Origin of the sequence: Pseudoflavonifractor sp. An184, assembly GCF_002160305.1 — a bacterium.
Taxonomy (GTDB): domain Bacteria; phylum Bacillota; class Clostridia; order Oscillospirales; family Oscillospiraceae; genus Lawsonibacter; species Lawsonibacter pullicola.
Genome location: NZ_NFKI01000004.1, coordinates 1 through 57,671 on the forward strand (window position 1 = coordinate 1; position 57,671 = coordinate 57,671).

The 57,671-nt window shown below is 56.5% G+C and carries 45 protein-coding genes, 1 tRNA gene and 1 pseudogene (1 of these 47 running past the window's edge); 22 read left to right on the top strand and 25 right to left on the bottom strand.

All coding sequences use genetic code 11. The features are described 5' to 3' along the window. Both B5F19_RS17855 and B5F19_RS02585 read left to right on the top strand, forming a co-directional pair. Positions 1-206, top strand: a pseudogene (locus B5F19_RS17855) (hypothetical protein); the annotation flags it as partial. Between the two features lie 333 nt (positions 207-539). Beyond that, on the top strand, positions 540-1,286 hold the full coding sequence (locus B5F19_RS02585; protein WP_087287600.1) for a DUF4097 family beta strand repeat-containing protein: 747 nt from the start codon (positions 540-542) through the stop codon (positions 1,284-1,286). A 514-nt stretch (positions 1,287-1,800) separates the two neighbouring features. Here the strand turns inward: B5F19_RS02585 and B5F19_RS02590 are convergent. The 3 genes from B5F19_RS02590 to B5F19_RS02600 all read right to left on the bottom strand — a co-directional run bounded on the left by B5F19_RS02590 (position 1,801) and on the right by B5F19_RS02600 (position 6,174). Then, positions 1,801-2,064, bottom strand: a complete 264-nt coding sequence (locus B5F19_RS02590) for a metal-sensing transcriptional repressor (protein WP_087287604.1) — start codon at positions 2,062-2,064, stop codon at positions 1,801-1,803. Beyond that, positions 2,061-4,700 carry a heavy metal translocating P-type ATPase gene (locus tag B5F19_RS02595; protein WP_087287607.1) on the bottom strand — a complete coding sequence of 880 codons (2,640 nt, stop codon included), beginning with the start codon at positions 4,698-4,700 and terminating at the stop codon, positions 2,061-2,063. The genes B5F19_RS02590 and B5F19_RS02595 overlap by 4 nt, the downstream gene beginning before the upstream one ends. Before the next feature lie 1,000 nt (positions 4,701-5,700). Further along, complete coding sequence (locus tag B5F19_RS02600) at positions 5,701-6,174, bottom strand: hypothetical protein (protein WP_087287610.1); 474 nt, start codon at positions 6,172-6,174, stop codon at positions 5,701-5,703. 153 nt (positions 6,175-6,327) lie between these two features. Here B5F19_RS02600 and B5F19_RS02605 point away from each other — a divergent pair, with 153 nt between their 5' ends. The 5 genes from B5F19_RS02605 to B5F19_RS02625 all read left to right on the top strand — a co-directional run bounded on the left by B5F19_RS02605 (position 6,328) and on the right by B5F19_RS02625 (position 13,905). After that, a complete protein-coding gene (locus tag B5F19_RS02605) occupies positions 6,328-8,313 on the top strand; it encodes a toprim domain-containing protein (RefSeq protein ID WP_087287614.1) in 1,986 nt (661 codons plus the stop codon). Positions 8,314-8,340: 27 nt separating this feature from the next. Then, on the top strand, positions 8,341-8,814 hold the full coding sequence (locus tag B5F19_RS02610) for a GNAT family N-acetyltransferase (RefSeq protein WP_087287618.1): 474 nt from the start codon (positions 8,341-8,343) through the stop codon (positions 8,812-8,814). A 719-nt stretch (positions 8,815-9,533) separates the two neighbouring features. Next, positions 9,534-11,783 carry a DNA topoisomerase (ATP-hydrolyzing) subunit A gene (locus tag B5F19_RS02615; protein ID WP_087287622.1) on the top strand — a complete coding sequence of 750 codons (2,250 nt, stop codon included), beginning with the start codon at positions 9,534-9,536 and terminating at the stop codon, positions 11,781-11,783. An 85-nt stretch (positions 11,784-11,868) separates the two neighbouring features. Continuing rightward, positions 11,869-12,750 carry a YitT family protein gene (locus B5F19_RS02620; protein ID WP_087287625.1) on the top strand — a complete coding sequence of 294 codons (882 nt, stop codon included), beginning with the start codon at positions 11,869-11,871 and terminating at the stop codon, positions 12,748-12,750. A gap of 57 nt (positions 12,751-12,807) precedes the next feature. After that, on the top strand, positions 12,808-13,905 hold the full coding sequence (locus B5F19_RS02625; protein WP_087287628.1) for a hypothetical protein: 1,098 nt from the start codon (positions 12,808-12,810) through the stop codon (positions 13,903-13,905). A 60-nt stretch (positions 13,906-13,965) separates the two neighbouring features. On the opposite strand, the gene B5F19_RS02630 is transcribed toward B5F19_RS02625, so the two are convergent. After that, complete coding sequence (locus B5F19_RS02630) at positions 13,966-15,045, bottom strand: ATP-dependent 6-phosphofructokinase (RefSeq protein WP_087287630.1); 1,080 nt, start codon at positions 15,043-15,045, stop codon at positions 13,966-13,968. A gap of 163 nt (positions 15,046-15,208) precedes the next feature. On the opposite strand from B5F19_RS02630, the gene B5F19_RS02635 reads away from it, so the two are divergent. The 5 genes from B5F19_RS02635 (at position 15,209) to B5F19_RS02655 (ending at position 18,944) form a co-directional block, all read left to right on the top strand. Then, positions 15,209-15,787: a hypothetical protein gene (locus B5F19_RS02635; RefSeq protein WP_087287633.1), complete on the top strand. Its 579-nt coding sequence runs from the start codon at positions 15,209-15,211 to the stop codon at positions 15,785-15,787. Positions 15,788-15,821: 34 nt separating this feature from the next. After that, positions 15,822-16,007 (top strand): hypothetical protein, encoded by a 186-nt coding sequence (locus tag B5F19_RS02640; protein WP_087287636.1) that lies wholly within the window; start codon positions 15,822-15,824, stop codon positions 16,005-16,007. 13 nt (positions 16,008-16,020) lie between these two features. Continuing rightward, the gene (locus B5F19_RS02645; protein ID WP_087287637.1) at positions 16,021-16,278 is read left to right on the top strand and encodes a spore coat protein; all 258 of its coding nucleotides are present in this window, start codon (positions 16,021-16,023) and stop codon (positions 16,276-16,278) included. A gap of 193 nt (positions 16,279-16,471) precedes the next feature. After that, positions 16,472-17,770, top strand: coding sequence for an L-serine ammonia-lyase, iron-sulfur-dependent, subunit alpha (locus B5F19_RS02650; RefSeq protein WP_087287640.1), 1,299 nt, complete (start codon positions 16,472-16,474; stop codon positions 17,768-17,770). Further along, positions 17,754-18,944 carry a M20 family metallopeptidase gene (locus tag B5F19_RS02655; RefSeq protein WP_087287643.1) on the top strand — a complete coding sequence of 397 codons (1,191 nt, stop codon included), beginning with the start codon at positions 17,754-17,756 and terminating at the stop codon, positions 18,942-18,944. Before B5F19_RS02650 ends, B5F19_RS02655 begins: the two co-directional genes overlap by 17 nt. A gap of 601 nt (positions 18,945-19,545) precedes the next feature. Here B5F19_RS02655 and B5F19_RS02660 read toward each other — a convergent pair. The 11 genes from B5F19_RS02660 to B5F19_RS02710 all read right to left on the bottom strand — a co-directional run bounded on the left by B5F19_RS02660 (position 19,546) and on the right by B5F19_RS02710 (position 38,355). Further along, positions 19,546-20,625 (bottom strand): PDDEXK nuclease domain-containing protein, encoded by a 1,080-nt coding sequence (locus B5F19_RS02660; RefSeq protein ID WP_087287646.1) that lies wholly within the window; start codon positions 20,623-20,625, stop codon positions 19,546-19,548. 18 nt (positions 20,626-20,643) lie between these two features. Then, the gene (brxL, locus tag B5F19_RS02665) at positions 20,644-22,713 is read right to left on the bottom strand and encodes a protease Lon-related BREX system protein BrxL (RefSeq protein WP_087287648.1); all 2,070 of its coding nucleotides are present in this window, start codon (positions 22,711-22,713) and stop codon (positions 20,644-20,646) included. A 15-nt stretch (positions 22,714-22,728) separates the two neighbouring features. Beyond that, complete coding sequence (gene pglZ, locus B5F19_RS02670; protein WP_087287651.1) at positions 22,729-25,317, bottom strand: BREX-1 system phosphatase PglZ type A; 2,589 nt, start codon at positions 25,315-25,317, stop codon at positions 22,729-22,731. Positions 25,318-25,334: 17 nt separating this feature from the next. Further along, a complete protein-coding gene (locus B5F19_RS02675) occupies positions 25,335-27,917 on the bottom strand; it encodes an AAA family ATPase (RefSeq protein ID WP_087287653.1) in 2,583 nt (860 codons plus the stop codon). A 39-nt stretch (positions 27,918-27,956) separates the two neighbouring features. Next, positions 27,957-31,502, bottom strand: a complete 3,546-nt coding sequence (pglX, locus tag B5F19_RS02680; RefSeq protein WP_087287656.1) for a BREX-1 system adenine-specific DNA-methyltransferase PglX — start codon at positions 31,500-31,502, stop codon at positions 27,957-27,959. A 15-nt stretch (positions 31,503-31,517) separates the two neighbouring features. Further along, positions 31,518-35,060, bottom strand: a complete 3,543-nt coding sequence (gene brxC / locus B5F19_RS02685) for a BREX system P-loop protein BrxC (protein WP_087287659.1) — start codon at positions 35,058-35,060, stop codon at positions 31,518-31,520. A gap of 14 nt (positions 35,061-35,074) precedes the next feature. Continuing rightward, a complete protein-coding gene (locus B5F19_RS02690) occupies positions 35,075-35,635 on the bottom strand; it encodes a DUF1788 domain-containing protein (protein ID WP_087287662.1) in 561 nt (186 codons plus the stop codon). A 9-nt stretch (positions 35,636-35,644) separates the two neighbouring features. Further along, a complete protein-coding gene (locus B5F19_RS02695; protein WP_087287665.1) occupies positions 35,645-36,250 on the bottom strand; it encodes a DUF1819 family protein in 606 nt (201 codons plus the stop codon). Positions 36,251-36,308: 58 nt separating this feature from the next. Beyond that, positions 36,309-36,524: a helix-turn-helix transcriptional regulator gene (locus tag B5F19_RS02700; protein WP_087287668.1), complete on the bottom strand. Its 216-nt coding sequence runs from the start codon at positions 36,522-36,524 to the stop codon at positions 36,309-36,311. A 416-nt stretch (positions 36,525-36,940) separates the two neighbouring features. Further along, positions 36,941-37,765, bottom strand: a complete 825-nt coding sequence (locus B5F19_RS02705) for a nucleotidyl transferase AbiEii/AbiGii toxin family protein (RefSeq protein ID WP_242972674.1) — start codon at positions 37,763-37,765, stop codon at positions 36,941-36,943. Then, positions 37,762-38,355, bottom strand: coding sequence for a type IV toxin-antitoxin system AbiEi family antitoxin domain-containing protein (locus tag B5F19_RS02710; protein ID WP_087287671.1), 594 nt, complete (start codon positions 38,353-38,355; stop codon positions 37,762-37,764). The genes B5F19_RS02705 and B5F19_RS02710 overlap by 4 nt, the downstream gene beginning before the upstream one ends. Before the next feature lie 572 nt (positions 38,356-38,927). Here B5F19_RS02710 and mobC point away from each other — a divergent pair. From mobC to B5F19_RS02745, 7 genes are all read left to right on the top strand, one after another. Next, the gene (gene mobC, locus B5F19_RS02715) at positions 38,928-39,257 is read left to right on the top strand and encodes a plasmid mobilization relaxosome protein MobC (protein ID WP_087287674.1); all 330 of its coding nucleotides are present in this window, start codon (positions 38,928-38,930) and stop codon (positions 39,255-39,257) included. A gap of 261 nt (positions 39,258-39,518) precedes the next feature. Next, on the top strand, positions 39,519-40,193 hold the full coding sequence (locus tag B5F19_RS02720) for a replication initiator protein A (RefSeq protein ID WP_162612501.1): 675 nt from the start codon (positions 39,519-39,521) through the stop codon (positions 40,191-40,193). Further along, positions 40,184-41,047: an ATP-binding protein gene (locus tag B5F19_RS02725; RefSeq protein WP_087287680.1), complete on the top strand. Its 864-nt coding sequence runs from the start codon at positions 40,184-40,186 to the stop codon at positions 41,045-41,047. The genes B5F19_RS02720 and B5F19_RS02725 overlap by 10 nt, the downstream gene beginning before the upstream one ends. Before the next feature lie 31 nt (positions 41,048-41,078). Then, the gene (locus tag B5F19_RS02730; protein ID WP_087287684.1) at positions 41,079-41,285 is read left to right on the top strand and encodes an excisionase; all 207 of its coding nucleotides are present in this window, start codon (positions 41,079-41,081) and stop codon (positions 41,283-41,285) included. A 110-nt stretch (positions 41,286-41,395) separates the two neighbouring features. Next, positions 41,396-42,577, top strand: a complete 1,182-nt coding sequence (locus tag B5F19_RS02735; RefSeq protein ID WP_087287687.1) for a tyrosine-type recombinase/integrase — start codon at positions 41,396-41,398, stop codon at positions 42,575-42,577. A gap of 112 nt (positions 42,578-42,689) precedes the next feature. Next, complete coding sequence (ychF, locus tag B5F19_RS02740) at positions 42,690-43,787, top strand: redox-regulated ATPase YchF (protein WP_087287690.1); 1,098 nt, start codon at positions 42,690-42,692, stop codon at positions 43,785-43,787. A 101-nt stretch (positions 43,788-43,888) separates the two neighbouring features. Then, positions 43,889-44,059 carry a hypothetical protein gene (locus B5F19_RS02745; protein ID WP_242972675.1) on the top strand — a complete coding sequence of 57 codons (171 nt, stop codon included), beginning with the start codon at positions 43,889-43,891 and terminating at the stop codon, positions 44,057-44,059. Between the two features lie 77 nt (positions 44,060-44,136). On the opposite strand, the gene B5F19_RS02750 is transcribed toward B5F19_RS02745, so the two are convergent. From B5F19_RS02750 to B5F19_RS02770, 5 genes are all read right to left on the bottom strand, one after another. Next, positions 44,137-44,670 (bottom strand): putative ABC transporter permease, encoded by a 534-nt coding sequence (locus B5F19_RS02750; protein WP_087287696.1) that lies wholly within the window; start codon positions 44,668-44,670, stop codon positions 44,137-44,139. A gap of 190 nt (positions 44,671-44,860) precedes the next feature. Next, positions 44,861-45,910, bottom strand: coding sequence for a transglutaminase domain-containing protein (locus B5F19_RS02755; RefSeq protein WP_087287700.1), 1,050 nt, complete (start codon positions 45,908-45,910; stop codon positions 44,861-44,863). Between the two features lie 14 nt (positions 45,911-45,924). Then, complete coding sequence (locus tag B5F19_RS02760) at positions 45,925-46,605, bottom strand: LrgB family protein (protein ID WP_087287703.1); 681 nt, start codon at positions 46,603-46,605, stop codon at positions 45,925-45,927. Next, positions 46,598-46,969: a CidA/LrgA family protein gene (locus tag B5F19_RS02765; RefSeq protein ID WP_087287706.1), complete on the bottom strand. Its 372-nt coding sequence runs from the start codon at positions 46,967-46,969 to the stop codon at positions 46,598-46,600. The genes B5F19_RS02760 and B5F19_RS02765 overlap by 8 nt, the downstream gene beginning before the upstream one ends. Positions 46,970-47,838: 869 nt before the next feature. Then, on the bottom strand, positions 47,839-49,098 hold the full coding sequence (locus B5F19_RS02770; RefSeq protein ID WP_087287709.1) for a diaminopimelate decarboxylase: 1,260 nt from the start codon (positions 49,096-49,098) through the stop codon (positions 47,839-47,841). A 325-nt stretch (positions 49,099-49,423) separates the two neighbouring features. Here B5F19_RS02770 and B5F19_RS02775 point away from each other — a divergent pair, with 325 nt between their 5' ends. Together B5F19_RS02775 and B5F19_RS02780 are read left to right on the top strand one after the other, a co-directional pair. Continuing rightward, positions 49,424-50,800, top strand: coding sequence for a uracil-xanthine permease family protein (locus B5F19_RS02775; protein WP_087287712.1), 1,377 nt, complete (start codon positions 49,424-49,426; stop codon positions 50,798-50,800). Positions 50,801-50,935: 135 nt separating this feature from the next. Then, the gene (locus B5F19_RS02780; RefSeq protein ID WP_087287715.1) at positions 50,936-51,379 is read left to right on the top strand and encodes a serine proteinase; all 444 of its coding nucleotides are present in this window, start codon (positions 50,936-50,938) and stop codon (positions 51,377-51,379) included. 323 nt (positions 51,380-51,702) lie between these two features. Here the strand turns inward: B5F19_RS02780 and B5F19_RS02785 are convergent, their stop codons facing one another. The 3 genes from B5F19_RS02785 to B5F19_RS02795 form a co-directional block, all read right to left on the bottom strand. After that, on the bottom strand, positions 51,703-52,071 hold the full coding sequence (locus B5F19_RS02785) for a desulfoferrodoxin family protein (RefSeq protein ID WP_087287718.1): 369 nt from the start codon (positions 52,069-52,071) through the stop codon (positions 51,703-51,705). Positions 52,072-52,196: 125 nt separating this feature from the next. Next, the gene (locus B5F19_RS02790; protein WP_242972676.1) at positions 52,197-53,186 is read right to left on the bottom strand and encodes a TAXI family TRAP transporter solute-binding subunit; all 990 of its coding nucleotides are present in this window, start codon (positions 53,184-53,186) and stop codon (positions 52,197-52,199) included. Between the two features lie 246 nt (positions 53,187-53,432). Further along, positions 53,433-54,527: a hypothetical protein gene (locus B5F19_RS02795; protein WP_087287724.1), complete on the bottom strand. Its 1,095-nt coding sequence runs from the start codon at positions 54,525-54,527 to the stop codon at positions 53,433-53,435. A gap of 401 nt (positions 54,528-54,928) precedes the next feature. Here B5F19_RS02795 and B5F19_RS02800 point away from each other — a divergent pair. Then, positions 54,929-55,020 (top strand) — tRNA-Ser (locus tag B5F19_RS02800). Between the two features lie 146 nt (positions 55,021-55,166). Here B5F19_RS02800 and B5F19_RS02805 read toward each other — a convergent pair. Continuing rightward, on the bottom strand, positions 55,167-56,921 hold the full coding sequence (locus tag B5F19_RS02805) for an ABC transporter ATP-binding protein (protein WP_087287727.1): 1,755 nt from the start codon (positions 56,919-56,921) through the stop codon (positions 55,167-55,169). After that, on the bottom strand, positions 56,918-57,671 hold the 3' end of the coding sequence (locus tag B5F19_RS02810) for an ABC transporter ATP-binding protein (protein WP_087287730.1). 1,031 nt of this gene lie beyond the right edge of the window; only the last 754 of its 1,785 coding nucleotides appear in the window; its start codon lies beyond the right edge, outside the window; its stop codon occupies positions 56,918-56,920. The genes B5F19_RS02805 and B5F19_RS02810 overlap by 4 nt, the downstream gene beginning before the upstream one ends.

Consider the following 57,671-nt stretch of genomic DNA (forward strand, 5'->3'; position numbering starts at 1 on the left):
GCGTTTTCGCTCAGCGAAAACCTTGGCGGAGGGACGGCGCTGCCGTCCCGAGCATTGAAAAAAGACGGGGTCCCCGGAAAGCGGAGCTTTCTGGGGAGGACAACGCCGCCATGATCGGGTGCCAGGGATTTTATGAATTTCAGGCCGGCCGCACAGCCGGCCTGGAGCTGAACGCCTACGCCACCCGGGACATCTCCCTGGGGTGAGCGGCGCGAAGCGCCGTACACTGCGCCCGCAGGCGCGTTTCGAGGCCAACCGCCGCATAGCGGCGGCTCTTAGGCTGAGATAGCTTTTTTGCTGCAATTTTAAATGATGGATTCGTATTGCAAAGATACGGAGCAGCTATACCAAGAGCCGTACACAGATGTTTGATTCTCAACGCATCAATGTGCGGTTCTTTTATTTTGCATAGAAATAGTGACCAATTTCTGTACCTTGCTGATTTGTGAAAAAATTATAAAATTCACGATTTATATTTAAAAACGCTTACATTTCGAGACGAAAAGATATAATATTATAGAGCATGGAGGTGCAAAGGTATGAATAAATCAACAAAGTTTTTGATTGCGATTTTACTCATTGCGGTTATATTTCTTTCCATCGCGGCAGGCTGCTTTTTTCTCAGCCGCGCGGGCGGGCAGCCGGCGGAACCTGCTTCATCATGTACTGTTTCTTCCGCTCAAACGGAATCAGCGGAAGGCACTGGAAATGGAAATTCCAGTAAATCTGGGGCTGACGCTGTCGAATTGGAAGGCGGCGTAACGGGGCTTCGCTGTTCAGTACAATTAGGGACCCTAAATATTGTGGAAGGCGAAGCGTTTCATGTTTCGGCGGGGAATGGAAGCGACTATGAGGCATATATCGAAAACGGCACTTACATTGTGAACGGGAGCAGAACTTATGATAACCACATTGTAGTAACTGTTCCGAAAGAGTTTCAATTTGAAACTGTTGAGCTGGTTGCAGCGGGGGGAGCTTTAACCGCAGAAAACCTTAACACCCAAAATTTATATACCAATTGCAATCGGGGAACCATCAACTATTCTGGCTCTGCCAGTGCTGGAGCAGAAATACAGCAGCTTCAAGGAAAGACGGTATTGACCATGGATGGGAGACGGGCAGATTACAATTATAGCTTGGACCTTGATTTGGGGCACATTGGAATCGGCGATCAGGAGTATGCTGGGCCGCATCAAGATCAAAGTATTGACAATAGTGCTGAAAAGACGATCGATGCCAGCTGTACCATGGGAAGTATCCGCATCCTTTTTTCACAAGCCAGTTGAGGCCGAGGCATAAAATTATGTTGTTTGCTCTCTTTTATCCAATGATTGGACTTTTCTTTTTATTGATGCATATGCTGATTCCTATTTTCCTCCTTGTCATGCTTCTTCTTGCGATAAGATGGCTGTTTCATCACTGGAAGTGACCCATGATTCCAAACTGAAAGCAGCAATGTAAAAACTTGCGTTACAGGCGTCCCCGACCCGTGGTGCGGAGAACAGGAAAATCCGGCTATGCGGTAGGCTTCTCGATGACGCATCTCTGCATTGGAGCATATGGAAATAAAGAGGGCGGCTGAGCCGGGAGTGGTCCCGATTCAGCCGCCCTCAGTTTGCCGAAAAACCGCTGTTGAATAGAACCCGCCTCAGTTTTGGCGGGGGAGCTCAAGGGGGCGGCAGCCCGCCTCGAGTGGGATCGAATACCCTGAATGCCTTGCACGGCAAGGCGTTCAGCGAACGCAGCGAGGACTTTTCCGCCGCTGTGCGGCGGGAAAGTAACGGCATTTTTGCAGGCCGGTCAGTCGGCCAGCTGGTCCAACAGGACCGCCAGTTCCTCCAGCTTTTCCTCCGGCTTCCCGCTCTCCACCGCCTCCCGGACGCAGCAGTCCATGTGGGCCTTGAGCACCATGCGGTTGGCCTTTTTCAAAATGGACTGGGTGGCCATAAGCTGGTGGGACACGTCCAGGCAGTACCGGTCCTCGTCGATCATCTTGAGGATGCCGTCGATTTGTCCCCGGGCGGTCTTCAGCAGACGGGTGACCTGGGTGTGGTCCGCCTTCACTGGATGGACACCACCTCATAGCCCGCCTCGGTGACCGCGTCCTTCAGCTCCTGGTCGGAGACTGGGGCGGCCAGGGTGACGGTGGCCTGCTTCTTCTCTAGGTCGGCCTTGGCGGAGGTCACGCCCCCCAGGGCGGACAGGGCCTTCTCCACGTGGGCCACGCAGTGGGCGCACATCATGCCTTCAATGTTCAGTGTCTTGGTCATGGTTTCCGTTCCTCCTTGAGTTGTTTGGTTGCTTTCTTCCAATTGGACCGGGCAGCTCTGGTCACAGACGGGAGCAGGGGTCCTATCATCACCGGCGGATGCGCCGGGGACGTTCTCAGTTTGCTGGGATTGGGGTGACTGGGTGCGGAATTTGCTCTTGAAGAACCGCAGCCGCAGGGCGTTGGTCACCACGCACACGGAGCTCAGGCTCATGGCGGCGGCGCCGAACATGGGGTTGAGCATGAAATCGGTGATGCCCAGGGCGTAGAACACGCCGGCGGCCAGGGGGATGCCGATGGAGTTGTAGAAGAAGGCCCAGAACAGGTTTTCCTTGATGTTCCGGATGGTGGCCCGGCTCAGCTCCACCGCCGCCACCGCGTCCATCAGGTCGGACTTCATGAGCACGATGTCGGCGCTTTCGATGGCCACGTCGGTGCCCGCCCCGATGGCCAGGCCCACGTCGGCCCGGGCCAGGGCGGGGGCGTCGTTGATGCCGTCGCCCACCATGGCCACCTTCTTGCCCTGCTCCTGGAGCTCCTTCACCTTCCGCTCCTTGTCCTGGGGGAGCACCTGGGCCATGACTTCGGTCACGCCCAGCTCTTTGCCGATGGCGTCGGCGGTGCGCTGGTTGTCGCCGGTGAGCATGACCACGTCCAGGCCCAGCTTCCGGAAGGCGGCCACAGCGGCGGCGCTGGTGGGCTTGGGGGTGTCGGCCACGGCGATGAGGCCCAGCACCTGGTGCTCATCGGCGAAGTACAGGGCGGTCTTGCCCTGGACGGCCAGCTCCTCCGCCTTTTCGGGGAAGCTCCCCAGGTCCACTCCGGACTCCTCCATCATGGCCAGGTTGCCGCCCATGCAGGTGCGGTCCCCCAGGGTGGCCCGGACGCCCCGGCCGTGGAGGGCGGTGAAGTTTCCAACTGTGGTGACGGGGAGGTTCCGCTTTTTGCTCTCCTCCACGATGGCGGTGGCCAGGGGGTGCTCGGATGGGCCCTCCAGACAGGCGGCCAGGATGAGCAGCCCCTCCTCGTCCATATCGTCGGCGGGGAGGACGTCGGTGACCACCGGCCTGCCCTGGGTGAGGGTGCCCGTTTTGTCCAGCACCACGGTGTTGACCGTGTGCAGGGTCTCCAGGGCCTCGGCGGATTTGATGAGGATGCCGTTTTCCGCTCCCTTGCCGGTGCCCACCATGATGGCCACCGGGGTGGCAAGACCCAGGGCGCAGGGGCAGGAGATGACCAGCACGGCCACGCCGGTGGTGAGGGCCTTGGTGATGTCATAGCCGCTGGCGAAGAACCAGGCCACCGCGGTGACGGCGGCGATGACCATGACGACGGGGACAAAGACTCCGGCCACCTTGTCGGCCAGCTTGGCGATGGGGGCCTTGGACGAGGAGGCCTCCTCCACCAGACGGATCATCTGGGCCAGGGTGGTGTCCTCGCCCACCCGCAGGGCCTCAAAGGTGAAGGAGCCAGACTTGTTGATGGAGGCGGCGGCCACCTTGTCGCCGGGGCCCTTGTCCACGGGGAGGGACTCCCCGGTGAGGGCGGACTCGTCCACGGCGGAGGTCCCCTCCACGATGACGCCGTCCACCGGGATGGACTGGCCGGGCCGGACCACGATGTGGTCCCCCACCCGGACCTCCTCCACGGGGATCTCCACCTCCACCCCGTCCCGGAGGACGCTGGCGGTCTTGGGGGCCAGGTCCATGAGCCGGGTGATGGCCTGGCTGGTCTTGCCCTTGGACCGGGTCTCCAGGTACTTGCCCAGGGTGATGAGGGTGAGGATCATGCCGGCGGACTCGAAGTACAGATCCATGTGGTACTGTTCCACCAGGGCCCAGTCCCCGTGGCCCAGGCCGTAGCCCATCTGGTAGATGGCGAAGACGCCGTAGATCACCGCGGCGGAGGAGCCCACCGCGATGAGGGAGTCCATGTTGGGGGCGAGATGTGCCAGCGTTTTAAACCCCACCCGGTAGTATTTGTCGTTGATGTACATAATGGGCAGGGTGAGCAGCAGCTGGGTCAGGCCGAAGGCCACCGCATTCTCCAGCCCCGTGAGGAAGCCGGGGAGGGGGGCGCCCAGCATGTGGCCCATGGAGATATAGAAGAGGGGGATCAGGAACACAAAGGACCAGATGAGGCGGTGCTTCATGGAGGACAGCTCGGCCTCCATCTGGGCCTCCGGCCGCTGGGCTTTAGCCTGGGCCGTGTCCCCCGCCTTCTGGGGGAGGGAGGCCCCGTAGCCCGCGTGGACCACCGCCTGGATGATGCCGTCGGGGGTGAGGGCGCTCTCGTCGTAGTCCACCGTCATGGAGTTGGTCATCAGGCTTACCTCCGCCTTGCGGACGGCGTCCAGCTTGTTGACGGCCTTCTCCACATGGGCCGAGCAGGCCGAGCAGGTCATGCCGGTGACGTTGAATTTTTGCTTCATAGAAAATCACCAAACTTTTTTGAATTGGAGTGGTAAGGGGATGGAAGGGAGTTTCGTTGCCCGCTCTTTTTAAGCCTTCCCCCTTGGGGGGAAGGTGGCTGGCCGAAGGCCAGACGGATGAGGGGGCAGGGTTCGGCCGCCTCGTAGGGTGCGAGAAGGTGAATTGCCCCGCAGGGGCAAGAGAGGCTGGCCTGGGCCGCGACCCGGCGCGCCGCTTCGGTGGTTTTTTGCGGGGGGGGGGATTTCGCCGCATGCGGGCGGCGAGTTTCTTTCCCAGCGATGGGAAAGAAACCAAAGGATCGCCGAGGGACGCGGCCGACGGGCACTTCGTGCCCATAGGACCGCCACCCTATCCCCTCTGTCGCTTCGCGACATCTCCCCCTGACAGGGGGAGTCGGCCCCCGGCCCCCATTGCGGGGGGCGCGTACCTGTTAAGAATTGCAAAATTTCCGGCGCGCAAAATCTGAGTGACGCTCTAAATCCCTCCCGGGCCACTGGGCCCTAAGTTTGCAAAAATTGCGGCTGTTGCGGTTCCACTCCTGCGCCTGGCTTTGCCGAACCAACGATACCGGCCTATCTCCTACCGTAGGGGCGCACATTGTGCGCCCGCCGAGCCTTCCCGCTTCAAGGGGGAAGGTGCCCCAGTGCTCACACTGGGGCGGATGAGGGTGACTTCTTGGCTTGGGCAATCCACCGGCAGGAGCCCCAAGGGGCTCCCCTACGCAAAACGGAAACCGTCCCGGCCATGTTGTAGGGGAGGGGCTTGCCCCTCCCGCCATTTCTCGAAATGGTCCGTTTTCTGCCGCAGGGGCGACCCTTGCGGTCGCCCGCTGTGAGAAAATCGTTCCAACCCGCAGGGGCGGCACGCCGGGCCGCCTGTCGAAGTTTTGAGCACAACTTGAGCCCGCTGCAAACTGAAAGAATAACACCCCCCCGGGGAGGGGTATCATGATTGTATACCAGGAAACTAGGTTTGTCAATAGGCGGATACCATTTCCTGTTATGCCGGGAAATGGGGGGCGGAGAGCTGCTCCGGAGGCACTCCCAGCAGGAGGAGGGCTCCCGCTACCGCCAGGGCGGACTGGGGGGAGGCGCCGTGGTCCAGAATCCAGGGGAACTCCTGCCGGTCCACCACCTGGCCCTGGATGGTGACCAGCTCCCGCTGGAGGGCCAGCCACAGCTTCCGCCCCTCCCGGCTGGACAGGGTGAGGGTGTTTTTGGGGCCGGAGCCGTAGCTGACGGCGCTGGCCGCTTGGAGGTCCCACCCCGGGAGGGGGGCGTCCCCCGGCAGCAGGGCCATGCGGCAGCGCTCGGGCCGTCCGCCCCCGTGGGCCGCCGCCCTTGGGGAGACCACCAGCAGGGCGGGGTGGTCCGCGGTTGGAATCTGCCCCAGGCTGCGGCCGTGGCGGGCCAGGCGGCGGAGAATGTCCGCCTCAATGCCCTCCCGCTCCTCAATCACCTGAAAAGGACCCAAATCTGCCGCCCCCTTTTGGGATACAGTTTGGATGAAACAGAAATTTTTATGCGGCGTTCCCCGTGGAAACCGGGCCTTTCCTTGACTTTCCGCCGGGAAATGAGTATCATTATCCTGTTATAGTATGCGATAGAACAGTGAGGCAGCGAATTTATGGCACCAAAAAAAGCGAATTACGGAAACGAGTCCATCTCCGCGCTGAAGGGGGCCGACCGGGTGCGGAAGCGTCCGGGGGTCATTTTCGGCTCCGACGGCCTGGAGGGCTGTGAGCACGCGGTCTTTGAGATCCTCTCCAACGCCATCGACGAGGCCCGGGAGGGACATGGAAGCTTGATTACCGTCACCCGCTATCTGGACAAGTCCATCCAGGTGGAGGACCAGGGCCGGGGCTGTCCGGTGGACTGGAACGAGAACGAACAGAAGTACAACTGGGAGCTGGTGTTCTGCGAGCTGTACGCCGGCGGCAAGTACGGGGGCGACGGGGACAACTACGAGTACTCCCTGGGCCTGAACGGCCTGGGCTCCTGCGCCACCCAGTACGCCAGCGAATACTTTGACGCCGCCATCTGGCGGGACGGCTTCAAATACTCTCTCCACTTTGAGAAGGGCGAGAACATCGGCGGGCTGAAGAAGGAGCCCACCGACCGGGGAAAAAAGACGGGCACCACCATCCGCTGGAAGCCCGACCTGGAGGTCTTTACCGACATCGACATCCCGGTGGACTACTACACCGACGTGCTCAAGCGCCAGGCGGTGGTCAACGCCGGGGTCACCTTCCGCTTTCGGGAGGAGACCGCCCCAGGAAAATTCTCCAGCACCGATTTTCAGTATGAGAACGGCATTCTGGACTATGTCACCGAGCTGGCCGGGGAGGAGCCCCTCACCCAGCCGGTGTTCTGGCAGACTGAGCGGAAGGGACGGGACCGGGCGGACAAGCCGGAGTACAAGGTGAAGCTGTCGGTCTCCTTCTGCTTCTCCAACAAGGTGTCCGTCATCGAGCACTACCACAACTCCTCCTGGCTGGAGCACGGGGGCTCTCCGGAGAAGGCCATGAAGTCCGCCTTCGTCTCCGCCATCGACTCCTATCTGAAGCAGCAGGGGAAGTACCAGAAGAACGAGGCCAAGATCACCTTCAACGACATCCAGGACGCCCTGGTGCTGGTGTCCAACAACTTCTCCACCCAGACCTCCTATGAGAACCAGACCAAGAAGGCCATCAACAACAAGTTCGTCCAGGAGGCCATGACCGACTTCCTCCGCTCCCAGCTGGAGGTCTACTTCATCGAGAACCCCTTCGACGCCCAGAAGATCGCCGAACAGGTTTTGATCAACAAGCGCTCCCGGGAGACGGCGGAGCGGACCCGGCTGAATATCAAAAAGAAGCTCACCGGCTCCATGGACATCTCCAACCGGGTGCAGAAGTTCGTGGACTGCCGCACCAAGGACATGTCCAAGCGGGAGCTCTACATCGTGGAGGGCGACTCCGCCATGGGGGCGGTAAAACTCAGCCGGGACGCGGAGTACCAGGGCATCATGCCCGTCCGGGGCAAGATTTTGAACTGCCTGAAGGCGGACTACGCCAAGATCTTCAAGAGCGACATCATCACCGACCTACTGAAGGTGCTGGGCTGCGGGGTGGAGGTGAAGGACAAGCACGTGAAGGACCTGTCCGCCTTCGATTTGGACAACCTGCGGTGGAACAAGGTGGTCATCTGCACCGACGCCGACGTGGACGGCTTCCAGATCCGCACCCTGATTTTGACCATGCTCTACCGGCTGACCCCCACCCTCATCCAGCAGGGATACGTGTATATCGCCGAGTCCCCCCTGTATGAGATCACCTGCAAGGAGAAGACCTGGTTCGCCTACTCCGACAAGGAGAAGAACGACATCGTGGCCTCCCTGGAGGGGAAGAAGTACGACATCCAGCGCTCCAAGGGCCTGGGTGAGAACGAGCCGGACATGATGTGGCTGACCACCATGAACCCGGAGACCCGGCGGCTCATCAAGGTCATGCCCGAGGATGTGGAGCGCACCGCTCAGATCTTCGACCTGCTTCTGGGGGACGACCTCCAGGGCCGGAAAAACCACATCGCGGATAACGGATATAAGTATCTGGAGCTGGCGGATATTTCCTGATATGCAGATTTGGAGCGGATTTGTGTGATGAAATTGGCAGAGAAGACCCAGCGGACTTCGGAATTGATCGCCCGGCTGCTCTCCGTATGGGAGCGGTCGGTAAAGGCCACCCACACCTTCCTGTCCGGGGAGGAGATCGCCAAAATCAAACCGTACGTGCCCCAAGCTCTGGAGCAGGTGCCCCACCTGATCGTCCTGGAAGACGAGAGCGGAGTGCCGGCGGCGTTCATGGGGATCGGGGAGCAGAAGCTGGAGATGCTGTTCCTGGCCCCGGAGGTCCGGGGAAAGGGACATGGAAAGCGCCTGCTTCAATACGGGATTGAGCGGTACGCGGTCCAGGAAGTGACGGTGAATGAGCAGAACCCCCAGGCCATCGGGTTTTATGAGCACATGGGATTTCAGACCTACCGGCGCACGGAGCGGGACGAGCAGGGCGGGCCGTATCCGCTGCTGTATATGCGGCGCGTGTTGCCGGACGTTTCATCTGAGGGACGGTTTTAGGGGGACGTTTCGCTCCCCATACGGTGCTTTTCGCAGGGGCCGGCCCCAGATCAGCCCGCGGGCGGCCCAGTGTGCCGCCCCTACGGACCTCATCCGCCTCGCTGCGCTCGGCACTTGCCCCTACCCCTTTTGTCCCTTTGGGACATTTCCCCCTGACAGGGGGAATCGGCCTAAAGGGGAAGGCTTTGAAATTGTCCCTGCCCTCCCCTTTAGGGGAAGGTGCCCCCGAAGGGGGCGGATGAGGTATCCCGCACCGGGAGCGTTGGCTGAAAAAACCCAGGCGCACCAATGGAACCGCACCAGCTGAAATTTTCCACCCAAACAGGCCGCCGAAGGCGGCCCCCAACGCAAAGCCCAGCGAAGCGGGTTTGCGTTGGAGAGGAGGAGCGATGGAGTGAGCGAGCTTTGTCCGGCAGGACGAAGCGAGGGATACGAAATCCGCGACGACGAAGTGGCCCGGCGGGAATTCAGACCAGCCGCTCAGATTTTGCGCGCCGGAAATATTGAGGAACCTACCAGTAGCGCGTCCCCCGTAATGGGGTTCTAGGGGACGGCGAATATGGGCGCGGAGCGCCCATCCTGAGCCGCCCCTAGCGGTTCTTTGGTGACTTTCTGGGCGTCCAGAAAGTCACTCGCCGCCCGCAGGCGGCGACATCCCCCTGCAAAATTTGAATTGATTGATAAAAAAGCGTATTGCAGAAGAATAAGGACGGAATGGAATGCCAAAGAAGAAGCAGCCAAATGAAAAGAAACCAAAAGTAGAAAATTCCAACGTGATGGGCCTCCACGCCGAGGTGCTGGAGCAGCCCATCACCGAGACCCTGGAACTAAACTACATGCCCTACGCCATGAGCGTCATCGTCTCCCGGGCCATCCCGGAGATCGACGGCTTCAAGCCCAGCCACCGGAAGCTGCTGTACACCATGTACGACATGGGCCTGCTGAACAAGCCCCGCACCAAGTCGGCCAACGTGGTGGGGGCCACCATGAAATTAAACCCCCACGGGGACGCGGCCATCTACGACACCATGGTCCGCCTCAGCCGGGGCTACGGGGCCCTGCTCCACCCCTTTGTGGACAGCAAGGGCAACTTCGGCAAGGTGTACTCCCGGGACATGGCCTGGGCGGCCAGCCGGTACACCGAGGTGCGGCTGGACCCCATCTGCGCCGAGCTGTTCCGGGACATCGACCAGGACACGGTGGACTTTGTGGACAACTACGACGGCAAGCTGAAGGAGCCCTCCCTGCTGCCCACCACCTTCCCCAACGTGCTGGTGTCCGCCAACCAGGGCATCGCCGTGGGTATGGCCAGCAACGTGTGCGGTTTCAACCTGGGGGAGGTGTGCGACACCACCATCGCCTATCTGAAGAACCCGGACTGCGACATCATGGCCACCCTGAAGGCCCCCGACCTGCCCACCGGGGGCGAGCTGATCTACGACCCGTCGGCCCTGGGAGAGATCTACCGCACCGGCCGGGGCTCCTTTAAGGTGCGTTCCAAGTGGCGGTATGTGAAGGCGGAAAACCTCATCGAGATCTATGAGATCCCCTACTCCACCACCTCCGAGGCCATCATGGACAAGGTGGCCGAACTGGTGAAGGCGGGAAAGATCAAAGAGATTGCCGACATGCGGGACGAGACCGACCTGACCGGCCTGAAGCTGGCCATCGACCTGAAGCGGGGCACCGACCCGGACAAGCTCATGGCCAAGCTGTTCCGCATGACCCCCCTGATGGATTCCCAGTCCTGCAACTTCAACATCCTCATCGCCGGCATGCCCCGGGTGATGGGGGTGCGGGAAATTTTGGAGGAGTGGACCGCCTGGCGGGCTGATTCCGTGCGGCGGCGGGTCTACTTCAACATGAAGAAGAAGCAGGACAAGCTGCACCTTTTGAAGGGCCTCCAGCGCATCCTTCTGGACATCGACCGGGCCATCCAGATCATCCGGGAGACCGAGGAGGACGTGGAGGTGGTGCCAAACCTGATGATCGGGTTCGGCATCGACCAGATCCAGGCGGAGTACGTGGCGGACATCCGCCTGCGGAACATCAACAAGGAGTATATCCTCAAGCGCACCCAGGAGGTGGACGCTCTGGAGGCGGAGATCGCCGACCTGGAGGCCACCGTCAACGACCCCAAGCGCATCCGGAAGATCATCATGGACGAGCTCGCCCAGGTGAAGAAGAAGTACGCCGTCCCCCGCCGCACGGAGATCCTCTATGACTACCAGGCGGAGGAGGACCAGGGGGAGGAGGACGAGACCCCGGACTACCCGGTGAATCTGTTCCTCTCCCGGGAGGGGTACTTCAAGAAGATCACCCCCCAGTCCCTGCGGATGGCCAGCGACCAGAAGTACAAGGAGGGGGACGGCCCCTGGCTCAGCTGGGAGGGCGCCAACCGGGACGAGCTGCTGGTGTTTACCGACAAGCAGCAGTGCTACAAGACCCGCATGTCCGACTTCGACGACTCCAAGGCCAGCGTGCTGGGGGACTACCTGCCCACCAAGCTGGCCATGGACCCGGAGGAGCGGGTGGTTTGGGCATGCATCCCCGGGGACTACTCCGGGCAGCTGATCTTCGTCTTTGCCAACGGCAAGGTGGCGCGGGTGGAGCTGTCCGCATACCAGACCCAGACCCGCCGGAAGAAGCTCACCGGGGCCTACTCCGACAAGGCGCCCCTGGCGGCGGCCTTCCTGGTGCGGGAGGACTTCGAGCTGGCGGTCTACTCCAGCGACGGCCGGTGCATGGTGTTCCACACCGCCCTCCTGGCCCCCAAGACCACCCGGACCACCCAGGGGGTCAACGTGATGACCCTGAAGCCCAAGCGGGTGGTGGAGAAGGCCCTGCCTCTTGGGGAGACGGCCATCGTCAACGCCGCCCGGTACCGGGCCCGGAGCCTGCCGGTGGCCGGCGCCCTCCTGAAAGAGGAGGACCGGGGGGAGAAGCAGATGTCCCTGCTGGAGGAGTAAGGAGTAGTACTCTCTGCTCTGCAGAACATAGAATCGGAAGGAGCGGGTTATTTGCCCGCAGGATGGAAAGGAAGAAGAAAATTTTATGAGCGCACTGAAAAAAGTAGATTGGAAGCGGACGGCTTCCGCCTATTTCTGGATCACGGTGGGGTCGATCCTGTACGGCTTTGCCTTTGACTGGTTCTATACCCCCAACCTCATCGGCTATGGCGGCATTACCGGCGTGGGCCAGGTGGTCAACGCCTTTATCCCCGCCATCCCCATCGGTATGTTCGTGCTGGTCATCAACATCCCCCTGTTTATCCTGGGGTGGAAGTTCATCGGCGGCCATCTGCTGGTCACCTCCCTGTACTCCATGGTGGTGTCCTCTGTGGCGGTGGACGCCTTTGCCCTGATCATCGACTTTCAGCCCATGGACCAGATGCTGGCCGCGGTGTGCGGCGGCGCGCTGATCGGGCTGTCCCTGGGCATCATCTTTGCCAAGGGAGCCACCACCGGCGGCACCGATCTGATCGCCCGGCTGGTGAAGCTGAAGCTGCCCTGGATTTCCATGGGGAATATGCTGCTGGTCATCGACACGGCGGTGGTGGTGCTGGTGGCCCTGGCCTTCGGCAACCTGACCACCGCTCTGTACGGCTTCATCGCCCAGGTGGTGTGCGCCTATGTCACCGACATGGTGCTCTACGGCCTGGACACCGCCAAGGTGGCCTATATCATCAGCGAGAAGGCCCGTGAGATCTCCGACTCCATTGTGGGCCAGATGGACCGGGGCGTCACCGTCCTGCCGGGAAAGGGCGCCTACTCGGGAGAGAACAAGCTGGTGCTCATGTGCGCCTTCAAGCAGAAGGAGATTGTGAATCTGAAGGAGATCATCTTTGAGATCGACCCCAAGGCATTCATCATCGTGTGCGACGCCCACGAGGTGACGGGCAACGGCTTCAAGACCTATCAGAAGAACGACATCTGATCCCCTCCCGGAAAGGAGCGCGGGGATGGAACCGAACGGAGGAAGGAGGACCCTGGGATGAAACGATGGCTCTGCGGCGCGCTGGCCGCCCTGATGGCGCTGACCACCGGGTGCTCCGCCATCCTGAATCGGGACTATACCAGCGTGACGCCCCACAGCGCCACGCCGCAGGCCGACGGGGAGAGCAACACCATCCGGGTGGGGAGCTACCAGGAGCTGGTGAACGCCCTGATCTACCTCATCGGCCGGGGAACCGAGGGGGGAGCCATCCGCTTTGACGGCGGGGACAGCGACGAGACGGCGATCCAGCAGATGCTGGACGAGGCCTGCCTGGAAGTGGTCCAGGAGGACCCCCTGGGGGCCTATGCGGTGGAGTACATCAAGTACAGCGTCACCCCCATCGTGGGCAGCTATGAGGCGAATGTACAGATCACCTACCGCCGCACCCGGGAGCAGGTGGCCGCCATCGTGGACGCCACCGGCACCGCCGCCATCCGCAGCGAGCTCAGCGAGGCCCTCTCGGAGTTCTCCAGCGAGGTGGTGCTGCGCATCAGCTACTTCGAGGAGGACAGCGAGTACATCCGGCAGCTGATGCGGGAGGCCTACCTGTCCAATCCGGCCTCCGCCCTGGATTTCCCGGACGCCCAGATCACCATGTACCCGGAGACGGGGCAGCGGCGGATCGTGGAGGTGCTGCTCACCTACCACCAGTCCCGCCAGACCCTGGAGAGCCGGCGCAACTCCCTTCAGCGGGAGGCGGACCGCCTGCTGACCCAGGCGGGCGTCCAGGGGGGGGAGAATGCGCTCTCCCAGCTGGTCCGGCTGGTGCGCCAGACCTGCTCCTATCAGGAGGGGAGCGGCTCCACCGCCTACGACGCGCTGCTGGAGGGGACGGCCGACAGCCAGGGGATGGCCCTGGCCCTGGCCCTGCTGTGCCAGAGGACCCAGCCCGTCCTCTCCTGCACGGTGGTGGACGGCCAGTGGAACGGGGTTTCCCACCTGTGGAACGTGGTCCAGACCGCCGGCGGCTACCGCCATGTGGACCTGACCCAGCCGGGGGAGATCGTCTTCCGCACCGACCAGGAGATGGCCGCGGCGGGCTACACCTGGGACAGCGAGCGGGTGCCGGTGTGCGCGGCGGAAGAGGAGACGTAACAATCATAAAAATAGGAGTTCCTGAAACAGGAACTCCTATTTTTTACGGTACAAAAGCGATTACCCCACGCTGATACCCATGCGCCGGGCCACCTCCAGCATGCCGTGGCCCTCGGGGACCAGGCGGCTCTTGCCGGCAATGTCCTTGAGCTTGTTCTCGCCCACGTGGTTGTTTTTCATGGCCACGGTGATGCCGTAGTTGCAGTCCTCCACCATCTTGGCGGCGTAGGAGCCGAACTGGGTGGCCAGCACCCGGTCGTAGGGAGAGGGGCTGCCGCCCCGCTGCATGTGGCCGGGGACGCAGATGCGGGTCTCGATGCCGGTGAGCTCCTCGATCTCCTTGGCGATGCGGTTGGTGGCGGTGGTGTAGCCCTGCTCGGCCCGCTTGGCCATCCGCTCCTTCTTCTTCATGCGGGCCTCCTTCACGTCGTAGACCCCCTCGGCCACTGCCAGAATGGAGAAGCGCTTGCCCTGGGCGGCCCGCTTCTCAATGGCGGCGCACACGTTCTCAATGGAGTAGGGGAGCTCGGGGATGAGGATGATGTCCGCCCCGCCGGCGATGCCCGCGTAGAGGGTGAGCCAGCCGGCCTTGTTGCCCATGAGCTCCACCACCATGCAGCGGCTGTGGCTGCCGGCGGTGGTGTGCACCCGGTCGATGGCCTCGGTGGCGATCTCCATGGCGGAGTGGAAGCCGAAGGTCACGTCGGTGCCAAAGATGTCGTTGTCGATGGTCTTGGGCAGGCCGATGATATTCAGGCCCTCCTCGGAGAGGAGGTTGGCCGTCTTGTGGGTGCCGTTGCCCCCCAGGCACAGGAGGCAGTCCAGCTTCATCTCGGCATAGTTCTTCTTCATGGCCTCCACCTTGTCGATGTGGTCCTCGCCCACCACCCGCATGAGCTTGAAGGGGGTGCGCTTGGTGCCCAGGATGGTGCCGCCCACCGTCAGGATGCCGGAGAACTCGCTGGGCTGCATCACCCGCCAGTCCCCGTTGATCAGGCCGGAGTAGCCGTTGGAGATGCCGATGATCTCCACATGGTCCTCGCCCAGGCGCTGATAGAGGGCCTTGGCCACCCCCCGCAGAGTGGCGTTCAGCCCCGGGCAGTCGCCTCCCGAGGTCAGGATACCCACACGTTTCTTCATACTGAATGCTGCCTCCTTTGTGTCAAATGATCGGTCCAGAACAAAAGTATGGACCTTTCCCGGGATTTGTCAAGAGAAAAGAGGAAAAATCCCCCTCTTTTTTTCCGGCCGCGGGCATACACTGGACAGGAGAAGGCGCGAAAGGGAGAGAGGGGGACGGGCCGTGTCGGAGCTGTGGCACATGGAGGGGGGCGGGACCCTCTCTCTGCGGGAGGAGGGGCCCCGGGTCCATCTGGAGGCGGCGCGGCCGGACGACGGCCGGGGGCTGTACAAGGCCTGGGTCCGGGGACGGCAGGGGAGCCTTCTGCTGGGCACCCTTGTGCCGGAGGCGGGCGGGCTCCGGCTGAGGCGGACGGTGAGCCGCTCCAGCCTGGGGCAGGCGGGGTGCTGGCCGGTGACGGGGGGAAACTGCGTGCTCACCTACCCATTTCCCGGGGCGGGGGGGCCGGGGAGCGTCTGGGCCCCGGAGCCCCTCCCGGAGCGGCTGTGCCGGGACCCCCTGGTGAAGGAGAGCCTGCGGGGCCGCTCCGGCTTTTGCGGGCGGAGGGACGGGGCGCTGTGCCTGCTGTCCGCGCCCTTCCGGCCGGACCGGCCCTTTCCCATTCCGGTTCTGTTCTGCCTGGCCAGGGTGGAGAGCCGGGGTGGGCGGCCCTGGCTGGTGTGGGCCTTCGATCTGGAGGGAACGCCCGTCCTGCCCCGCATAGAACCGCCGAAGGGGGGACATACTGAGGGGGCAGACTGAAAAAGCCTGATTGACGCCACAAGGAGGAGATACCATGCCGATTTTGACCACCAAGGAGCTGCAGGCCCTGTCCGATCAGCTGGATTTTGAGAAGGTGCTCCACTGCAAGTATCTGTCCGCCGTCCAGGAGTGCCAGGACGACGGGCTGAAGGGGAAGCTCCAGAGCATGGCGGACCAGCACCGCCAGAACTACACCACCCTGCTGGGCTATTTGAAATAAGGAGGGGAACGGGATGACCGACCAGGAGCGCATCACCGATTTTCTGTGCAGCGAGAAGAAGATGGCCGCCAACTATGACACCTTCGCCTCGGAGTGTGTCAGCATTCCCCTGCGGGACGAGTTCCTCCGCCTCTTTAACCAGAGCCACCACAGCCAGACCGAGCTCTTCCAGCTGGCCCAGGAGCGGGGCTGGTACAGCCCCGAGCAGGCCCAGAGCGACAAGATCGACCAGGCCTATACCAAGTATTCCAATCAGCAGCCCACCGCATGAATAGGTGATGGCGGACGGGACACAGCAAAAGCGCTGTGTCCCGCCTTTGTGATTGGGGACTGCCGAGAATTAAAAAACATTTTCAAACAAGGCCTACTCTTTTTCCTGGAGTACAGGTATAATGAATGCGAGGACAGGCGAGGACCCGCCGGGGCAGGCGGGAATCCGGAAGAAACTAGGAGGAGTGAGGCGCATGGAACGAAGCAGTCCGGTCTATCAGACCTATGTGAAGATTCTGGAGCGGGAACTGGTCCCGGCTATGGGGTGCACGGAGCCTATTGCCATTGCCTACTGCGCGGCGGTGGCCCGGTCAGTGCTGGGAGAGCTGCCCGACCGCATCCATGTGGTGGCCAGCGGAAATATCATCAAAAATGTGAAGAGCGTGGTGGTACCCAACACGGGCGGACGGCGGGGTATGGAGACCGCCGCGGCCATCGGCGCTCTGGGAGGCGACGAGACGGCTGGCCTGGAGGTCATCGCCCACGTCCCCCAGAAGGCGAAGGACCGCCTGGAGCGCTACCTCCAGGAGACCGAGATCACGGTGGGGGCTGCCCAGGCCGACCACGTGCTGGACATCGAGGTGACCGTGTCCAAGGGGAACTCCCGGGCTGTGGTCCGGGCGGTCAATGAGCACACCAATTTGGTCTACATTGAAAAGAACGGGCAGGTCCTGGAGGAGCGGCCCATCGAAAAGCGGGAGGACCCGGACGCGCCGGACTACACGCTTTTGAATGTGGCGGACATCTGTGAGTTTGCCCGGACCTGCGAGTTGAGCGACGTGTCCGCCATCCTGGACCGGCAGATCGCCTGCAACACGGCGGTGGCGGAGGAGGGCCTGCGGGGAGACTACGGCGCCAATGTGGGCAGCACTCTCCTGAAGGCCTACGGGACGGATATCAAGATCCGGGCCAAGGCCAGGGCGGCCGCCGGCTCCGACGCCCGGATGAGCGGCTGTGAGCTGCCGGTGGTCATCAACTCTGGGAGCGGCAACCAGGGGCTGACCGTCTCGCTGCCGGTGATTGAGTACGCCCGGGAGCTGGGCTCCTCTCAGGAGGAGCTGTACCGGGCCCTGACCCTCTCCAATCTGATCACCCTCCACGCCAAGGAGGGCATTGGACGCCTGTCCGCCTACTGCGGGGCGGTGAGCGCCGGAGCGGGGGCAGGGGCGGGCATTGCCTGCCTCCACGGCGGGGACTATGACGAGATCGCACACACCATCGTCAACGCCCTGGCCATCACCTCGGGAATCGTGTGCGATGGGGCCAAGGCCTCCTGCGCCGCTAAAATTGCCGCAGCGGTGGACGCGGGTATCCTGGGCTTTGAGATGTACCGCAACGGACAGCAGTTCTACGGCGGCGACGGGCTGGTGCTCAAGGGGGTGGAAAACACCATCCGGAACATCAGCCGCCTGGGCCGGGTGGGGATGCGTGAGACCGACCGGGAGATTATCCGGATGATGGTGGGGGAGGACAAACATGGAGATACTGAATGAGGCGCGTGCCGTCTACTCTGAGATCCAGGCCGTCCGCCACCAGCTCCACCGCTGCCCGGAGCTGGGGCACCGGGAGGTGGAGACCACCCGGCTCATCCGGGCCTGCCTGGAGGAATACGGGGCGGAGGTGCTGGACTACGGGTTTCCCACCGGGCTGGCGGCCCGCATCCGGGGCGGACACCCCGGGAAGCTGCTGGCCCTGCGGGAGGATATTGACGCCCTGCCTATCCTGGAGAATACCGGGCTGCCCTTCGCTTCCCAGACGCCGGGGGTGTGCCACGCCTGCGGCCACGACGTCCATACCGCCGCCCTGCTGGGCTGCGCCAAGCTGCTGGCCCGGCGCCGGGAGGAACTGTGGGGGGACGTGCTGCTGATCTTCCAGTGCGGGGAGGAGACCTTTGACGGGGCGGCCGCCATGCTGAGCCGGGGCCTGTTCCGGGATGGAACGCCCCACGCGGTGGTGGGCTTCCACTGCGCCCCCGACCTGCCCCTGGGGACCATCTCCATCCGAGAGGGGATCGCCAACGCCAGCTGCGACAGCATCCGCCTGGAGGTGACGGGGAAGGGGGGGCACGGCGCCCACCCGGAGCTGTGTGTGGACCCGGTGGTCCTCAGCGCCGGGCTGCTGATGCAGCTCCAGACCCTGGTCAGCCGGAACAACAACCCCGCCGACCCGGTGGTGCTCACCTTTGGAGAGATCCACGGCGGCACCGCTCCCAACATCATTCCCAATACCGTCACCCTCCGGGGGACCCTGCGCACCCTGGACAATGACGTGCGGCGGCGGCACCTGGAGGCCATCGCACAGATCGGGGAGGACTTCTGCCGGACCTTCGGCGGGAGCTGCACGGCGGCGGTGGAGCTGGGCGTCCCCCCGCTGGTCAACGACCCGGAGAGCTGCCGGCTGCTGCACCGGGCGGCGGACCGGGTGCTGGGACCGGACTGCGTGGAGACGGGCCGGGCCCCGTCCATGGGGTCGGACGACTTCTCCTGCCTGCTGGAGGAGTGCGGAAACCGGGGGGTGCAGTTCCAGCTGGGCACCGCACAAGAGGGGCTCCCCCAGAGCGGCCTGGGGCTCCATGTGGCGGAGAACATCTTCCCCGACGAGGCGCTGCTCCCGGGAATCGCCCTGCTGACCCAGTTCGCTCTGGACGATCTGTCGCCAAACAGGTGAGCGCCGGGGCTTGCAAGGGGCTGGAAAATCCGATATAATAAACAGGCATGATAAAAAATCCCCGCAGAAAAGAGGAACTGCTGTGAAATTAGGCATCGGCGTTCAGACGCCGGATTCTATATCTCCATACCTCCCCACAAACGCCGCTAAAGCCTGATATAGCGCGGTTTTACGCAAAACCAACCAAATTATAACTTCATATTTCTCTATGCAGTCCCACGCGAAAATGGCGTAAAAATGGCGTAGAGGAATAGGCTAATTCGTAGATGAAGAAGAGCACTACTACTTTGAGAAAGAACAAATATGAGCACGGCCTATACAAACGGGCCGTGTTCATATTTTTATATGAAATAGGAAAAGAAAACTATTACAGCCTTTCCCTATGCATTCAAACGGAGATTGGACGGAAAATATGTCGTGATAAGGGTTGAAAAAGATGGACTTTCTTCGCGGTAAGCTGCAAAGAGGATGCCCTCTGTATGTTTTCCTGTCTGCACCCGTCAGAGGGAAATTGCGGGCAAAAATAGACTATGCACCCAAACACCAGAGCCTCAGTCGATGCCTTTTCGGGTGTCGGCTGAGGCTCTTTTTTTATTCAAAATCACGATGAGCTTTCATCTTCGTCAGACAGTTGCTCTTGCAGAAGCTTTTGCAAAGCTTCCTTACTCGGCAATACAGTCTCATACTTGCTGGCAAAAATCTGTGAATTGTCTTCCGGCAAAGTCATCTCCACAACCGCATTATTCTTATCCCTGCAAAGGATAATGCCGATGGTCGGGTTTTCCTCCGGCAGCTTTACCTTGCGGTCGTAGTAATGCACATACATTTGCATCTGCCCGATGTCCTGGTGCTTGAGTTCGCCGATTTTCAGGTCAAAGAGTACAAAACAGCGCAGCAGCCGGTTATAGAATACCAAATCCACCATGAAATGCTCTTCGTCGAAGGTGAAACGCTCCTGCCGCCCGACAAAGGCAAAGCCTGTCCCCAGCTCCAAGAGAAATTGCTGCAAGTGGTCGATGATCCGGCTTTCCAGCTCTGTCTCTGAGTAAGAGGGCAGCTCCGGCAGCCCTAGAAATTCCAATACATAGGGGTCTTTCACAGCATCCTTTGGAGATTCAACGGTTTGCCCTTCCAGTGCCAGCCGGTAAACCTTGTCCTTATCCGTGCTGAGCGCAAGCCGCTCATAGAGGGAGCTGTTGTACTGTCGTTTCAACTCACTGAGGCTCCAATCATTTTTCACGGACTCAATCTCGTAAAAATGCCGCTCGTCGATGTTGTCGATGCGCATAAGTTTCAGGTAATGCGACCAGCTTAGGTAAAATTTCCGACCGGTACTGACAGCGGGAAGATTTTTGGATTGGGGAAACAGTGTTTCCCCAATTTGATCCTGAGAATACACCACATAGAACCTTCGCATCAGTTTCAGGTTGTCCGCCGAATATCCTTTTCCGTATAGTTTTGCAAGATAGTTTGATAGCTCCTGCAAAAGCTTCTTCCCATACTCAGCTCGATCTGAACCGCCTTGCTCCCTTTCAACGATCATTTTTCCAATTTCAAAATAAGCGTAGACCATAGAAAGGTTGACTGCGGTTTTTGCATTTTTTCGAGCTTGTTCAATAACAGAAGAAATGCTTTTGAAAAACGAAGCATCTGAACCTATTTGAATTTCTTCTTTTTTCATCTAAAGCCTCCTGTAAATTTACTCGACACCGAGAGCCTTGTAAACCGCATCCTCCGCACTCTGGTAGAAGATTAAATTAAAGCAACCAATCAGTTCAGAAGGAACAGAGCCGAGGTCTGCTGCGGATGTAATAGGCAGCAGCACCTTTTTCGCTCCGCTGTCGAGACAGACTTGAAGCGCATTTGCTAGTTCGTCAACCTTGATCATCGTACCGGCTATACTGATCTCACCCAAAACGGCGAGGCTACTTATGGTTGGTTTGCCAAGCGCAATAGAACAAAGAGCAATCAGGGTAGGAAGGGCAAGTTTTTCGGTCATGCCGATCCCCTGCAGATCCTGATAGTTGATGATATAGTCCTTGGTCGTTGTGCTGATCGAGCCGCTGATCCTGCCAGCGTTGGCTTTCAGGTAGTTGAATGCAGTATTTGCCGCCTCTTTGCTCTTTGAATCAGAACCGATGCCGGTGCGCTCAAATTTGCCGTTGCCCGGTAGCATTTGAGATTCCAGCCGGAAAACACCGATCATGCCGGATTTCCCTTGGGAGACGGTGTAGACCTGTCCCGGATTGCACATTCCTTCTGGGATGAGTTTCCCTCCGCCCTGTTCCGGTACGCTGACATAGGACTCTTCAAACGTCTCTGTATCAATATAAGAGAAGTTGACATCGTAGAACTCCATGCCGCCCAGCTTCTTGAGCTGTTCCTTTACCCGCCGACGCATTTCCAGCGAGATTTTCAGGATTTTCTCAAGCTGCTCTTTTGAGTATTCTCCATCCGGGTACAGCAGCTTAATAAATCCGTCTACCATCTTGCGGACGGCAATGGTATCACGCTGGTTTAAGTTCTTGCCGAGCCGGAAATACTTGTCCAATTCGTCCCCATGCTGCTCTTTGCGCAGCTCCCGGATAAACTCAGCGAGGTAGTCGGAGATAAAACCGTAATCGTCTGTAAAGTGTTCCGGTCTGAACTTCGGGATCTCCCAGCCGGGAATATAGCAGTGGATTCGGTCAAGGAATGCCGTGTCCGTTCCCATCTCAGGCGGGAAGGGGTCAAAGAGGCTGGAGGTTTTGAGCAGTACATCCACACTCTGATTGATATTACCTACAAAGACCATAGAAGCACTTGCAGCCTTTTCTTCCTTACCACGGGCGAAGGAACCGGAAGCCATGTAGTCCTTCATGATCTGAATACCGTCTTTGTCCTTGAAATGGATTCCGGCGACCTCATCGAATGCTACGCAGTCCCAAAGCCCCACGAGTCCTACGGTTTTCCTACCCATATTGTAGAACAGATTCGCAACGGTTGTCTGACCACCGGAGACAAGGATGCTGTTGGGTGAAATCTCCTTGTAGATATGTGACTTGCCGGTGCTGCGCGGTCCCAGCTCGCAAAGGTTGAAGTTGTTCTCAACCAGAGGCAGAAGTCGAGTCAGCAGAAGCCACCGCTCGCGGTCATTGAATTTGTCCGGTTCCATGCCGATAGAGCGCAGTAGTACCTTGATCCACTCTTCTTCGGTGAAGGCTTTCCGTCCCTGTTTCAATTCGTTGATGTCCACATGGGGCATCTGAATGGGTGTCAGCTTGTGGATCAGGATCGGGGAATGGTGCTTATCCTCTTCCACATATTCGTACTCAAGCTGGACGATGCACCAGATCCCGCCGCAAAGCAGCCGGTCATACTTGGTCGGATATTCCTCAGAAATGGGGATATTCTTAATGCCCAGATTAGAGAACTCCGCCTCATAGCTGTCCGTCTTGATGTTCAGGTTGACGGTGATCTTATCAATCACGGTATAGCTGCCCCGCTGACGCAGTACAGAAAGGATCTTCTGGGCTTCGTCCGGGCGTACATAATTCTCTGCCAAAATATGCTTGACGTTGTTCACGCCAGCCTCAATGACCTCCGGATCGTCTGAACTGCAATACTGCCCCAGAAGGAACTCAAGGACGTAGACCGGCACATTTGCGCCCTCTTTAATCTTCTTTGTGAGGTCTTTCCGGACAATCCTGCCGTCGAATACCTGACGCAGTTTGCGGTTGATCACCGCATTTGCGTCCTCGACGGCATTCTCTTCCATGTAATCGCTCATCCTCAAAAACCTCCTTTACAAATCAAATCCAAAGTCATCTGCGAAGGCAATGTCGATATAGAACTCTACTTCCTCCGGCACGTTCGTATCGTTTGCAATGACTAAGCGGTATATCTTTTTGCTGTCATAAGCTCCTGCTTTCAGGTTAAAGCGCACCCGGAAGACGCGTTCAGACGCATTCAGGCTGGTTCGGTCTGCAATTACGGTTTGTCTGTCGCTGACCGGAACGCCTTCATCATCTGTCATGTAAATTGTATAGGCGCAGGGCTGTACCTTGTCGCCAACCGGTTGCCTTTGGAAGAAGTCGAGAGAGAACAGAAGGTTTGAAACCTTTCGGCTCTCGCTGAGCAGCTTCAATTCCGCATTGGAAACCTCGACGTACTTCTTGCTGCTTGTGCGGAGGTTCTTGAATGCGATAACCGGTACGCAAAGTTCCTGCAAACTCACGCCGCCATGCACATAGTTTTCGCTTCCACCGGAAATCTTGATCCGGGTGGAATCCTGCGGTGTATATCCCTTGAGCGGTGTGCCGCTGATCTCAGGGTCAAGCTGCACTGGAAGCAGATATTCACCCGTTGCAGACGGCTCGGTCAGGGCATAACGTCTACCAACCTCGTACACTTTCCCCGTGAAGGTACTCTTGCTAATTTTGTCCCCTTCGGTGAGAGGGCGGTAAGTATAGAGAAATCCGTGGTCAGCCGTGATGAAAATATCTGTTCCCTGCATATCGTTGACGACAATGCGGAGAATATTGGCAATCTCCTGAATAGCATCCTCGCAAGCCTCAAAGACCTTGTTCTCCGTCGGGGCTTTATCGCCAATGGCATCTATGGTGTTGTGGTAAATGTAGACCACTTCTTTGCCGCTCACAAGCTCCCTGCGTTCGGGTCGCTTCATGTTCAGCACATCGTTATATTGGATGGCAACGCTGTTTGGATTGCCAGCGCAGAGGACTTTCTCACGATCCTGTGTGGAGCTGGTAGGCAGTCCCTCCACATAGACACCCATATCCTCATCAACACTGATCTTGCGTCCGGGCAGCAGAGCCGCCATACCAAACTTGGTGATGGACGGGAAGATTGCTTGCATTGCTTCCAGCTTTGCCGTTCCCTTTGTTGTGCGGATCAGGGTATCGCACAACTGTGCTGCGACTTCATAGCGCAAAGCGTCTGAGATAATCACAAAGGCGCGGGTGTTCTTTCCGGCAAGGGGTCTGATATAGTGGGCGTAGAAATCACGCTGCTTTGCAATTTCAGAGACATAGCCCAGCGAAACAAGGTTGTCGGAGATCGCATTTGTCCAACAACTGGTCAGTTCCTTGAGATACCAGTTCTGATACAGCCCTTCCACATACTCCGCTGCGTGTTTCAGCTTGTCCTCCAAAAGCAGGTTGCTGTCCTTGAGGGTGCAGCCGAAAGCATAGTGGAAATGGCGATAGAAGCAGTCCATTTCGTAAGCATTCTCCGCATAGAGCTTCCAGACAGCCTTTGGTTCTACGATATGAAAACCGGCGGCATTGCTCTGATAGAACTCCTGCATCCTGGCTATAAAATAAAGACAGTCATAATAATAACTGAAATGCTCGATCCAGCCGGAAGTGCGGCGATTTTCCACCGTTTTCAGGATCAGTTCAGGCTTGACCACCTGTTCCGCCACTTCGGAGAAGAAGCGTTTCAGGAGAACCTCGTGGATCGATGGGAAGATGTCACCCGTCAGCAGCGTTTCAATCTCCTGCTTGTCAAAGCGGGAGGGGAGCTGCAATTCCTGTTCTACGGTGCGGCATAAATCCCAGAGCGCGGTGCTGTCTTCCCGGTTGCGCCATTCATGGACAATGCTGTAACAGTATGCCCGGTTGGACTCGGAAATGAAGCGTTCCAAACCTTTGAGAACGCTAGGATTCATGGTCTGAGCAAGTGCGGTCAGCAGCACATGGGAGGCGAAGAAGCCGAGCGGCTTGTCGTCCTCATGAATATAACCGGTGTATTTTCGCACAAGCTGCCAGAACGCTTCTATATTGCCGAACTTCTTGATATTATTCAGGACGGCATTGTTTTCCTCGTTCAATCCGGCGGAAAGGACCGCAATGAAGACATCCTGTGCCGAGCCGCCGGAAAGACCGGCGAGAACAGCCATGATGTCAATATGGAGCTGTAACGGGGTTTGATATTCCCGTCCAATCTTGCGCAGCCTTGCCACTCGATCTTTGTTATCAAAGAATGTTGAATACAGCTTGACCGTCCGGCGCATGACCGGGCTGGCATTGATGTTCAGCTCACTCATGAGGATCGAGTAGTAATCCGCCCGGAACTCTTCGCTATACAGCTCAATATCACGCAGCCAGTCGTCCTGCGGGGCAGCGTAGGAAAACGGGTTATAAATCAGATAGTTGCCGGTGAGGTCGTCATGGAGCAGCAGCATCTTCACGGCAAAGTTGTTCGTGCCGGTGAGCTTGACGATATTTACGCCGGGCAGATTCAGTTCGTCCAGCGTTGACTCAAATTCCCGGTCTTCGTCCTGCCAGAAGATGATCCTGCGCTGATAGAACTCCGGTAAAGAGGCAGCGAAACGCTCTTTTAGGTTGAATTGTATGGATTCTGTGGACATAGTGTTTTTCTCCTATTTTAATTGTTCTGTCTCTTTTTGTATTCCGAAATCCAATCTATATATTTTTGAATGTCCGATTCAATCTCATCTATAGAATATTGGATGATAGTCGCATCGGCAGGTTGAGAGTGTTCAATGAAGGAGTATTTGCTCATCATATCATCAACTATCTTACAATCTTTTTCTTCAATCGAAGAAAGTTTAATTACCATGTTATTTGTTCGTATATTCCGATGAAAACGCCGCACAATGCCTAGAAGTAGAACGTCTTCAACAGACCGTTCGACACAAATTCTAAACTGCTGGCAAATTCGGCCAATGCTGTCCCTATATTCTTCGGAATCTTCATCCAACTCTTTCGCTTGTAACAATCTGCTCTTTAGTCCGTTGAGCTGTGCTTTTACATTTCCGTGGTATACGTCCTCAAAGTCGGGAATCCCCTTTCCCTTCATTGCACTTCTGATATGTACTTCTTTCATGGCAACGTTGTTTCCCTCACACGCCTCACTTATTCCAACAAGCAAAGATATTCTGTGAGTAAAAACAATTACCTGTCGTTCTTTTCCAAGCTCTACAATACGCTTAGTTGCACTATCCTCATAATTCAAATCAAGCGAAGAAATAGGATCATCAATTATAATTGGTGTAAGCTCATCTCTTCCTGTTGCATCAGCAAAGAATGCCGCCAACGCAACAATTCGCTGCTCGCCTTCACTTAATATATCTTCTAATTTATACCTTTTTCCATCACCGGTATCTATTGATACTTTGTATGGTGAGTTTCCTTTTTTAGATTGTGCTTTTTCGAGCTTAACCCTAATTCCTGGTGCCATCAATCTAAGCTCTCTTGTAAAGCGTTCGATATACGCTTGAGTGATAAGAGAATCAGCCATCTTATTCGACTGAGTTGTAATTTTATTTGTGGTTAAATATTGTTTTGTGGCATCGAGAATTGATAGTTCTCGAAGGTTTTCAATTACCCTATGAATAATTTCTTTATTGTCAAAGACCCACTTCTGAAATTTTAGCTGTCTGAGACGCTGCTCTAATTCTGTTTTCTTCTCATCTTTTAGTGAATCTTGAAGTTCCTCAATTTCGTTATCGAGGGACTCCAACTTATCACAAAGCAACTTAGCTATAGGTGGGAGGTTTATTTGGCAAATCATATTATATCGCTGTTCTTCGTCACTAAGACCCTTGAGCTTTTCAATTTTTTGATAAACATAGGTGACACTTTGCAATTCACTTTCAGATAAAAGTCCGTGTAATGATGTCGTAATTGTTTCTGACTTAAAACTTCTATTAGTTAGACTATCACATAATTTATTGAAAGCATTTTTGGTCGATTGATATTCGTGACTGCAAGTTCCATTTATATATTGATCAATGCTCGATACCCTTTTCTGAATTTCGCCACTAATTTGTTGATGGCACAAAGGACATATAGAGCCTTCTTCTCCAAAGTGCATCCCACTATCTGTAAAAAGGTATTCTTCATAATACTTTTTCGCATAAGACCACAAGGTCTTCCAGTCGTCTGCACCGATACTTACTTGGTCTTGCTTGTCAGCACTTTTGCTAAACAAGATTTCAGTTGCTTTGAATCTCCGATTTGCTTCTATAAGCTTGCCATAAGAGAACTCTAAGTCGGTTCTGGGACAAGCTTTAATAGCGCTACAGATGTCCTCAGTGACAGGGGCGAGGGAATTTTTCATGGTAGTTATTGACTTGATTTTTTGTTTAACCTGTTCACTATCTAATTGTTTGGGCAATTTTTCAAACTCATTTTCTTTTGCTACATCCCAAATCAGACAATCAGGTGGAATGACAGTGTCCTTAGATAAGTTCGCAAGCCACTCGCATTCGGCAGAAGATCTAAATTCATCGGGAAGTTTTATTGATCGTTCTTTAATGTTTTCTTTCAGTGATGATATATAATTACTAATTTTCTCGGCTATTGATGCAAGTTCTGATAACACTGTGAAAACAAAAGGCTGATACGAAACATTATTTGGCGAAGTAATATATTGGTTTGAAATTCGTGTGTCAAACACATCACAAGTAGATAATAGAGAACGTTTAGGTTTTCTTGTTAAGCTATATACCTCTTCCTTAGTTTCTCCGTCTTGCGTTACCGTGACTTTACATTTTGCCTCTGCCGATCTGGTGTCTGTGAAAACATTCGGTTGGATCGGTTCTTCATAAGGACATCCGCTAAGGGTTTTGAAAATGCGCATAAAGCCTGATTTTCCTGCCCCGTTTAACCCGTATATTGCTGTAACTCCGCTTTCAGAAAATTCAAGACTAACATTTTCAGCGAGCGCATTTACACCACTTATGTCTGACAATGTTGTAACTGCCAGTTTAGGGCTATGCTTGTAATGTATAAGATCAGCCGGTTCAAGGTAGTTATATTTAGGCAGGTCTTCATGTTTTGATTGGGATATGCACATACTGGCATAAATTTTAATTTGCTCTTCATCTATTTTTTTATTGTTATAGATTCTCCATGCAGCATCTTGAAGCCATAACGGCTGCCCGTTAAGCCACTCATCAAATTGAGCATAAATTTCATCTTTTGTTTTATCTATGCTGGTCATGCAATATACCCTCCCTCTGCCTATTTATACAAACAAGACTTACTTAATCTTCGCCAGCACGTCCGTAAAGAGTGCGTAGTTGTGCTTTACGCCATCATCGAGGTCGATAGAGATATTCTGATTGGCAAGGTGATGGATTTTTTCTTCGTATTTCTGAATCTCCAAAGACTGATCTTGGAGCGTCTTCTGCTTCTTGGTCAGCTTTGCCCGTTCGGAGCCGGAGGCGTGTTCCAGCGCATCTGCAAGGTGGGTGAGCTGGGTGCGGTAACGCTCCTGCTGCTCATGAACATAGTCAGTACGCATCCGGGCAAGGAGGTCGCTCTGATACCGGTGCATATAGATCAGTGCCTTGAAGCCGTTCTTCTTTCCGCTGTCAAAGAGCCAGTAGATAGGTCGCTTCTGGTAAGTTTTGCAGTGATCGGCATAGAAGTCGTTCAGGAAGTAGCTTCGGATGACCTCACGGGGCGTTCCCTTGCCGCCGAGAGCGTCTGCAATGAACTTGAGGTTTTCTCCCAGCGTATCGCTGCCGTAGACTGCCTCCACCCACTTCACAAAGCGTCCGGTAATATCGTCGTCGAAGTAATCGTCATCGCAGATGGGAATAATGTTGTCCTTATCTGGGATAATCGTGCTGTACTTGGAAGTATCCCAATTTCCACCCGCATAGGCGAGTCCTTCCACGTCCAGCGAGTACCGCCCAAACATACAGCCAACGGCATAAGATATTATTGTTTTAACTACTTCTTCATAAGAATACTCAATAATCGAGAGTTTTTCATCAGGCACATCACAGCGAGTTTTTTTCAAATTATAAATTGTTGCAATAATTGTGTTGATTTTTTGCTCATTCTGTCTCAATCGTTCACGAGCAGACTTCATGTCGTTTACGAATGACTTTACTGCATCTTTAGTAGATGTCCCTTCGATAGCAGCGCATACTTTGAAATCCCAACTTGTTTCTTTTGAATCCCAATCTTTTCTGAGTAAACGAATGTTATCTTTAACTAAACAAATCAGTTCTTCACTCTCAAAAATCTTCTTTTCCAAAGGAAGTTGTATAATATCCCCAACTTTGAAGTCCATCGTGGGCGAAATGACTTTCAAATACCGCATGGCCGTCGTGCTATTGAGGAATCCGAGAATGGCATACATTGCTTTATCACTACTTGAAAATCCTTTAGCCCCCTTGGAATCAAACAAGAAACCATCATCAGACCACCGAATAGAAATATCGCCAGCACTAATTGATGACCATGTTAGTCCATGTCTAAAAGCATATTCACCGTTGTAGTTGTGCGACCGAATACGTCCTGTTCTTTTATCGACATTATTTCGTATTCTCTGCCCATCATTTTCCCAATCCACAACATAGTCATTGTTTCCATACCATTTTCGATAGTCACCACCCTTATTGTATGGGAACCATTTCATGTGGGATTCATAAGCAAGTGTTGAGTTCGCACAATTAAAGTAAATTTTATTAAATGCAACCTCATACCACATTCGTAAGAATACATCGTTTCCCGCCGTTGCCATTCCTTCTCTTGTTGTAAAAATATCTCCGAGAAGGCCCTTAGTATATGCACTAATCATTTCGTTTGACATAGTATAGGCAAACGGAATACCTGGAACTAACATGAACATATCTTGTTTTGCTGTGTACGCAATTTGATTTCCAGTATCACAAGACTGTTCAGGTATTCCAGTGGACGTGTCATATTCATTAAAATCAAATCTGTAATTTCCATCTTTTTTTGCATTTAAGAAAATGTCTCGTATATCCTCAATTTGTATAAACTGGAAGGTACGTTCGTATAACTTAAAGTATCTCGCAATATAAGCTTTGATATGGCTGTTTCTGTACACAAATGACACCGAACCAAAATCAATTCCAAAAATACCTCTTCCCATTTGGACAAGATTGCAGAATGACTTTTCAATGAACAGCTTTCTCCTCAACCTTTCAAACGACACCAGTGATGTCAGAGAAGGTTGAGTGATCATTCCTATGAAGCCGCTTTTCAAGGCATAATCAGACGCTTTCTCGATGAAAACGGCAAACATATCTGTCTTTCCGCCTATAAAGTGTTTATTAACATAATCAACTAATTTCTTTGTACCACTACTTATTTCCATGTATGGAGGATTCGTCACAACCACATTGTACTTCTGTGCCATGACCTCAGCAGCCTGAATCAGCGGCAGAACAGTATTCAGCACATTTTCCCGATACAGACTGATGTCTTCCCTGATTTCTTCCACTCTTGCATAGAGGGCGGCGAAATCCACCGGCGTAATGTTCAGGATCGAGCCATATTCTTTTGCATCCAGAAGTTCGTCTACCAGCGTTCTGAAATCCTTTTTGAGCTTCGTATCATTGTTTGTGAAATAATCTATCGTTGCATTGTCCAGCCCGTTGCTCTCCACAATGGCATACATATGGGGCTGGATGCCACGAGAAAAGATGCGACGGTCATACTGTCGCGCTTTCATCATGACAGCAAAATAGGCGAGCTGCGCCGCCCGGTCATCTATATCCAGACCGAAGAGGTTATTTTGCAAAATGCTCTGGGCTGCGTCCCGTTCACTGACACCGTACTTCCTGTAAATCTGGATCAGCACGTCAAAGGCGTAGACAAGGATATGCCCGCTGCCCATGCAGGGGTCGATGACCTTGATGTCCTGCGGCTTGAGAGTAGCATACTCAGCGTGGATTTTGTCAAGCTGCGCCTGTACCTCCGGCTCCTGTTCCGCTTCGTCCAGATAATATTTCCAGTCGGATTTCAGCCTGTCGTCGGGATGCCCCTCGATCCAGAGCCGTCCGAGGCTGTTTTCCACCATGTAGCGGACGATCCAGTCCGGCGTGAAGAGCTGCGTCGCAGAAGGGATGTGCTCCTTGCTGATTTTCACGTTCTTCTTGAGCAGGGCAAAGGTATCATCCTTGAGTTCGGAATTGTAATACTGGTACAGCCAGCCGATGATCTGCACCTGATCTGTCCAGTCTTCTTCGGGAATGTCTGTGACCATGCGCCCCAGAACACTGTCGGCTTTCAGGATATTGTTTGGAAACAGCAGCTCGGTATAGCCGCCCATTTTCTCAAACATCCGGGGCAGAGCCTCGTTCAGAGCGTTGCACTGTGTCAGCAGCAGATAGCGGTAGAGGTCTTCGGTCTGGTTGCTCTCGATATACGCGGCAACCTTGTCCTTGTCCAGCCCCGGCAAATCCAGATGCAGCGCGTCGCTGAGGATTTCCGGCTTGAACGCGCCGGTGCTGTCCGAGAAGACGCGGATATGGCTGGGCAGATAGTTGTTGACTTCCATAAAGCGCAGGGCGATAAAGCGGTTGAACCATGTGTAGGCAACCTCTTCCATGACCTGTGTATATCCCTTCTGGCGGATCTGCGCCACAAGCTCCCTGCGCTGCTTTACCTCGTCAGAGGTCAGGGCATGACCTCCCACGGTCACGGCATCCGCCTCGCCGTAACCTTCCTCAGTAATTCCATATTGATAAGCCTTTTGCGATACCTGTGCGATCAGTTCCGTCCGCGCCCATATCGCAAATTTCTGTATGGCAGATTTATTCATTGCGGTTTCTCCTTCTTAGTTAATCTGGATGCCGTCGCAGCTTTCCAGCGTCTTCATCAGCTTCTCGCGGATTCCCTCCACATACTTGTCAACGTCTTCTTTGGATTGCAGACGCTTGACGGTGCAGAGGTCGTACCGGCGGACAGAGGTGATCTTTTTCGGCTTCGGTGCCGGGGAGCCAGCAGGAGCTTTCGTTTCCGGCTGGGAAGGATGGTTGTCCGATACCATAACCTCCATCCGGCGGCAGATATTGTCCTTGTAATTGAGAAGCTGGGTGATCATAGCGTCCAGCTCCGTGAGAGAAGTGGCTTCCTTTGCCGCTTCGCGCTTGTCCACGAAATAATCGTCCGCCTGACGAAGCAGAGCTGTTGCGTCACGGGCTTCGGAGGCGAGCTGATGAACGTCCTGCATACACTGGCAGACATTCTCCAAAACCTCGTCCCGTTTGATGTCCAGCAGATTGTTGTAGGCGGCCTTCGCCTTGCTGATCAGTTCCGGCAGCTCCCCGATACGGTCATAGGGCTTGGGCATGGCAAGGATCGTCGAAATCTGACGGAAGACTTCCTGCGCGTCGGCATCCATTGCAAAGTAGTCCCGCTCTTTGCTGATTTTCTCCATCTGACGCCGGGCTTCGTCATAGACGGGGCGTTGGGACTTGAAGAACAGCTCCACGCCCTCCATGTCTTCGATAGAGTCCAGAAGGTCGTCCTGTTTCTGCACCATACGGGAGAGAAGAGCCACGTTGTCCTTGCGCTGGCTCAGCACGCCGGCGGCAAGGTTACGAGCGGTTTCCACAACTTCCCGTTCCGGGTATCTCACTTGCTTATAGGCTTCCAAAAGCTCATTGTAGTGCTTCTCTTTTTCCTCGAAGGTGTTCAGCACGAAACGGATCAGCCCGTCCTCGTCGGAGGGAATGTCCATTGCGCCAAGGTAGTCCCGAAGAAAGTTAATACTCTTTCTCATCAGGTCTTCTGAGGGGGCAATCCGACGGGTCACAATCGCCTTGTCGATCTCTGACCGTTTGCGCAGATAATCAACCAACCTGCGTTCGTCCTTGCCCACAATCGCGCCGCCGTATTTGATCGAAATCTTCTGCTGGGCTATCAGACGGGCAACCAGAGCTGCAATGTCGATTTCCCGCCAGCCGTAGGGGATCGCGCTGTATCTGCGCTGTACGTCACCCATAGAGGTTGTGAGCATCTTTGCGTTTTGCAGTTCCAGCCATTGGCTGATCTCGTTCAGGGCATCTTCGTTGTTTGAGCCGGTCCCGGCAAAGGCACCCTGCTCATTGTCAGTCCCATTGAGGATCGCAAGGATGTCTGCATCGCTTTCCACAAACTTGTTGACCATACCGAGCTTGGAATACACGCTCTCAACCAGACCGTTCAGGGCGACATCCAGCTTGTCTTTCGCGTTGCCAGCTTTGATGTCCATGACCTCGCCGTGGACGAGAACCTTTGCGCCCACAATGGCTTTCTCGATATAGCCACGCGCCCGCTCTTCAAGGGTGCGGGCTTGCTGCTGCCGTTTGCGGATAATATCCTGAATGCTCTCCGGGAGCTGGGAGACGTTCCGCTGCTTGACATACTTGCGGATTTTCATTGCCTGTTCCAGTTCCTCGAAATAAGGAGTTTCATTGGAGAGAACGACAATCGCCTCGTTGTTCACCTGAGAATCCATGATAAGCCTCTGATCTGGCGCACCGTAGTAGTCACTTGCCACGGTCACAATGCGCAGCCGCATCCCGCCGGAAGCAGAGCCGTTCAGCGTCTCGTCAATGTACTGGTCATAGGCAAAGTCATACTTGCCGTACTTAAACTTCTTCGCCGGATAGATTTCCCCAAACACCGTCTGGGCGATACTTGCTGTCACCTGTGCGCTGTCTACCACCGTGTTTCGGATGTCGATGGCAATATCCTGCTCTTCGTCGGTCAGGAAAGCATAGGTGTCCCCGTTGCGGGAGATATAGTTCTGAGATAGCAGCCGCTCAAGGGACTCTGTGACAGAGGTTCTGAGGGCAATCTTGTCGGTGCGAATGTCGTCAATCATTAGGATTGCAATGTTGTCGATATTCGCTTTGATGTCGTCAATATACCGGACTAAGTACAACAGTTTCAGGACGTTCACATCCTGCTGTTCTAAACCGTCATGATTGTCCGCCGCAGTCTGGCAGCGGTCAATGACACGCCGGATCGCACTCTCAAGGAAGGTGTGGACGGTATCATAAAAGAGGTAGAAGGGGACAAGGGCATTCCCGTCCTTATTCTGTACTTTCTGTGCTGCCTCTTGGAAGCCGGAGAGCATGGAACGCTCACCGCCGGAAAGGTGCTTGCCGGAATTGCCGTGTTTCCGGATCTCTGCAAGTACCTTCTGGATAATGATGAACTGATATGGAACAAAGGGGAATGTGGCAGAGTACTCTGCACTGTCCGTAAAGCCTTTGATGTCCAGAACCGGATTGTTAAAGGTGTAGAGGTTCTTTAGGACGGCGTGTTCTTTGTCGTATACCATGCGGAGAAGCTGGTCAGCCTCTTCGGTCTTTGCCAGCACACGTTTTTTGATGACCTCATCAACGGAAGAAGAGGACAGACTGAGACGAGTATTGAAGCGTCCCTGAATCTTAGAAAAGTCATCGCCGGAGATATGGACAACGGAGTCAATCGCTTCTTGGCTCGTGACCATAACCCAGACTTTCCCCATGCAGCGGGTTCCGATTTCTTCCACAAGGGATTGCAGATTGATCATCAGATCCCCGTCTTCACCGATATACTGACCAACCTCGTCCACCATAAAAAGCAGCCGGAAGTTCTTGCCTTTTCCGTCCACATATTCTTTGATGGCCGCAACGAGCTGGGCAATGCTCAGTTCATTTGTCTCTTCGCCGTTAAACCAGTTACGGGCAGCCTGCTCGCTCATACCGAGAACAGACTGCAATACTTCCACAATATCGTCCTCAAAGAAGGCAAAGGAGTCCCGCGTTTCCATCCACGGTACGCCATTGATTTCTTCAAAGGCAGCGCGGAACTGCTCCGTCTTGCCCTGTTTTTCAATAAAGCGTTCCAGCTTGGCGATCTTCAAATCGTCTCCATAGAAACCGCAGTGGTTATAAAACATCTTGGCAAAGACACGCAAGACAGCAGTCTTATCTTTCGTGATCGGACCCTCAATGTCGATATTGAACAGAATGGACTCCGTAGGCACCGAGACGCATTTGACCGCAGTTGCGTACATCATGGGATCGTCAAATTTGTCCTTGAAGTAGTCCATTGCTTTCTTGCCGTACACTTCCTTGTTTTCGAGAAGGTAGGACAGAATCTTTAAGAAGTGAGATTTACCACTTCCAAAGAAGCCGGAAATCCACACGCCGATCTTATCGTTGGGATAGTCGATGGCTTTTGAGTAGTTATCAAAGAATGTACGAAAATGTCTGCGCAGCTCCTTCGTGATGATATACTCACTCAGCTCCTGGCGCAGACTGTTGTCGTCGTTCTGGGAAACCTTAATGACACCGTTAATGTCTCGGTTGATGTCCTTTTGGAACATATTTTGTATCTTCATGGTTCTTGCCTCCGTTACAGCAGATTAAAAGCCCGGTAATAGTGGCCGTCCAGAAACTCGTTGAAAAGGTTGAGCGTCTGTCCGTTGAAGCTACCCGGATAGAACATCACAATCGGAATATCCTCAAATAAATGCTGCATACTGTCCAGCATCTTGTGGGAGCGCATAAATGGGTGGATTTTCCCGATCCCCGTCATGAACAAAACGTCCTGCCCTTTCACATGAGGGGGGTAGTCCATCCTTGCAAGCAACGCCTCCGGGGTAGCGATTTTCTGTAATTGGCTAAGAAGATAGTCCTTCCCGCGTTTGTCTTCCAAACCCGGAACGGAACGCAGGACACGCTTGTCTTCCAGCAGGGAAAGGAATATCTCATAGAGGTCACACTCGATAATTCGGTACGGTGTATTTGCTTCCGTCTTTAACCTTCGGATATAATCCTGAACCACAATCTCGTCTTTGGGGTCATAGCAGAAAACATGGATGCCCACCTCATTGCTCAAGCCTTTATTGGCAAGGAAACTCGGATCAGAAATCCGGTCTTTGATCCGATCCAGCTCTTGTTTTATCATGCCCATGACCGCCTCCTATCGAAAACTATTAAATGCTGGCAGTGCTTCATAATCGTTGTTGGCTCTGATTCCTTCTTCCAGCTCTTCGCAGAGAAAAACCGGATTCAGAGTGGTAGAGCGAATGCCGTCAAGGTACTCCGTCTCAACCAGCATCCGTACCAGCACGCTTTTAATTTTATTGACTGTATTTTCACTCCATGCAGAGACAGAATCGTTCTGTGCTTGAAGCCGGGTAAAGAACGCGTTCAGGTCTTTCCGTGAAAAGCTAAAATCCTGATTGCTGTATTTTTCGCCGATGACCTGTATCATAAATTCCCAAACCAAACGGTTATATTTCATAATTGCATAGAGGTTGATCTGTTTCGCTATTTCGCTGGGTGCGAATGCAAGCTCATGCACAAGCTGCTCGTTGTTAAGCGCATCCAGCCGCTTATAGCAAGCCCTCGCCAGACGTGAAACCTGACGCTCTGTGGGATATTGAAATAAGTTGTCTTTTTTGATTATCTCGATTGCCTCTTCAATGGTTTTACCGTCAATGTAATATTTCGCGGCAATCCTGATCTCATAGAAGTGGAACTGCTCAGCCGTTAAGCTGCCGTTATATAAATACGCCTGATCCATCACCATGTCTCCGTTTCTATTCCGCCTATTTTATCATACACCTTTTCCTATCCCAAAATCAGGACTCCGTAGTGTCCGGTACAAACTCTACAATGTCGCCAATATTGCAGTCTAAGGCGGTGCAGATTTTGCGAAGAGCTTCCATAGAAACATCTTCGCCCTTTCTGAGTTTGGTCATGGTGCTCGATGATAGGCCACTTGCTTTATGAAGATCAGCTTTACTCATATCTTTATCTACAAGGAGCTTCCAGAGTTTTTTATAACTTGCTTTCATCGTCTCACCTCCATATGATATGGAATTATTCTACCATGGCGCTGACTGAGATACAAGACAGTATCATGGAAATCGGACTATTTCAACGCATTTACAAGAGATTTACCTGCAACTTGCACAGAAGGCAGAATAAAACATGCCGTATAGTGAAGCCCCTCAAACTTGCGGCCTGAGGGGCTTTTATATCATAAGCAAAAATAAATCCAATTTTAAACAGGATTTTTGCTTTTGGCGGTGAGAAGGAACAACTTAATAGAGCTGTAGTTTCTTTTTCTCTTTTAATTATCATGACAGATCTTCCTGCGTTTTCCACATCGCTGCCGCAATGCTACCACAATATAGATTTGTGCACTGCACCTTGTCCAATCGAACCCGCGCTGAGGCGCAGGAGCCTTAATTTCGAGTCCGGGCCGCTGTCAGGCGACCAGCGTTTTTAGCACATCCATGATCTGGCTGTACTCAATGTGGGCGGCGTAGGTAAACTGCTTGCGGTACTTTTCCCACATGGCTTTGAGTTCCCGGCTGCTCTCGATGTTGTGCAAAATGGCGGACACATCCGCAATCTGACGAGCTGTGCCGCGGTGGGTTGCGGTGGCACGCAGTGCTTCGGCGAACACGGCCTTGTCAAATTTCTGCGTGGTTGCCAGAATATACGCATCATAAAAATCTCTCGGTCGGGTGTTGAACACGCCCCGCCGCAGGATGGTTTCTACCTTTTCTGCCATAACGGTTTCGATGTTGTACGCCCACAGTTCATAGGACTTTTCATCATCAAAAATCTCTGAAAACTGGTACTGCACCGCATGAGGCGTGATGGCATCCCCTGTGGACACATCAATGCTCAGCGGGGTAATCAGCGTGTCAAAATGGGCATTCAGCATCACACGGTAGCCGCCGTAAATGTCATCCTCCCGGATGGGCGAGATTTTTCCAACCTCAAAGGTCACGCCGTCATCAAAGGTCACAGCGGCCACCTGCTCCAATGCGCTGCGGATAGCTTCCGGGGTCAGGGGCAGGTTTTTCAGCGTTGCGTCCAAATCCATCGTCGCCCGGTTGTCCAGCCCCACGATGGCAGCTACCAGCATCCCGCCTTTCAGCACAAACTTGTCTTTGTATGCGGAGGCCGCAAGGCGGACAAGTAGACGCTCGAACATATAGTTCTGCAAAATGACCTGTGCCGGGATATTTTTCTGCTTGGCGATGTTGCGGATTTTCGCTTTCAGGCTCATGGCATTGCTCACAGTAGTACCTCCAAATATTGGCGCAGGACGCCCGATACCCGCATCTGCCGGGCATACTCATCCAGCCGGTTCAAATCTTTTTTGGGGCTGGCGGCGTACTGCTTCAGCGCCGATAGAAATGTCTCAGTCCCGATCTTGTTGCGGCTGCGGATCACATCGCAGATGGTGCGTTCCAGATCATAGCAGGGAACGGGATTTCCAGCGGGAGTTTGCAGTATCGTTTTGCCCAGCTCGAACAACTCCGGCTTGATGTAATACACCTTACACTCCGCTTTGATGGCCGCAGACGGGATGCAGCCGGAGGGCGCGGTTACGGTGTGCTCAAAGGGTGTCCGGTCGGAAATCCCATGGAGAAACAGCGCCGTCTCGTGGGAAAAAATAACCTTTCCGGAACGGCGGCTGATGGATAACAGCTCGTCCTGCATATCTTCCGGGAGCACATACTGCCCCTTGACGATTCGGTGAATCTTTTCCGCCTTGCAAAGTTTGTAGAGCATCGCCTTGGAAATGCCGCGCTGCGCCGCTGTTTTCGTTTCGATGATGCCGCCGTTTTCTTTTGCAATCGCGGCGAGTTCCGTCATATAGTCCATCCGCTCACCTCGCAATAACAACCTGATAATAGTATATCTAAAATTATGATGATAGTCAACACCCACATTGACAATATCAATATAAAATCAGAATTGATATTATGATGTAAGTCAATTCTCGTTGCGAATTAGCAGGGGTTTGGGTACTCCCAACAAGAACCAATGGGTAGATTGGCCGACAGACCGGAACGCTCATTTCGCCGCTGTGTACGGACAGCGGCTGTGCTTGCTGTTCTCTAAAATCTCATATCCGCAGATCACAGTGCTTCCGCTTTTTCCAAAGCCGGGAGCATTTTTATTTTTCACTTTTTTTCAATCAGACCCCTGTTTTTCTTGGAGAAAATGTCCGTTGTAAATTGAAAAGTATTTTTTGAAGATACCCCCCCCCCAATTCACAAAAAATTGTCCGTTGTAAAGTAGGAGGTGATATTCGGTTCCAAAATATTACTCTTGCCCTACCCGCTAATTGGCGCAAAAAATGTCCGTTGTAAAGTGAGAGAGATTTTTTCCTGAGCGGGTACCAAGTTTCCCGCTTGAAATGTCCGTTGTAGTTTGAAGGAGGCGAATATCCAATGGCTGAACGCACAAGGCCGATCCGCATCGAGTTCTGCGTCACCGAGCAGGAGCGTCAGCTTATCCAAAGCAAGATGGCTCAGCTCGGTACTAAGAACATAGGCGCATATCTCAGAAAAATGGCAATCGACGGTTACATCATCAAAGTGGACTACACCCAGCAGAAAAAGCCAGCCGCAGCCGTCAGCCGGGTTGCCAGCAATACCAACCAGATTTGCCGCCGGATTAACAGCTCCGGGCATCTCTACACTGAGGATGTTGCGGAGCTGAAAGAACGGCAAGCCGAGATTTGGTCGCTGCTCAAAGAGACCCAGCGAAAGGAATTGTAATGACAGGAGGCCACTATGCCGCGTATGAGTAAAAAACGAAAAGATGAATGGGCGTTCTTCCTGAATGACCGGGGACGCATCGCCTATAACGCCCTTTGCCGCAGGTGCGTCCGAAACTGCAAACAAAGTTTTCGTGCTGCGGTAATCGTCTGTCCGCATTACTACTCCAAACGATCCCGCCGCCCGCCTTAATTGTCCTGTGAAGGAGAAAGGAAGTGATACACCATCTACTATAAAACCGACACCCCGCTGCCGCCTTTCGTGCCGTTACCCCGGTTTATCCTTCGAGGCGAATACTCGATCAACGCCAAGCTGCTCTACGCCCTGCTGTTGGGGCGCACACAACTCTCCCAGAAATCCGGCTGGGTGTCGGAGGATGGGGATGTCTATGTGATTTACACCATCCGCCAGATGGCGAACGACCTGAATCGGAGCGAACGGACGGTCAAGGCCGCTCTGGCCGAACTGGAATATGCAGGCCTCATCACCCGCATCCGGCAGGGCTGGAACCGGGCAAACCGTATTTTCCTGCAACTGCCCGATGAGGTGCAGCTTTCTTCCCATCCAGAGGGCAAGTTCTGCCCAATGGATGGGCGGAAATCTTCCCCTTGTATGGGGCAAAATTTGCCCACAAGTAAGAAAGAGAAGAAGAAAACAGATTCCAGTCAGAATAACAGGAGAGAGAATGCACGCCGCTGTTTTGGGAAGTATCAGAATGTTTTTCTTTTGGACAGTGAGCTGGCTGATCTGCAATCGACATACCCCAGCCAATATGAGGACTACATCAACCGTCTGTCGGCTTATATGGCATCCAGCGGAAAGCACTATGCCAACCATTACGCCACAATTCGTAAGTGGCTGGATGAGGACAGCAAATCAAAACCCGGTAAGAATTACGACTACACAGAGACCTATGAGGAAGGAGAATGTCTGTGAATGTGAATCCGATTATAGCATCCATCATAGATGCAGCAGAGACCTTGAACACCACCCCGGAGGATTATATCAACCCGGATGACGGGCTGAAATACTGCGGCAAGTGCCACACGCCCAAGGAAGCCTATTTTCCAGAACAGTACCGCAAAAACGGGTTGGACAAGCACCCGATTGCCTGTAAATGCGCGGTTGAGGAACGGGCGCGGCGCGAAGCGGAGCAGCGGGAGCTGGAACGGCTGAACCGGATTGCCATGCTCCGCTCTGAGGCGTTCCGGGATATTCCCGCCGCCGGATGGCGGTTTGAAAACGCCGAAGTAATGACTCCACAGCTTGTTAAATCGAGAAGATATTCCGAAAACTGGGATGCTTTCCGCCAAGATGGAACCGGGCTTCTCCTGTTCGGCAATGTGGGCACCGGAAAATCCTATGCGGCGGGCTGCATTGCCAACGCCCTGATAGAGAAAACGGTTTCCGTCCTTTTCTTAGGGCTGTCCGATGTGGTGAACCGTATGCAGGGCAATTTCGGCGCTGACCGGGATGCTTACCTGAAAACACTGATGCGCCCGGAGCTGCTGATTTTGGATGACCTGGGTGCGGAACGGAACACCTGCTTCGGCAAGGAGCGCGTGTTTGATGTGGTCAATAAGCGCCTGCTGACCGGTAAACCGATGATCATCACCACCAATATCCCGCTTTCCGTGATGCAGAAAGCTGCCGATCTGGATGAGCGCCGTATCTACGACAGGGTTTTGGAGGTCTGCGTCCCCATCCAGTTTAACGGTGAGAATTTCCGAAAGGGCAACGCTGCGGAAAATGTGAAACGGGCGGTGAAAATTCTGAATCAGATAAATTGACGAACTATTATTCTACGGAAGGGGCGATTAAATGGAAAATTCTATCAGCAAAGTGCCAATCCACCTGAAAATGACGCTCACGGCAAAGGAAGCCGCTGAGTACAGCAATATCGGAATCAATAAAATTGACAGTATGCTGCGTTCGCCAAACTGCCCGTTCGTGCTTTTTGTAGGCAGCAAGAAATTGGTGAAGCGCAAAGAGTTTGAACAGTATATCAGTCAGGCACTTGTGATCTAACATAGCATTTGAAAAATTCGCGGAGAAGCCTTGAGGAAAAGAGCACCGTGCGCTATACTATATAGCGTAGTAGTGCGCTCTTTTCTTCTCTGCGGGAAAGGAGCTCGTCCATGGGAAAGAATCTCAAGGGAAAAGACTGCGGTAAGGGTATCTACCAAAGAAAGGACGGATTGTATAGCGCACGATTTGTTGATAGAGCCGGGAAGCGGCATGAGAAGTATTTTCAGACGCTGCCCGAGGCGCGAAACTGGATTGAGGACGCAAAGTACGCCGATAAGCATGACGATGTGTTTGTGGCTACCGATACGACGGTTGATGAGTGGTTCAATTTCTGGATTGAAAATATTGTCGGGGATCTGGCACCCAACACGCTCAGAAATTACCGGGAACGCTATGTCCGCAATATTCAGCCGGTAATCGGGAAGATGCTGATCGCCAATGTAAAACCGATGCACTGCAAAAAGGTGTTCATCCAGATGGATGCGGATTACGCAGGTTCCACCATTCGTCAGGCATACATCACGATGGGGACAATGTTTAAGGCGGCGAAGATGAACGACCTGATTGCAAAGCACCCCATGGATGGTGTTCGGTTTTCAAAGCCCGTTCGCGCTGTGGATGATATTCACTATCTAACGCGAGAGGAACAGCACCTCTTTCTCGAAACAGCACGGCGTTCCCACAATTACAACCAGTATGCGCTCATCCTTGAAACGGGATTGCGCACCGGGGAGATGATTGGCTTAACATGGGACGCAATCGACTTTGAGCGCCGGACGCTTACAGTGAACAAGACCTTGGAGTTTCGTCACGCACAGAAAGTTTGGCGTGCTGGTCCTCCCAAAACTCAGCAGAGCTATCGCACCATTCCATTGACGGATAAAGCGTATGACATTCTGAAAGAGGTATGGGATAGCCGGAGCGGCAGAAAAGAATCCCCCCTGCTGTCGCAAACGCTGGAATATATGGACAGGCGCACCGGCGTTACTTCCCGGCTTGTGATGCGTGATCTGGTCTTTATCAACTGGCGCACAGGAGAACCGGCAAAAAACAGTTCCTATGATACCCACCTCTATAAGCTTTGCGATGAAGCGGGGATCAACCGCTTTTGTATGCACGCGCTGCGTCATACTTACGCAACCCGTGCGATCGAAAGCGGAATGCAGCCGAAAGTGCTGCAAAAGCTGCTGGGACACGCCAGCATCAAAACCACAATGGATCGGTATGTCCATGTAACCGATGAAACGCTGGATCAGGCGGTCAAGCAATTTCAACTTAGCAGCGTATGTTGATATAACTTAATACAAGTCGATGCGCAAATGGCGTAAAAATGGCGTAGCCACCAAAACGCCAAAGCGCGAAAACCTTGTAAATACGGCATTTTTTAAGGAGATGTAGAGATATATGAAATTAGGCATCGTGGGTCTCCCCAATGTGGGAAAGAGCACCCTTTTCAACGCCATTACCAACGCCGGCGCGGAGAGCGCCAACTACCCCTTCTGCACCATCGACCCCAATGTGGGCGTGGTGGCGGTGCCCGACGCCCGTCTGGACAAGCTGTCTGAGATGTACCACCCCAAAAAGACCACCCCGGCGGTGATCGAGTTCGTGGACATCGCCGGACTGGTGAAGGGGGCCTCCCGGGGGGAGGGCCTGGGCAACAAGTTTTTGGCCAACATCCGCCAGACCGACGCCATCGTCCACGTGGTGCGCTGCTTTGACGACGAGAACGTGATCCATGTGGAGGGCTCCACCGACCCCATCCGGGATATGGATACCATCGACCTGGAGCTGATCCTGGCCGACGCGGAGATGGTGGACCGGCGCATCGACAAGGCCCAGAAGGCGGCCAAGGGGGACAAGAAGTTCCTCCGGGAGGTGGATGTCTTCACCGGCCTGAAGGGCTGGCTCAACGACGGCAAATCCGCCCGGAGCTACTTGAGCCAGGTGGACGAGGACGACGCCGCCCTCATCGCCACCTCGGAGCTGCTGTCCCTGAAGCCGGTGATCTATGCGGCCAACCTGGACGAGGACGGATTTTCCGACCCGGAGGGGGTGGCCTACTACCAGCAGGTGAAGGAGCGGGCGGCCTCGGAGGGGGCACAGGTGATCCCTGTGTGCGCCAAGCTGGAGGCGGAGATCGCCGAGCTGGAGCCCGAGGAGAAGAAGATGTTCCTGGACGACCTGGGCGTGCCCGAGTCCGGCCTGGACCGGCTGGTGAAGGCCAGCTACACCCTGCTGGGCCTCATCTCCTACCTGACCTCCGGCGAGGACGAGTGCCGGGCCTGGACCATCACCAAGGGCACCAAGGCGCCCCAGGCCGCCGGCAAGATCCACTCCGACTTTGAGCGGGGCTTTATCCGGGCGGAAGTGATCGCCTACGACGACCTGATGGCCTGCGGCTCTATGGCCGCCGCCCGGGAGAAGGGCCTCATCCGCTCCGAGGGCAAGGAATACATCGTCCAGGACGGCGACATCATCCTGTTCCGTTTTAATGTGTAAGGACCGGGGCACGCCGGACAAATTTTGAAAAAACAGTTGTATTTTCTCCGTCCATCGTGTACACTATGGACAACAGAATCCGTATGAGGAGGAATTGCCTTATGAAAGTTGCCCGCTTCGTGCTGAAGATCGTGGCCCTGTCCCTCACCGCCGCCGGCGTCATCTGCGCCATCATCGCCTACTGGGACAAGCTGGCCGAACTGGGGGACTACGCCAAGACCAAGGTCCAGCAGAAGGCCTGCGCCTCGGAGTATGAGGACTACGAGGAGTAACAAGGGACAAAAAGCAGCCGCATTTCGCGGCTGTTTTTTTATTGTCGTAAAGCGGTCCAGGGCGGGAATGGCCGGGCCTATTGGGGCCGCTCCGCGGTCCGGTACCACCGCAGCCGGGTCCGGTCCCCGGTGCGGCGCAGGATGACCGAGGAGACGATCCCGTCGGCGGTAAACGCGGCCAGGGCCGCCCAGGACGCCGGGGGCGGGATCACGGCAAACAGCCGGACGGCCGCCGGGTGGACCCAGTAGACCATGGGGAGCAGGAGAAGCCCCCAGGCCAGGGTAAAGGGGAGGCAGACCCGCCCGTTGAGGTTGCCCAGCTGGCCGCGATAGTCCCAGAAGGAGACAGAGAAGGCCCTTTGATAAAAGACGGAGACGGCGTACTCCACCGCCGTGGCGGTGAGCCCCCCCACAATCACCAGGAGGACGGGGGAGCGGAGCACCGCCCCGGGGAGCAGCAGCACCGCGCAGGCCCCCAGGCCGTACACCGGGCACAGGGGGAGGAGAAGCAGGCACTTCCGGTCCAGATCCCCGCCCGTCCACCAGGCGTAGCCCACCTCCAGCAGGAAACCCAGAAAGCTGTAAAAGAGAAAATACCAGAACCACTCCATCCCGCATCCTCCTGAACGGCGGACCTGTCTCCGCCCAGATTCGGCCCGGGAGGCGGAGTGGCTCCGTCTCCCGCCGGACAGAGTTAGGATGAGAGGCCGCTCCATGAATCATACGCGGGGAGCCCTGGAAAAACAACGCCCCCTGCCGCCGTGGAGGAGGCCGGGGGACGGAACAGCGGCGAAGCCGCGTTTACAGGGGAGGAAGGGGCTCGTCCAGAGGCGCGGGAGCGTCCTCCCCCTCGTTGGCCTGCTGGGGCGTGAGGGCGGAGCCGGGCGGCTGGGGGACGAAGGAGACCTGGAGGACGGCCTGGGGCCAGTTCACCTTCACCTGGGCGTGGAGCCCCTTCTCCTGGGCGGCCCGCTCCAGGAGGGCGACCAGCTCCCCCAGAACGTCCCGGGTGAGATAGCCGCCCCGCCAGTGGAAGACCAGGGGCTTTTTCTTGCGGATGGCCTGGAGGGCCCGCCGGCCCACCTCCTCCTGCTTGGTAAAGGACAGCTTTTGTTCCCGGTAGAAGAACCGGTCCCCCTGGGTGCAGGCGGGGGCATGGGTGAGAATGGGCTCATGGTCCCGGAAGATTTTTTTGTCGTCCAGATTGAAGTAGTCGTACCGGATCACCCCGTCTCCTCCCAGGGAGTTGTCAAAGGTGGCGTCCAGATGGTAATACTGCCCGCCGATCCTCACAATGTTCCAGGCGTGGCGGTAGCGGATGCCCTTGTCCGGGTTGTTCTCCGAGATGACCACGATGCACCACAGCCCCAGGGCGTCGCACAGGGCCTTCACCGCCTTGGCGATGCCCTCGCACACGCTCACCCCCTGGCCCAGAGGGCCCAGGATCTCGTGGGAGTAGGGCTTTTTCAGCTTGTCGTACCGCACGTTCTGGCAGATGAAGTCGTGGATGTACCGCTCCTTTTCAACCTCGCTCTTGTCCATGGCGGGGCGGGCCAGCTTGGCGATCCGGGCGGACATGGCCCGCTGGTGCTCCCGGATCTTCCCTCTGTCAAAGAGGTACTGGGGCAGAAACTCCACCGTGGAGGCGGCGGGGTGGACCCGGCAGGAGAAGCCGGTGACATAGAAGATCTCCGGGTGGTCCAGGCGGAGCTGGAACAGGATCTGCCCCAGCTCCTCCATCTCCAGCCGGGGGACGGGGAAGGCGGGGCGCAGCTCCTCCAGGCCGGTGAGGATGGCGTGGTAGGCCATTTGCCAGGCCTTTCCCATGCGGCTGTGATAGTAGAACTCCATGCAGGGTCCTCCTTTTAGAGAAACAGGGCCAGCAGGGAGGTGAAGATCCCGCACACACAGATGGCGATGGAGCTCATGGCTCCCTGAATCTCGCCGATCTCCATGGCTTTGGCGGTGCCCAGGGCGTGGCTGCACGCCCCGATAGCCAGTCCCTCCGCCACCGGGTCGGTGATGCGGAACCACTTGGCGAACAGAGGGGCAAACACCGCCCCCACCAGACCGGCCAGAATCACCGCCGCCGCGGCCACCCCCTGGATGCCGCCCTGGCTCTCGGCGATGCCCAGGGCGATGGCGGTGGTGACGCTCTTGGGCAGAAGGGAGGCGGTGAGCACGTCCTCCAGCTGGAACAGCCGGCACAGGGCCAGCACGCTGCCCAGGCTGGCCAGGGTGCCCGCCAGGCACCCCGCCAGGACCGGAAGAAAATACTCCTTGAGGGTGGCGCGCTGGTGGTAGATGTTCAGGGCCAGCACCGCCGTCACCGGCCCCAGCATCATCTGGATCAGGCCGGCCCCCTGGTTGTAGTGCTCCAGGGGGATGTGAAAGACAGCCAGAATGGCGATGATCAGCACGCCGGCGATGATCAGGGGGTTGCACAGCACCCACCCGGTTTTCTTCTGGACCCACAGCCCGGCGCACCAGGCGGCGGCGGACAGGGCCAGACCGAAAAACGGAGAGGTCAGAATCGCGTCAAACATGGCGGTCCTCCTTCCGGTTCCGGTGGCGGAGCATCAGCAGCCGCACCGTCCACCCGGTGATCAGATAGACCACCGGCGTGGTGAGCACAATGATAAGGAGCAGGGGGACCAGCTGGCTTTTCAGCAGCTCTATATGCTCCAGCAGCCCCACAAAGGAGGGCAGAAAGAAAAAGGCCATATTGGCCACCAGAAAGTGGGAGGCGGTTTGGATGTGCCGGTCCTTCACCACGCCGGTGAGCAGCAGGACCATCAGCAGCACCATGCTGATGACGCTGGCCGGAAAGGCCACCGGGAGAAGGGCCGCCACCCCCTCTCCCACCAGACAGATCCCAAAGATCAGGGCAAGCTCGCCCATAATGTTCATGGAATGATTCTCTCCTTGTTGATTTAAGATTTCTGTGGAAACGGCAAAAATTCAGGGCGGGGCGGGCCCCGTCCTGACGAAACAATGTGTGGGGAATGCGTGTGGGAAGGCGGGCGGCCCGGTGAGGCGGCCCTGCGGAAGGTGTGCCACCCTTGAGACGGGCGAGTCTTGGACCCGCCCCTACAGCGGGGATACAGGAACGGCTGTGTTTTTTCGTAGTGACCGGTCCCTGACGGCCCATTGGTTAAAGGATCGCTTTCCGGGATACGGCGGGAGGGGCAAGCCCCTCCCCTACGGGATTTAAAAAAATTTGCCGGAATCGGGTAGGGGAGCCCCTTGGGGCTCCCGCCGGGGGCATATCAAGGGGGCACCCTCATCCGTCACGGCTTCGCCGTGCCACCTTCCCCCTGGAAGGGGGAAGGCTTTGCGGGCGACCGCAAGGGTCGCCCCTACGGCATAACACGCGCCGGGAGCGTTGGCTCATCAAAGCCAGGCGCAGAAGTTGAGCCGCATCAGCTGCAATTTCTGAGCCGCCAGGGCCCAGTGGCCCGGCGGGAATTTAGACACCCACTCAAATTTTGCGCGCCGGAAATGACGCACCAACTACCAGGAGGGCATCTCCCGTAATGGGGTCCGGGGAAAGCGGCCTATGGGCCTAGGCGGAGCGAAGCGCAGCCGTAGCCCATCGGACGCGTCCCCGGGGGCGTTTTGCCTACTTTGCCGCCATGGGCAAAGTAGGTCGCCGCCCGCAGGCGGCGAAATCCCCCTGCGGGAAACCACAGGAGCGGCGCGCCGAGTCGTCGCGCCATACAGAGGGCGAAAACCCTCCCACGCGGGCGGCCACATGGGCCGCCCCTACAAAAAGAAATTTAATCCCAAATCGCGGTGGCGAAGTAATCCTCCGGCGTCTCGGCCCGCCGGATGAGGCGGGTGGAGCCGTCCTCGCACAGGAGGACCTCGGCCGAGCGCAGGCGGCCGTTGTACTGATATCCCATGGCGTGGCCGTGGGCGCCGGTGTCGTGGATGACCAGCAGGTCGCCGATGTTGATCTCCGGCAGCATGCGGTCGATGGCGAACTTGTCGCTGTTCTCGCACAGGGAGCCGGTGACGTCGTACTTGTGGTCGCAGGGGGCGTCCTCCTTGCCCATGACGGTGATGTGGTGGTAGGCCCCGTAGATGGCCGGGCGCATCAGGTTGGAGGCGCAGGCGTCCACCCCGATGTACTCCTTGTAGATGTGCTTCTGGTGGAGCACCTTGGTGACCAGATGGCCGTAGGGGGCCAGCATGAACCGGCCCAGCTCGGTGCAGATGGACACGTCGTCCATGCCCGCGGGGACCAGCACCTCCTCATAGGCGCGCCGCACCCCCTCGCCGATAACGGCGATGTCGTTGGCGGGCTGCTCCGGGCGGTAGGGGATGCCCACGCCGCCGGACAGGTTGATGAAGGTGATGTGAGCTCCCGTCTCATTCTTCAGGTCCACCGCCAGCTGGAACAGAATCTTGGCCAGGGCGGGGTAGTAGTCGTTGGACAGGGTGTTGGAGGCCAGGAAGGCGTGGATGCCGAACTCCTCGGCCCCCATCTCCTTCAGGCGCTTGAACGCCTGGGCGATCTGCTCCCGGGTCATGCCGTACTTGGCCTCTCCGGGGTTGTCCATCACCTGGAATCCCTCCTTGCTCTCCCCCAGCTGGAAGGTGCCGCCGGGGTTGAAGCGGCAGGAGATTTTCTTGGGGATGTACCCGATGGTGTCCTTCAGAAAGTCGATGTGGGTGATGTCGTCCAGGTTGATGGTGGCCCCCAGCTGGGCGGCCAGAGCGAACTCCTCCGCCGGGGTGTCGTTGGAGGAGAACATGATCTCCCCGCCCTGGAAGCCGCAGCGGTCGGACATCATCAGCTCGCACAGGGAGGAGCAGTCCACGCCGCAGCCCTCCTCCTTCAAAATCTTCAAAATCTGGGGATTGGGGGTGGCCTTCACGGCGAAGAACTCCTTATAGCCGGGGTTCCAGGCAAAGGCGGCCTTCAGGGCCCGGGCGTTCTCCCGGATGCCCTTCTCGTCGTACAGATGGAAGGGGGTGGGGTACTGCTTGACAATCTCCTGGAGCTGTTCCAGGGTGACAAACGGTTTTTTCATGGGTCATCGCTCCTTACGCGTTCTCTTTCTCTTGGGAGCCCTCGGGCCTCCAGGTCAAAATCAGTATTAGTTTATCCAGTTTTCCCGGGAAAGTCAATGAAAAGAAGGGCGTGCAGAGAAAAAAGCGGGGGCAGGCCGGGACAGGTTTTTCTTGCGTTTTCCCGCCAACTCTGATACAATAGAGAAAATTTGCGGAGAGGGGAGTATCCATGGACGGGTTTGGAGACATGCTTTCAATGGCGCTCTGCTCTTTGTGTTCCTGACAATCACCGTGTGATTGTCTTTTTTTGTGTGGATACAGACGAAAAAGAAGGGAGAAACAACCATGAATCAACCCCAAGGCATCTACGACGCCCGGCAGCTGGGGCGGCCCAAAATGTTTGTGCTGGGCGCTCAGCACATGTTTGCCATGTTCGGCGCCACTGTTCTGGTTCCCGCGCTCACGGGAATGTCCGTTTCCGCAACGCTTTTGTTTGCGGGGCTGGGGACGCTGCTGTTCCACTTTCTGACCAAGTGGAAGGTGCCCGCCTTTTTGGGCTCATCCTTTGCGTTTATCGGCGGCTATCAGGCCATCGCCCCCATGATTGCCAATGAGGACGGAAGCCTGTCCTCCAACACGGAGATGCTCCCCTACGCCTGCTTCGGCGTGGTGCTGGCGGGACTCCTCTATGTGGTGCTGGCCGCCCTCTTCAAGGTGTTCGGCACCAAGGCGGTGATGCGCTATTTCCCGCCCATCGTCACCGGCCCCATTATCATCTGCATCGGCCTGACCCTCAGCTCCATCGCCATCACCAACTGCCGCTCCAACTGGGCCATTGCCCTGGTGGCCATCGCCATTGTGGTGGTGTGCAACATCTGGGGCAAGGGCATGGTGAAGATCATCCCCATCCTCCTGGGCGTGGTGGGCTCCTATGGAGTGGCCGCCGTCTGTCAGGCCGCGGGAATGGAGGTCATGGACCCGGCCAAGGTCCAGGCCCTGCTGGACGCCCCCTGGATCGGCCTGCCCTTCCGGTTTGAGGACACCCTGTTCGGCCTGTTCAGCCGGCCCAATGTGGACTCCGGTATGCTGCTCACCTCGGCGGTGACCATTATGCCCCTGGCCCTGGCCACCATGGTGGAGCACATCGGCGGCATCTGCGCCATCTCCTCCACCTGCGAGCGGAATTTCCTTCAGGACCCGGGCCTCCACCGCACTCTGCTGGGCGACGGCATGGCCACCTCTCTGGCCGCTTTGTTCGGGGCCCCGGCCAACACCACCTACGGGGAGAACACCGGCGTGCTGGCCCTGTCCCGGGTCTATGACCCACGGGTCATCCGCATCGCCGCGGGACTTGCCATCCTGCTGTCCTTCTCCCCCAAGTTCGCGGCCCTGGTGTCCGCCATGCCCACCGCCACCATGGGCGGCGTGTCCATGGTCCTCTACGGCATGATCTCCGCTGTGGGCGTGCGCAACATTGTGGAAAATCAGGTGGACTTCACCAACAGCCGTAACGTCATCATCGCCGCCATCATCATGGTGCTGGCCATCGGAGTCAACTACTCCGGGGCGGTGACCTTCTCTGTGGGGTCCATTGAGGTGAGCCTGTCCGGCCTGGCGGTGGCCGCCATCGCCGGCATCGCTCTGAATGCCGTTCTGCCGGGCAAGGACTACGAGTTCGGCGAGGACGAGAAGGGAGACACCTCGGTCAATTTCCAGGTCTGAGGCAAGTCTGAAAGTCGGATACAGAGAACCTAAAAAAACGATTAAATCCAGACAAAGGTCCTTGCGCCGCTGAATAAAATGCGTTAGAATGAAGCCAGTACACGGGAAACCGTACGAAACAGGAGGTACGAAATCATGGGATTTTCGGATAATTTGACTGAAATGGCCACCGATCTGGCTCAGAGCGTGGCCGCCACGTCTAAGCGCCTGGCGGAGGCCGGCGTGGCCACCTCCAAGCGTGTGGCGGAGATCGCCAAGCTCTCTGCCTCCAACCTGGCGGAGGAGGGCGGAATCAAGAAGGCCTATGTGGAGCTGGGCAAGCTCTACTATGCCGAGCACGGAGCCACTCCCGACGCGGGCTACGCCGCCGCCTGTGAGAAGATCGCCGCCGCCAAGGCCACCATCGAGGCCAATAATGAGCGGATCGCTCAGCTGAAGGCCGAGGCCAAGGCGGACGGAGAGGTCATCGACGCCGACGAGGTGGAGGAGGCCGTGGAGGCCGAGATCGTGGCCGAGCAGGCCGCCGAGGCGGAAGGGGAGGAGACCCCCGCCGAAGAGGAAGCCAAACCCGAGGAATAAGGAAAAAGACAGACAGAGGGCGGAGCTTTGCGGCTCCGCCCTCTCAGCATGTCAAAAAACTTGTGCAGAATAAAAGCCGCCCGAGTCTGGGCGGGGGAGCTCGAGGGGGCGGCAGCCCGCCTCGAGTGGGATCGAATGCCCTGAATGCCTTGCTTGGCAAGGCGTTCAGCGAGCGCAGCGAGGACTTTTCCGCCGCGCAGCGGTGGGAAAGTATTGGCATTTTTCAGGCTGTCGGAAAAGTCCCCGGACTTTTCCGACAGCCTGAAAGGGCGGAGCCTTGCGGCTCCGCCCTTTGTTATACTTCAGCGATTGATAAAACGGGATCAGGCCTTCCACAGCCCGTGGAGGTTGCAGTAGGCATAAGCGGCGACTGTCTGGTCTCCCTCGGCCAGGGCAAAGACCGCCTGGGGCTTCTCGCCGGGCTTCAGGTGCTTGATCTGGCTGCCCTTCTGGGTCTCCAGAACAATCCATTCGATGAAGTGCTCGGGGAGCATGGGGTGCTCCACGGCGCCCACCGTCACGGTGACCTGGCTGCCCTCGGCCTTCACCACGGGGACATGCTTCTCCACGGCGGCGTCGGTGGTGCCGGGGACGATCTCGGTCATCTTCTGGCCGCAGCACATGACAGGCACGCCGCTGGACTTCACAAAGGTGATAATGTTTCCGCAATGCTCACAGACATAGAATTTCATAGCGATCCCTCCAGTTGTCATTGGTGTTGGTATTTGGCATCTGTTTTGGGTGGACTGTTCTGAGATAGGATATGTATATATCCGGGAATAATATACCAGTTCTCTAGGAAAAAGTCAATGGTGGGTTACAGGGCGCCGGCCTCCTGGTAAAAGCGCTCTGCGCCGGGGTGGAGAGGGATGGGCAGATTCTGGCAGAGAAAGTCCGGCCGGGCCATGTCGTCCATGGCGGGGGAGTAGTCCCCCATGCGGTCGGAGACGTTCCAGATGGCCTGGGTCAGCTGATAGGCCAGATCCTCCGGCATGGAGCTGCTGACGCACAGCAGGCACTTCACGCCGAAGGTATCCACCGTATCCTCCTGGCCGGGGTAGGTACCGGCGGGGATCTGAGTGGGGAAATAGACTGGATTTTTCTCCAAAATGGTCTCCAGCTCCTCCGGGGTGTAGAGCAGAAGCCGGCAGGGCATCTCCTTCGCCAGGGCCACAAGGCTGGGCACGGGCATGCCGGTGAATGCGTGGACCGCGTCCAGTTCCCCTTTGCCCAGCATCTCCGCGCCATCCCCCAGGCTGCAGTTGACAAAAGTGATGCCCTGTTCCTCCAGGGAGAGGGAGGCCGCCGCCGCCCGGGCGGACAGCTCTGTGGTGGAGCCCTGGGGACCGGCGCCGATGCGGGCTCCGGTGAGATCATGGACATAGGTATAGCCGGAGGAGGCGGGGACCACCCAGTTGGAGACGCTGGAGTAGACCGCCCCAATGGCTCGCAGCTCTACGGGAGGCTGAAACTCATCCTCCCCGTTTACCGCCGCGTAGGCCATGTCGCCGGAGACCAGGGCCAGGTCCACCTCCCCCGATTCCAAAGAGCGGACGTTCATGCCCGAACCGGTGGAGGCGCTGATGTTGACCTTGATGGAGTGGTCCTCCTGGGTGATGGCCTGGGCGATGGCGCTGCCCGCCTGATACATGGTTCCGCCGCTGTCCGCAGTCCCGATGGTGAGGAGAATCAGATCCCCCTCGCTGTCCCCCGAGCTGCTGGAGCCGGAGGGCGCGCCGCACCCTGCCAGAGTGCCCAGAAGCGTGAGCGCCAGCAGCGCTTTACGGCAGATTTGACCGGTACGCAAACAGATCCCTCCTTGATGGGGCGGACAGCAGTCTTCCGCCCTTGGAAGCTGTTCCCAGGGAGAAGACATCCTGTGGTTTCCTCAACAACACACACAATTACTATACCATATTTCACGCCCCGGGCACAAGAAAAAATTCCCGGTGCGTTCGGGCGGAAACAAACAAAATCCCCCAGGAGCCGGGGAAGCGGTTCCCTGAAGCTCCTGGGGGAATCTGCGCACAGAACGATGAAGGGGGCGGGAGGATCATCCCTCCGCCGGGCAGACGCCCTTCCGAACATGGACAATAAAATCCTGCACGTTAGTGACAATGGTCTTTACTGACAGACTGCCCCGGTCCCGCAGCTTGTTCACCGCGAACTCGGAGATGTCCACCGAGTAGAAGTACAGGGGGCGCACGTTTCCCTCCGCCACCCGGTAGCTGGGGGTCATGTTGCCGGTGGCCACGGTGTGCAGAGTGGAGGCCATGCAGATGATGGTGGTGGCCTTCCGCACCAGCTCCCGCATAGCGTCCTGGCCCTGGTATACGTCGCCATATACCTCGGGCAGGGGGCCGTCGTCCCGGACGGAGCCCACAAGAACAAAGGGGACCTGATTTTGGACGCACTCATACATGATGCCGTCGGTCACCGCGCCGGACTCCACGAAGGCGGGGATGGAGCCCAGCCGCCGCACCGCGTTGATGGTGTCGATGTGGTTGTAGTGGCCGTTGTAGTGGGGCTTCTGGGTATAAATGTCCTGGCCCAGGGCGGTGCCCAGATAGCTGGCCTCCAGGTCGTGGGTGGCCAGGGCGTTGCCCGCCATCAGGCCGTGGACATAGCCGCCCCGCACCAGGGCGGCAAAGGCGGCCCGGGCGTCCGCGTCAAAGGCACAGGCGGGGCCCATCACCCAGAGAATGTTTCCGTGCTCCCGCTCGTGGCGGAGGAGCTGGTAGAGCTCGTCATAGTCGATGGAGTAGGCGGTCTCCCGGCTGCGGCCGGTGCGGAAGGCGAAGGCCTCCCGATTGCCCGCCTCGTCGGCAAAGCAGTTGGGGTGGATGTAGATGCCCTCGGAGCCGTCCTCCGTGCGGCCCACCACCACCGGGTCGCCCGCCTTCACATTGCGGAACTCCACAATCTCAATCCGCCCGTTCCGGGCCACCGCCACGCAGTCCATGCGGCTGTCCTCCGCCAGCACCCACCGGCCGTCCAGATGGTAGTATTCCGGGAACAGGGTGGTGGCGTGGTATCCGTCGGGCACGACGCCGTCCTGCTCCGCCGGGACCAGCTTCACGTCCGGGGCCTGATCCAGTCCCAGGGCGGTAAAATCCGGGGCCAGATAGCGGGGTAAGGAAAAACTCATGGTTGGGACCTCCCACAGGACGGATCGCACCGGCAAAGAAAAGGCCGGGCGGAAACGCCGGCCTATCCTGCTGTCTCGGGTTTGCTTCGGGCGCGGAGCGCCTTTGGATGAAATCCGTCCAAACATTGAAAATTGATTTTGAAACATAGTGGATTGAAAACTTTTTTTATTATATACGCCTTTTTTACAAAAGTCAATTTTCCCCGTGGAAAATCAGCGGAAAAAGGAGCCCTCTTTTCCGGGCGATTTGACAAAAGGGGGCGGCAGAGACCGCTTCCCGGAGGGGGCCATTTCCCGGCCGGCAAAAAAATCGAAATTTTTTTGAAAAAAAGCTTGACGGCGGGAAAAAATCTGGTATAATAATCTTCGCTGTCACGAGTGACCAGGGACAGCAGCCGTTTGGAGAGATGGCTGAGCTGGTCGAAGGCGCACGATTGGAAATCGTGTAACGGCTAATACCCGTTCGAGGGTTCGAATCCCTCTCTCTCCGCCAAAACAAAAGGCAACTGCGAAGGCATAAGCCCCATAGGTACACAATGTGAACCTATGGGGCTTATGCTATGTATGGGGCAAATCATTGAAAACAGACGGCTGACGGATGGCACCCATGATTGGGAGCCGCCCGTCAGTCGTTCTGCTTTATTTCTTACATAACAGCCGCCACTGGGCGCTCTCGCTCTGGAGCTCCACCATACGACGGTAGAGGCCGCCCTGTTCCATCAGCTCCGCCGGGGTACCCTGCTGAGCCACATGGCCGTCCTCCAGCACTACAATGTGGTCGGCCCCCGCCACGGTACGCATCCGATGGGCGATGACCAGCACCGTCTTGCCCCGGAGCAGGCGGGAGAGGGCGGTCTGGACGGCACTCTCGTTCTCCACGTCCAGGCTGGCGGTGGCCTCGTCCAGCAGCACCACAGGCGCGTCCTTTAGAAGTGCCCGGGCGATGGAGATCCGCTGCCGCTCCCCGCCGGAAAGGGTGGAGCCGTTCTCGCCGATCACCGTCTGGTAGCCCTGGGGCAGCCGACGGATGAATTCATCGCATTGGGCGGCCTTGGCGGCCTCCAGCACCTCCTCATCGGTGGCACCCCGGCGGCCCAAGCGGATGTTCTCCATCACCGTGTCCCGGAACAGCACCACATCCTGGAACACCATAGAGTAGGAGCGCAGGAGGGTCTCCGGGTCTACCGTGGACACATCCGTCCCACCTAAAAGCACCTTCCCGCCGGTGACGTCCCAGAACCGGGCAGCCAGCTTGCAGGCGGTGGACTTCCCGCCCCCGGAGGGACCAATGAGGGCGGTGACCTCCCCCTGGCGGGCGGTGAAGCTCACATCTTCCAACACCCCTGCTCCCTCCCGGTAGGCAAAGGAGACATGGTCAAAGGTGATGTCGTATCGGTCGGGGTGGAAGTTCTCTGTTCCTGTCTGCACCGGCTGTTCCAGAATAGAGCGCATCCGTTCAATTTGCAGCTTGGTGTTGAAGGTGGCGGCGATATTCTGGAGTACCACCCCCAGAGGATCATACAGCCGGGCAGCGGCGAACAGGAAGCCCAGGAAATAGAGGAAAGAGAGCTCCCCGGCCAGCAGCAGCGCCCCGCCGGTGAGCACCGTGGTGGCAAGCCCCAGGCGCAGGAACGCCTGAGCGGAGCACACAAACACGCCGGTGGCCAGCTCGGACCGGATGGAACTGCCCTCCATAGCGGACAGCTTTGCCTCCAGATCGCCAAGATACCGCTCCTCCCGGTGGCAGGCCTTGATGTCCCGGATGGTCTCCAGCCCCTCCTGGATGCAGTCGGCCACCGCCCGCTTGTTCAGGATGTTTTTCGTTCCGAAGGCATCCTGGATTTTTTTGGAGCCCGCCGTCAGCGCCACCGCCACGGGCACCACCCACAGCACCGCCAGGGCCATGCGCCAGTCGCAGGCAAACATACACACCCCGATCACCAGCGTGGAGCCGATGGAGGCAAACAGCTGGGGCACATAGTGGGAGAACATCTGGTCCAGACTGGAGCAGTCGGCAATCATGGTGGAGGTCAAGTCGCTGAGATCACGGTTTCCGAAAAAGGACAGGGGGAGTCTGCGCAGGGTCTCCGCCAGGCTCACCCGGCGGTTGGCACTCTCCCGGTAGGTGGCGATGTAGAGAGAGGCGTACTGGAACCAGTGGAGGACGAACAGCAGGAGGAGCACCGCCAGGGCAAAGCCCACATAGGTCCAGAACCCCTCCATGGGGTCGCTGCCGCCCTCCAGACAGCCCAGCAGATGCTGGACCGTGAACAGAACCGCCCCGACGGGGAACATGAGAGCCAGATTGCACACAAAGCACCAGAATACGGCCTTCACCAGATCCTTTGCCCCCTTCTCACTGAGGGCGAAGATGTGCTGTAATTTCTTCGTCATACCGCTGCCTCCTTTCCAACCTTCCACTGGGCGCTGCGCTGATAGTCCGCCCACATGGCGGCGTAGACGCCGTTTTTCTCCAATAGAGCGCTGTGGCTGCCCTGTTCCGCGATCTTTCCTTCGTTTAAGACGATGATGTTGTCCGCATTCTGCACCGTGGACAGCCGGTGGGCGATCATCAGAACCGTTTTGTTCCGGGTCAGGGTCTCAAAGGCCTTTTGGATCTGATGCTCGTTCTCCGGGTCGGCGAAGGCGGTGGCCTCGTCCAGCACCACGATAGGAGCGTCCTTCAAAATGGCCCGGGCCAGGGCGATGCGCTGCTGCTCCCCGCCGGAGAGATAGACGCCCCTGGCGCCCACCACCGTATCCAGCCCCTGGGGCAGTTTTTCCAGAATGTCATCGCACTGGGCGGCATGAGCGGCAGCAAGCACCTCCTCCCGGGATGCGTCCGTCCGGGCAGCCCGGATATTTTCCAGCAAGCTCTCCTTGAACAGCCGGGTATCCTGGAACACAAAGGCCATCTGCCCCATGAGGGCGGCGCCGTCCAGTTCCCGCACGTCCGCGCCGCCTACGGTGACGCTGCCGCTGTCCACATCCCAGAACCGGGGGATCAGGCTAGCGGCGGTGGTCTTTCCCCCGCCGGAGGGGCCCACCAGGGCCACCACTTCACCGGGCCGGACAGAAAAACTCACATCCTCCAGCGCGGGCCGGCTGGCGCCGGGATAGGTAAAGGTCACATGGTCAAAGGTC

Excerpts from the sequence above, each read along its gene's own strand:
- B5F19_RS02620 (WP_087287625.1), top strand. The coding sequence starts at position 11,869 with ATGAGCGCACTGAAAAAAGTAGATTGGAAGCGGACGGCTTCCGCCTAT.
- B5F19_RS02745 (WP_242972675.1), top strand. The coding sequence starts at position 43,889 with ATGAAAGTTGCCCGCTTCGTGCTGAAGATCGTGGCCCTGTCCCTCACC.
- B5F19_RS02805 (WP_087287727.1), bottom strand. The coding sequence starts at position 56,921 with ATGACGAAGAAATTACAGCACATCTTCGCCCTCAGTGAGAAGGGGGCA.
- B5F19_RS02660 (WP_087287646.1), bottom strand. The coding sequence starts at position 20,625 with ATGAAAAAAGAAGAAATTCAAATAGGTTCAGATGCTTCGTTTTTCAAA.
- B5F19_RS02640 (WP_087287636.1), top strand. The coding sequence starts at position 15,822 with ATGCCGATTTTGACCACCAAGGAGCTGCAGGCCCTGTCCGATCAGCTG.
- B5F19_RS02675 (WP_087287653.1), bottom strand. The coding sequence starts at position 27,917 with ATGACCAGCATAGATAAAACAAAAGATGAAATTTATGCTCAATTTGAT.
- B5F19_RS02775 (WP_087287712.1), top strand. The coding sequence starts at position 49,424 with ATGAATCAACCCCAAGGCATCTACGACGCCCGGCAGCTGGGGCGGCCC.
- B5F19_RS02595 (WP_087287607.1), bottom strand. The coding sequence starts at position 4,700 with ATGAAGCAAAAATTCAACGTCACCGGCATGACCTGCTCGGCCTGCTCG.
- B5F19_RS02750 (WP_087287696.1), bottom strand. The coding sequence starts at position 44,670 with ATGGAGTGGTTCTGGTATTTTCTCTTTTACAGCTTTCTGGGTTTCCTG.
- B5F19_RS02785 (WP_087287718.1), bottom strand. The coding sequence starts at position 52,071 with ATGAAATTCTATGTCTGTGAGCATTGCGGAAACATTATCACCTTTGTG.
- pglZ (WP_087287651.1), bottom strand. The coding sequence starts at position 25,317 with ATGTCCACAGAATCCATACAATTCAACCTAAAAGAGCGTTTCGCTGCC.
- mobC (WP_087287674.1), top strand. The coding sequence starts at position 38,928 with ATGGCTGAACGCACAAGGCCGATCCGCATCGAGTTCTGCGTCACCGAG.
- B5F19_RS02780 (WP_087287715.1), top strand. The coding sequence starts at position 50,936 with ATGGGATTTTCGGATAATTTGACTGAAATGGCCACCGATCTGGCTCAG.
- B5F19_RS02725 (WP_087287680.1), top strand. The coding sequence starts at position 40,184 with ATGTCTGTGAATGTGAATCCGATTATAGCATCCATCATAGATGCAGCA.
- B5F19_RS02615 (WP_087287622.1), top strand. The coding sequence starts at position 9,534 with ATGCCAAAGAAGAAGCAGCCAAATGAAAAGAAACCAAAAGTAGAAAAT.
- B5F19_RS02605 (WP_087287614.1), top strand. The coding sequence starts at position 6,328 with ATGGCACCAAAAAAAGCGAATTACGGAAACGAGTCCATCTCCGCGCTG.
- B5F19_RS02625 (WP_087287628.1), top strand. The coding sequence starts at position 12,808 with ATGAAACGATGGCTCTGCGGCGCGCTGGCCGCCCTGATGGCGCTGACC.
- brxL (WP_087287648.1), bottom strand. The coding sequence starts at position 22,713 with ATGAGCGATTACATGGAAGAGAATGCCGTCGAGGACGCAAATGCGGTG.
- B5F19_RS02630 (WP_087287630.1), bottom strand. The coding sequence starts at position 15,045 with ATGAAGAAACGTGTGGGTATCCTGACCTCGGGAGGCGACTGCCCGGGG.
- B5F19_RS02760 (WP_087287703.1), bottom strand. The coding sequence starts at position 46,605 with ATGTTTGACGCGATTCTGACCTCTCCGTTTTTCGGTCTGGCCCTGTCC.
- B5F19_RS02650 (WP_087287640.1), top strand. The coding sequence starts at position 16,472 with ATGGAACGAAGCAGTCCGGTCTATCAGACCTATGTGAAGATTCTGGAG.
- B5F19_RS02755 (WP_087287700.1), bottom strand. The coding sequence starts at position 45,910 with ATGGAGTTCTACTATCACAGCCGCATGGGAAAGGCCTGGCAAATGGCC.
- B5F19_RS02690 (WP_087287662.1), bottom strand. The coding sequence starts at position 35,635 with ATGGGCATGATAAAACAAGAGCTGGATCGGATCAAAGACCGGATTTCT.
- B5F19_RS02710 (WP_087287671.1), bottom strand. The coding sequence starts at position 38,355 with ATGGACTATATGACGGAACTCGCCGCGATTGCAAAAGAAAACGGCGGC.
- B5F19_RS02695 (WP_087287665.1), bottom strand. The coding sequence starts at position 36,250 with ATGGATCAGGCGTATTTATATAACGGCAGCTTAACGGCTGAGCAGTTC.
- B5F19_RS02735 (WP_087287687.1), top strand. The coding sequence starts at position 41,396 with ATGGGAAAGAATCTCAAGGGAAAAGACTGCGGTAAGGGTATCTACCAA.
- B5F19_RS02770 (WP_087287709.1), bottom strand. The coding sequence starts at position 49,098 with ATGAAAAAACCGTTTGTCACCCTGGAACAGCTCCAGGAGATTGTCAAG.
- pglX (WP_087287656.1), bottom strand. The coding sequence starts at position 31,502 with ATGAATAAATCTGCCATACAGAAATTTGCGATATGGGCGCGGACGGAA.
- B5F19_RS02765 (WP_087287706.1), bottom strand. The coding sequence starts at position 46,969 with ATGAACATTATGGGCGAGCTTGCCCTGATCTTTGGGATCTGTCTGGTG.
- B5F19_RS02700 (WP_087287668.1), bottom strand. The coding sequence starts at position 36,524 with ATGAAAGCAAGTTATAAAAAACTCTGGAAGCTCCTTGTAGATAAAGAT.
- ychF (WP_087287690.1), top strand. The coding sequence starts at position 42,690 with ATGAAATTAGGCATCGTGGGTCTCCCCAATGTGGGAAAGAGCACCCTT.
- B5F19_RS02795 (WP_087287724.1), bottom strand. The coding sequence starts at position 54,527 with ATGAGTTTTTCCTTACCCCGCTATCTGGCCCCGGATTTTACCGCCCTG.
- B5F19_RS02610 (WP_087287618.1), top strand. The coding sequence starts at position 8,341 with ATGAAATTGGCAGAGAAGACCCAGCGGACTTCGGAATTGATCGCCCGG.
- B5F19_RS02730 (WP_087287684.1), top strand. The coding sequence starts at position 41,079 with ATGGAAAATTCTATCAGCAAAGTGCCAATCCACCTGAAAATGACGCTC.
- B5F19_RS02655 (WP_087287643.1), top strand. The coding sequence starts at position 17,754 with ATGGAGATACTGAATGAGGCGCGTGCCGTCTACTCTGAGATCCAGGCC.
- brxC (WP_087287659.1), bottom strand. The coding sequence starts at position 35,060 with ATGAAGATACAAAATATGTTCCAAAAGGACATCAACCGAGACATTAAC.
- B5F19_RS02585 (WP_087287600.1), top strand. The coding sequence starts at position 540 with ATGAATAAATCAACAAAGTTTTTGATTGCGATTTTACTCATTGCGGTT.
- B5F19_RS02645 (WP_087287637.1), top strand. The coding sequence starts at position 16,021 with ATGACCGACCAGGAGCGCATCACCGATTTTCTGTGCAGCGAGAAGAAG.